Genomic DNA, 56665 nt, shown 5'->3' on the forward strand with positions numbered 1-56665 from the left:
GCTTGTACTGCTTGTAGTCGTCCAGCGGCGCGTGTACTTCAATGAACTCGCCGTGCGGCAAGCGCACGATGCGACCCGTTTCACGTCCATGCAGGGCGATCTCACGGTCTTTTCGCTGAAGCGCAAGGGCCACGCGTTTCGTCACCATGAAGGCAATGATCGGGCCAATGAAGAACAGCGTGCGCAGCCAGTAAGTGACGTCGTTCAGCGCAACATGGAAGTGCGTTGCAATGAGGTCCGAACCTGCAGCAGCCCACATGACGCAGTACCAGGTAAAGCCTGCGACACCAATGGCGGTGCGGGTGGGGGCATTGCGCGGACGGTCCAAGACATGGTGCTCACGATTGTCCTTGGTAATCCAGCGTTCGATCCACGGGTACGTGAACAGCACAGTGAAAATGATGCCTGCTGGAACCAGGGCCGGTAGCAGGACATTCAGCGACAGCACATGGCCGAAGATGATGTATTCGAAGTGGAAATCATTAACAACGCCAGGCATGAGTCGCAGGGCGCCGTCGACAAAACCGATGTACCAGTCAGGCTGGGTACCGGCCGACACGGGGGAGGGGTCGTACGGTCCGTAGTTCCAAATCGGGTTGATGGTGAACATCGCAGCCATCAGCGCGACAACACCGAACACGATGAAGAAGAAGCCGCCGGCCTTGGCAGCGTAAACCGGTCCCAATGGGTAACCGACGACGTTGCCGTCGTTGCGGCCCGGGCCAGGATACTGCGTGTGCTTATGGACAACCACCATGAAGAGGTGGATGACGATCATCAGCAGGATCAACGCAGGTACCAGCAGAATGTGCAAGACGTACAGGCGGCCGATAATGGCCGTACCTGGGAACTCACCGCCAAAGAGGAAGAACGAGATATACGTTCCGATCACGGGGATTGACTTGATGACCCCGTCGATGATTCGCAGGCCGTTGCCGGACAGCAAGTCATCGGGGAGCGAGTAACCGGTGAAGCCGGCGGCCATCGCCAAGATCAGCAGGACACCACCTACAACCCAGTTCATCTCGCGCGGCTTGCGGAAAGCGCCCGTGAAGAACACCCGCAGCATGTGTACACCAAGCGAAGCAACGAACAGCAACGCTGCCCAGTGGTGTACCTGACGGAAGAAAAGACCACCGCGGATATCGAAGGAAATGTTCAGCGACGAGTTGTACGCCACGGACATTTCGACGTTGTACAACGGCGTGTAGGAGCCCTGGTAGTGGGTCTCCGCCATGGACGGGTCGAAGAAGAACGTCAGGAACGTACCAGACAACAGAAGAATGACGAAGGAATACAGCGCCACCTCGCCGAACATGAACGACCAGTGGTCGGGGAAGACCTTCCGGCCGAATTCACGCAGGATGCCGGATCCACCGACTCGTTCGTCGACAAAGTTGGTGATGCGGCCAACCTTGGTTGTGGGTACAAAGGGGACTTCAGCTGTTGATGAGGCGCTCATGCTCGTCACGCTCCCAGTAACTCGGTCCTACAGGTTCTTTGAAGTCGCTCGTGGCTACCAGGTAGCCATCAGCGTCGACCGCGATGGGAAGCTGGGGGAGCGGACGGCTGGCGGGGCCGAAGATAACCTTGCATTCCTTGGTGAGGTCGAAGGTTGACTGGTGGCACGGGCACAGCAGGTGGTGCGTTTGCTGCTCATAGAGAGCAACAGGGCAACCGACGTGGGTGCAGATCTTGGAGTAGGCAACGATTCCGTTGTAGCTCCAGGTTTCACGGCCTTTGGAAATCGTCAAATCGTCCGGGTTGAGGCGCATGAGCAAAACGACGGCCTTTGCCTTCGCGTTGAGCTTGCCCTCCTGGAGTTCGTTGAGGCCTTCCGGGATCACGTGGAATGCAGACCCGATGGTCACATCCGATGCCTTGATCGGGGTTCCGTCGGGATCGCGGGTGAGGCGCTTGAGCTTGCCGTCCTGGGGTGCCCACATGGTGTGCGCGAGCGTGTTGTCCGGGCGGGGGCCAAGGTCACCAAAAACGGCCAGGGCCGGGAGGGGGGCCAGCGCCACAGCACCGAGGAGGGTGTTACGGATTAGCGGGCGACGCTTGATGCCGGTTTCCTCGACGATGTCCTCGACGATTCGCACTGCCGCTTGCCGGTCTTCCTCAGTACGGATGGCATGGCGCTCTTCCGACACTTCGTGGTCCGGCATAAGGGCCTTGGCCCAGTGCACGATACCGGTACCGATACCCAGCATCGCGAACGCGGTACCAAGGCCGAGCAACAGGTTTTGCGTGCGGATCGTTGCGATAGTGGAGTCTTGCCCAAGGTCGATGGCAAAGTACGACACCAGGAAGATCACCGTACCGACGATCGAGATGCCAAACAGAATGGCCACCTGACGTTCGGCTCGCTTAGCGGCTCTCGGGTCCGTGTCAGCCAGGCGCAAACGGTGCGGAGGAAGTCCAGGATCCTGGAACTTCTCCACAACATTCTGACCAGCCGTAGCTACGGTGCCCGAGTGGTTCGGACTGCCGTCACTATGGTTGCCCATAATTCGCCTCATCCTTCTCTCGTTGTCCCGGCCGGAACCGGGTTGATGTTCAATTCAAAACTGCTGCGGGGACAGCAGAAGTATTTGGTGCGTCTGGCTACGACGAGCGCGACGTGAGCCAGATGGTGAAGGCAATGATGACGCCGAGGCCTGCAACCCAGACGAAGAGGCCTTCGGAAACCGGCCCCAGTGATCCGAGGTCGGCGCCACCCGGTGAACCGTTGGCTTCGATCGTCTTCAGGAAGGTGATGATGTCGCGCTTGCCCTCAGGAGAGATGTTGGCGTCATTGAAGACAGGCATATTCTGCGGACCAGTGGCCATGGCCTCATAGATGTGCTGGCCCGAAACACCAGCCAGTGCCGGAGCGAACTTTCCACGGGTCAAGGCACCGCCGGCCGCAGCAGCGTTGTGGCACATCGCGCAGTTCGTACGGAAGAGCTCGCCGCCCTTGGCGGCATCTCCCTTTGCGTCAAGCAGCGAGGCATCGGGAATTGCCGGACCAGCACCGAGGGAAGCGACGTAAGCAGCAAGCTGCTGGGTTTGCTGATCGTTGAACTGCCTCGGCTTTGCCTGGGCCTGGGGTCCGTTCATCTGCATGGGCATACGGCCGGTGCCAACCTGGAAGTCAACCGCAGCAGCACCCACGCCGACCAGCGAGGGGCCGTCCTTGGATCCGCTCGCACCCATGCCATGGCAGGTAGCGCAGTTGGCGGCGAAGAGCTTGCCGCCCTCCTGGGCGTCGCTTGCGCTAAAGGTGGTGGTATCTGCCTTCGCCTGGTTGACCGTTGTAGCAACGGCGTAAAGCCCACCGGTGACGAGGAGTCCCATCAGCAGCAGCGCAATGGCTGCCAGTGGATGACGTCGCTTCTGCGAGAGTGCCTTCACGTGGTGGTTCCTTTTTTCGATCCTGCGTCGGCTCCGAGAGCCGCTTCTTGAAAATTAATTCTCTTGGAGCCAAGAGTCAGTGTTGGGCTACTTCAGGACGTAGATGACCAAGAAGAGGCCGATCCACACAACATCCACAAAGTGCCAGTAGTACGAGGTAACGATTGCCGAAGTGGCTTCAAAATGTCCGAACTTCTTGGCGGCGTATGCACGTCCGATAATGAACAGGAAGGCAATGAGCCCGCCTATGACGTGGAGGCCGTGGAAGCCTGTGGTCATGTAGAACGCGGAACCGTATGCATTGGCCGAGAGCGTAACGTGCTCTGACACGAGCATGGCGTACTCAGTGGTCTGGCCGGCAACGAAGAACGAGCCCATGATGAAGGTCAGGATGAACCACTCGGTCATGCCCCAGCGGGTGAACTGCAGCAGGCCACCTCGACGGCGCGGCTCAAGTCGCTCAGCAGCGAAGACGCCCATCTGGCAAGTGAAGGAACTTGACACAAGAACGATGGTGTTTACAAGCGCAAAGGGGAAGTTGAGCTTGCCGGTTTCTTCCGCCCACAACGCGCCTGAGGTGGAGCGCAGCGTGAAGTACATGGCGAAGAGACCGGCGAAGAACATCAACTCGCTCGAAAGCCACACAACGGTTCCAACGGAAACCAGGTTGGGGCGATTCAGCGTCGGGTGCGCCGGGGTACTGGGGGCATGGGTCGCAGATGTCACAAGGACATTATGTCTGTAAAAGTCCGGACTTCCCAATGCGAACCGCCATTTAGGGAGACTTTTTCTACAAACACGCGAATTCGCGCGGAAAAGTTCCCAACGGCGTAAGCATTGGTCATGAAGCCGGGTGGATCGCTAGCATCAAGTGGTGACTTCTCAGGGATCTGCACAGCAGGCAAGCAACTCGTGGCCCGGACTCATCTCGGCTTTGATCAAGGGGCACGACCTCTCGGTCGAGAACACGTCATGGGCCATGAATACGATCATGTCCGGAGAAGCGGCTCCCTCCCAGATCGCTGGCTTCCTGGTTGCGTTACGCGCCAAGGGAGAGACGGTGGATGAAGTCACTGGACTGGTCGAAGCAATGCTCTCCAACGCAAACCCTGTGAGCATCCCGGGCGAAAAGCTCGACATCGTAGGCACCGGTGGCGATCAGCTTAATACCGTCAACATTTCCACCATGGCTGCCCTCGTATCGGCGGGCGCCGGCGCGCGCGTCGTTAAACACGGCAACCGGGCGGCATCGTCGTCGTCGGGCTCCGCGGACGTCCTGGAAGCGCTCGGGGTGCGGCTTGACCTGCCGATTGCGCGCGTAGCCCGCAACGCCGAAGAAGCAGGAATTACCTTTTGCTTCGCTCAGGTGTTCCATCCATCTTTCCGGCACACGGGTGCCGTGCGGGCGGAACTCGGCATTCCTACGGCATTCAACTTCCTCGGGCCGATGACCAACCCCGCCCATGTGCAAGCCTCCGCCGTGGGTGTGGCCAACGCCACCATGGCCCCGTTGATCGCTGGGGTACTCGCGCGCCGGGGGAGTCGCGGGCTCGTCTTCCGCGGGGAAGACGGCCTCGATGAATTGACCACCACAGGACCGTCGACAGTGTGGGAAATCAGGGACGGGAACGTCACCGAGCAGCGGTTCTCACCGGCCGATCTTGGGATCGCTGCTGCGACCGTGGCTGATCTTCGGGGCGGCAACGCCGAGGCGAACGCCGCCGTCGTGCGCGAAGTACTTGCGGGGAAGCCGGGACCGGTTCGCGACGCCGTCTTGCTCAACGCGGCCGCCGGCCTGGTGGCCTTCGAAACGTCTGCGGAGGGACAGTTCCTGGACCGCATGACGTCGGCGTGGCTGAAAGCCGTGGAATCCATCGACTCCGGTGCAGCCGCCCGAGTGTTGGACACCTGGGTCGGACTCACTCAAAACTGAAGGTGCTGCGCGGTCGTATGGAAGCACAGTGACGTTTACTACTGCTCGAAGCCCAGCGAAAATGCCGCATCCAGGTCGTGCTGCGAATAGGCGCGGAAGGCAATGTGCGTGGTGGTGTGCACTACTGCGGGAACCTTTGACAGCTTGTCCGCGATGACGTCCGCCAGTTCCTCGTGCTTGGCGACGCGTGCCACGGCAATCAGGTCCCATTCGCCTGTGACGGAGTAGACCTCGCTGATTCCCTGGATGGCAGAAATCTGTTCAGCCGTCTCCGGGATGCGTGAAGCGTCGGTCTTGATCAGGACAAAAGCGGTGATCACTGGGGGCAGCCTTTCCTAAGTGCGGCAGTGGACGTTGCAAGCCTAGTGCATCGGCCCGAGGCACGCGCTGAAGGCTCAGCGTAGACGGCTTCCTCCACGAACTCGGGACACAAGGGCGATCACGGCGCGGTACCCGAGCAGGAAGACGGCGAGGCTGATCAAGGCAACGATGATGAACGGCAGCACCACAGTCTGCCCCGTCACCGCACGCAAGAGCATTCCGCCGGCCACGGTTCCAATCCAGACAGCGACGCCGGCCGGCCAGATCCGGAAAGGCGCGCGCCAAACCCTTGCGGCGAGCCACCCTATCGCGGCGCCGGCGAGGAATGGCCAGGCCGTGGCGAAAACTCCGGTCAGAACATCGGCGCGCTGGTGTGCGTCCCGACCGATGGCGGCAAAAACCAGGATGAAAACGGCATCGGCGAGTCCGGCGACAAGGGCAGTGCGCGCGAGGGCGGGTTTTACAGCAGGCATGGAAACGACACTATCCCGCGCAGAAGCCGATCTCGAACCGGGCGCAAATGCAACTGTGGATGGTCGCGGCAAGCGCTGTTAGCATGACGACAAGGTAGCTGATCGGGCTGCCACAAACCCTGAGGAGCCATGACATGACCACAAACCTCAACCCCTACATCAGCTTTCGGGACAATGCCAAGGAAGCCATGGCGTTCTATAAGTCGGTCTTCGGCGGCGAACTGACCCAAAGCACATTCGCCGAATTCCACGCCAGCGACGACCCCGCTGAAGGCGACAAAATCATGCACTCGGCACTCAAGACCGACAAGGGAATGCTGCTAATGGCCGCGGACACCCCCAACAGCATGGATTACAACCCCGGCAACAATATTTCGGTGTCGCTGAGTGGGGACAACGAAGCAGAGCTGCGCGGCTACTGGGACGGACTCGCCGACGGCGGCTCGGTCACCGTGCCGATGGAGAAGGCGCCCTGGGGCGACATCTTCGGAATGCTGACGGATAAGTTCGGCATCGCCTGGCTGGTCAACGTTTCCGGGGAGCAACCGCAGTAACACGGACTGCGGGCCGCCGCTAAGATTCCGTCAAGATCGCCACGGTTTGGGACCTCCCGCGGACGCCCAGTGCTAGCGTCTGCCTTAATCGGGCAGCGCGTCGTCGCATTTGGCGAAAGGGCACACATGACCACCATGAGCAGGCCGCCGGCGGATCCGTCCACGCCTCCGCCGGGAACCAAGGAAGCCTTGAGGAAGTGGCTGCTGCTCGGCTTGCAGGATTCCAAGGGTTCTCATCAGGGTCCTGGCGGTGTCTTGGCCTCCAAGGAGAAGCCGCACTCCTGGTGGCGCGTCATGTGCCTGACAGGCGTCGACTATTTCTCCACCCTGGGCTACCAACCCGCCATTGCGGCTCTTGCAGCTGGAGTGATTTCGCCTTTGGCTACCCTGGTTCTGGTCGCAGTCACCCTATTGGGCGCTCTTCCGGTCTACCGCCGTGTGGCAGAAGAAAGCCATCGGGGCGAAGGTTCCATCGCCATGCTTGAACGTTTGCTTCCCCGATGGGGAGGGAAGCTCTTCGTACTGGTTCTCTTAGGCTTCGCGGCGACGGATTTCCTGATCACGATGACGCTCTCCGCAGCGGATGCCACCGCCCACCTCGTTCAGAATCCGTTCGTCCCGGGGTGGATGCAGGGTCAGAACCTCATCATTACTCTCGTACTTCTGGGGCTTCTGGCAGCCGTGTTCCTCCGGGGATTCAAGGAGGCGATCGGAGTTGCCGTAGCGCTGGTGGCTATCTATTTGGGGCTGAATGTCATCGTAGTTGCCTCGAGCATTTTTGAGGTTCTCGCTCGACCCGCGGCCATTGGTGACTGGTGGACAGCCCTCTCAACCTCCCACGGCAACCCGCTCATGGCAGTCGGCATCGCATTGATCGTCTTCCCGAAGCTCGCGCTGGGCTTATCAGGCTTCGAAACCGGTGTGGCCGTCATGCCTCAAATCCGGGGTTACGGATCCGACACCGAAGAACACCCCACCGGACGGATCCAGGGGGCCCGCAGGCTGTTGACGACGGCAGCCGTGATCATGAGCTGCTTCCTTATCACCACCAGTTTCACGACGGTGGTACTCATCCCGGAGCAGGAATTCCAAGCTGGCGGGCAAGCCAACGGCCGCGCCCTCGCTTTCCTGGCCCACGAGTATCTCGGGTCCGGGTTCGGCACCGTGTACGACATCAGCACCATCGCCATCCTCTGGTTCGCGGGCGCTTCAGCCATGGCCGGGCTGTTGAACCTTGTCCCGCGCTACCTGCCGCGATACGGTATGGCCCCGGAATGGGCCAGAGCAGTACGCCCCCTGGTGCTGGTCTTCACCCTCATCGGGTTCCTTGTCACCTACCTCTTCAACGCCGACGTCGACGCCCAAGGCGGCGCGTATGCAACAGGCGTCCTCGTGTTGATGACTTCGGCAGCGATCGCGGTAACGTTGTCGGCCCGCCGCCACCAACAACACAAGCGGACCTTGGGATTCGGGATCATCGCGGTGGTTTTCATCTACACCACGGTTGCCAATATCTTCGAACGGCCTGAGGGAATCAGGATCGCCACGTTCTTCATTGCCGGCATTGTCCTGATCTCCTTGCTCTCACGGATCTTGCGTTCGTTTGAACTCCACGCAACCCATGTCAGACTCGACGCGAAGGCACTCGAATTCATTACGGCCAACGACACGGGGCCGATCGGGATCATCGCACACGAGCCCCTCCGGATGTCCGCGGCCGACTACCGGGAAAAACTGGACTCTGCCATGGCGGTCAGCCATCTTCCCGAAGACTACCCGGCCATCTTCCTTGAGGTCACGGTGGATGATTCCTCCGACTTTGAAACGGCATTGGAAGTCCGTGGCCACTACCGGCACGGCTATTCGGTGTTGGAAGTCCACGGCCCGGTTGTCCCGAACACCATTGCCTCGGTGCTGTTGCACATCCGCGACGTCACCGGATTGATGCCGCATATCTACTTCCGCTGGACGGAGGGAAACCCCGTCATCAATCTCCTCAAGTTCCTCTTTTTGGGAGAAGGCGAGATAGCGCCGGTGACGCGGGAAGTCCTGCGCCAGGCCGAGCCGGAAGTCACCCGTCGTCCATGGGTCCACGTCGGTTAGCCGGGTCTTAAGTCAGCGCTGGAAACCAGCAAAGCGCCCTCCGCCGCGAAAAGCAAGGCGGAGGGCGCTCGGGTTTTCAGCTATCCGGCCGGGTTGGTTGTCTGGCAGGTCTGGTCTTGTGCGGTCTGGGAAACCACGTCATTCGGCTTAGGAGCCGGAAGTGTCGGTTTGTTCCCTGTGGCAAAGTCCTGCCCGGCGTAGAGCTGGACTCCTTGCACGCTCGCAACTTGCTGGATACTTGTCGCTGGCAAACCAAACATCGCGGCAACGTCCGCTGCGACGTCGGCAAACCCGGCACCGTAGTACACCATGGTTTCGGGCCTGGCGTCGGCCTGAATCCGGGCTAGCTTCGTGAAACCGCCTGAGGAGAGGAGCGTCGCGATCTCCTGGCTCCTGCCGGTCACGCCTGTTCCGTTGGCGACGGTGATCGGTTGGAGCGCCTTGTCGTAAACGGCTTTCGGAGCCTCTGTAGAGGGGGCAGCCGACGGTGCGGCGCCAGCTGCAGGCTGGCTTAGATCAGCGCTCTGTTTCAGCGCCGCGAAGAAGGTGCTGGCAGCTGGTTGGTCGAGATCGAGCCTGTTCGGATCTGATGCGGCCGGGACATTCGGCACCGTGATGAAATTAACCTTGGCCGGATCGATGTTCTTGAGCCTGCCCGCGATGGTCAGGAGGGCCGGAACCGAGGCGAGCCCGTCATCAACGGTAAGGTTCTTTGTCACCGTATCGGCGATGCCGAGCATCTTCTGGGGATTTCCGAGCGTACCGTCAGCCTTGAGCTTCCGCACGAGGGAACCGAGGAATGATTGCTGTGCCTTGATCCGTCCGAGGTCCCCGCCGTCCGAGAATGCATGGCGGGTACGTAGGAAGGCCAGCGCTTGATCGCCTTCCACCTGCGAGGTTCCTTTGGGCAAGTGCAGTCCGGAGTCAGGATCGTTGACTGCCGAGCTCACGCAGACATCGACGCCGCCGACGGCCTTGGACAATTCGGTCACGGCGTTAAAGTCGGCCATCATGAAGTGGTCAACTTCCAAACCTGTGAGCTTGTTGACAGTGTCAACAGCACAGCCGATGCCCGCCTCGGCCATTGCACTATTGATCATGGCGCCGGGCCGTGCGGCATAGTGCTGGCCGGTTTTGTTGTCGGTGCAAGCCGGGATGTCGACCAGCAAGTCGCGGGGGAGACTGATGACGTTGACGTGGTTATTGTCCGCCGAAATGTCCAACAGCATCATGACGTCCGATTGTCCGTAGCCGGATGACTGGTCGGTTGTGCCGAATTGCCCATTCTTCCCGCTCCGGGTGTCAGTACCCAGTACGAGAATTTGGAGCCGGTCCTTGCTGTCGTCGACCGGGCCTTCTGTTCTAAGGCCTCCGGCCCCGAGTGCCGACGATGAAATATTGGACTGAAGGCGCCATACCCAATAGCCTCCAAACGCGATGACTGCGATCAGTAATACCGTCACTACGGCGCTGGTGATCTTGAACCAGCGAGGCGCACGGCGAAAACTGAACCTTCGGCTACGAACAGCCAGTTTTCCTTGGCCCGGGTAGGCGGCAGGCGGCGAGTTGCCCGGCTCGGGGCTGGGTGCATCGTGGCGAGTGACCAAAAGGGAACTACCTCTCCAGGGAAAATACGGACGGCCCTATTGTAGCCGGGGCCTCTGTGAAGGTTCCGTGAGGCCCGCGGAACCGAGGCAGAATTGACCCAAACGGGGACAACTCGCGGCGCTCCTATGACGCGATAGGACTACTGAAGGCGAGCAGCAGGACAGCTTCCGGCCACCGCCGCTACACCGCCGTCGGGCTCAATGCTCCGTACCGACCGCCGGCACGCTGCGGTCCACCACGGTCAGCGCCACCATCATGGCCCCGATCGCAAGCTGAATCCACGCCAGGGTGTGGAAACCCGCGTCAGTGGCCGTCGCCCCGAAGGCGATCGCGATGAGGCTGGAGGACCCGATGGCACCAAGATACATGGAGGTCCGCAGCAGCCCCGAGGCCACGGCAATGCCCGCGACTGACGTTTGCAGGTACAACTCTGCTTGATTGGCGAAACTACTGAAGCCGTTGGTCAGGCCCAGCAACAAGGTCATTCCAATCAGCAGCACCACGCCGGAGCCCTGGTTGGCCAGCAGCATCACCGTCGCGGGCAGCGTCAGCGCCAGGCCTGCAAGAATCAGCGGCCAGCGGATCTAGCCCCGGCCGGAGACAAGCCTCGCAACCACAATGCTCGTCAGGCTCAGCGGGATCAGGATCAGCCCTACCGTTGCGGCGTTGAGCCCCACACTTTGTTCCATCCACTGGCTGGACCCGTACATCGCGGTGTATGTAGCCAGTGCAGCCAAGATCGAGCGAAGGTATGTCCGTTGCAGTGGTCGGTTCCTTCCGAGCATCCGGACGTCGATCAGCGGACTGCGCGCGCGGCGCTCTCGCCACATCAGCAGCCCGGCGAGCACCAGGGCTAGCACGGCAAGCCACCAGTCCGGCGTCGTAAGCGAGGAAAGGAACACCAGCAACGAGGTGACCGCCCCGGTGAAAAGAGCGATTCCCGACAGGTCAAGCATTGCGAGCAGGGCGCCGAGGCCCCGACTTTGCAAGGGCGCGTCTTTGGCCACGCCGAGCAGCGTGAAAGTGAACGCCAGCACCGCCAACGGTATATTTACCGCGAAGAGGGCCCGCCAACCCAAGTAGCCCGCCAGCACGCCACCCAAGGGCAGGCCGACGACGGCGGTCACTTGCGCTGCGATCGAAAAATTGCCTAAGACCCGGCCCGGTACGCCTATGCCGGCCTCGTCCGCACGCCTGCGCACCAATGCCATCGCCGTCGGGTAGCACGCGGAAGTCCCGATGCCGATCAGCGCCCGCGAAACGAGCAACACTTCCAGGCTGGGCGCCAGCACTCCGACCACTCCAGCCAACAGGAGGATAGCTACCCCGGAGAGGAAAACACGTCTGGGGCCGAAGATGACAGAGAGTTTTCCCATGGTCGGCTGGGCCACTGCGCTGCAGACAAACAGGACGGAAATGAGGCTGGCAGTGGCCTCCGGACCAGACTTGAAGTCAATCCCGATACCCACCAGTGCGGTAGCGATCATCGAGCTGTTGATCGGATTCAGCGTGGAACCGAGCAGCAGCGGTGCCGTGAACCTCCAGCCCAGTGGGCTGGGGGATCCTACCGAACGCGGGGCGCCGATCGAGTTCGGTGCGGGACTGTGCAGCAGCTTGCCAGCGTCAGCTGATGGGTTCGCTGGCCGGGCAGCGTCCCGAGCGGTCACGATCGGGTGGCGTTGAGCATGTCCAGGATTTCCTGCGTCGTTCCGGTCTCGCCCAGTCGCGGGAAGATCGTCGTCACGGAGTTTTCATGGGCATTCATGTTCAAATCGGTCATGGCGTCGAGGGCGAGGGTGACGTTGAGTCCGGCTTCGTGAGCGCTCCGGGCCGTAGATTCCACGCCGATGCTCGTGGCGACGCCGGTCAGCACAACCTGGGTCACACCCAAGTCTTCCAACAGGACGCCCAATCCAGTGCCAGTGAAGGCGCCCCAAGTCTTCTTCGTCACGAGGTGGTCGCCTGGCTGCTGGTTCAGTTCGGGTAGGAGCTCGGCAAAGTCGGCGGGAAACGACCTGGCCGCGTTACTGCTTTGATCTGTCCGGCCAGGTGCGCCGCCCGTGACGTTGACCAGGACCACAGGCAGTCCGTGGCTACGGAAAGCGTTCGCCAGCATCGCGGAATTCTTAATGATCGGTTCAAGCGGATGAGCCTTCGGGGATGCAACTATTCCCCGCTGGAGGTCAACAATGATCAGGGCGGTCTGCGGATCCAGCGTGGTGATAGTCATGTGTCACGGCTCCAAAAGGCGTTTGAGTAGGTGGATGGCACCGGGCAGTCGTTCCTGCTCGTCCGGCGTGAGTTTCGACTGGATAGTGCGGTAAAGCCAATCGGCCTTGGCCGCCCGGCCGGCGCTGATGCTCTTTCTGGCTTCAGCGGTGAGGGAAAGGATCCTGCGGCGGCCATCGGCCGGGTCCGGACCGCCCTCGACTAATCCCGCCCCGGCAAGGGCTGAAATGATGGGACCCATGGATTGCGGTCGCATGCCCTCGACGCGGGCCAGGGCGGACATGGTGGCACTGCCGTCGCGTTCCAAATGGATCAGCACAGCCTTTTGCGCATTGCTCAGGTTGTCCACCTGCGAATGTTCGCGCAGGCGCCGGGTGAACTGGCCAATGAGCACACGAAGTTCAGCGGCGACTTCGAACGACCGTGCCGCGTCCGGTCCGGGGCCAGAGATCATAGTTCTGACGCTATCAAATAGTAAGGAAAACTGAAAAGATTACCTTACTATCTTTGCTATGTAGACCCCTCGTTGAACATCCAATAAACCCATGAAAAACAGGAGGTCCCCGTCCAATAATGGACGGAGACCTCCCGGAGCTACAAGCGGCCTAGCCTAGGCTAGGCACGCGGCGTGCGACAGCTAGCAGCTGGCGCCGTAATTGGCCAAGCCCAGGATGCTGTACTTGCCATTGGACGTCCCGGCCGGATTCGTGTGGAAGAACCACGGAACAAAGACCTCGTCTTCAACCGTCCATGTCTTGGCGGAAGCATCTGTCAACGTGAAGTTCTGGTTGTTCACGGGATCGCCGACTTCGAGGATCTTCTGGCAGCCGTAGCCTGCCGTCGACAGGTTCCCTGCTGTCGCGTTGTTCACCGTCGGGTCGAACGCCCATTCGGAAAGTTCATGGGAGAGCGCTTGCAGGTTATTGTTCGAGGCGCCTTGGATGTTGGAGAAGCCAAGTGCCTTGGTGCCGTCGTAGTCATGGTAGCCACCGAAGCCTCTGCCGGTTCCGTCGTCACCAAAGACCCCTGGCGTGACGTACATGACAATGCCGTCCGAGGGGTAGGCAGCGGACTGCGATACTTGGTCGGAAATCAAGGTGTCTTGAACACCAATGATGCTGCCGTAGTCCCAGTACTGGTCTGCCCCAACGTTCAAGGTCACGGCGGGCTTGACCACAGGGTTCAGCTTGACGTGGTATCCAGCTGGCTGGTTGAAGTTGGCGCGCATGTATGCATCTATGTATTGCGTGTTTTCGCCGCTGGGCTTTTGGGCCATATTTGCGAAGATGGGACTTTTCGCCGCGTCATTGACGGCCGTGGTGGCGTTGATGCTGGTTGTGGTGCCGTCGCCATTGTCCAGATCCATGTTCAACGGAACCAAATAGACATTAATGGTGCTTGTGGTGCCAAGCGCCGGATCGGCGCCAATGTAGGTGGAAGCGTACTTGGTGCCTGTCGTGGAATCCGTATTCGTAGTGGTCCACCGCTGCAGGCCCGCGGCACTGAAGGCCCTGGAACTGGCTTGCGTCTGCGGCGCAGAAGATGCACCGTGTCCCGCCTGGTGCTGAGCCTTGATTTGGGCCGTTCCATCATGGATGTTCGGCACCTTGTGCGAAACGGGATGATGGGATCCGTGCAACGGCGCCGCATTGGCCGAGGCTCCCATTCCCGCGAGCAGTAAACATGCGGCCCCCACCGCGGAAAGGTTAGTTAGTAGTTTCAACACTAGTCTCCTTTAGAAAAAGCACCGATGCCTTTTTGGGGCGGCGACGCCTGTGGGTAAAAGGTTGGTGTGACGACCAGACCAAATCACTTGACCTTGGGTGTCACACGCGTAAATAGTCGCGAAACTGCTTACTGTGACGAAGATTACAAAAAAGTATTTCGGGCGAGATTTCGTAGCGTCGCGTCCACCAGGCCGGCTTGGAGCGACTGCCGTGGCCGTCTACGTTGCTTGACAAAGATCAAGGTGGCCCCGAACAGAGCGCAGGCCGTGGAAGGATGCCGCGGTGGAACAACCGTCAACTGCAATGGCTCCCGGTCAGGTGACTGTAATGTCTCTAACCGGTTTGAGATCCGGCCGGCTCTGAGACCGGGCTGCGTTGCGGCCTGCCAGCCGTCCGGATACCATCGCCCAGCCGATGTGCAGTCCGTGGTTAAGTAGCTGCAGGCCTCCCTGGCCCGTTGATCCTGCGGCCCACAGTCCGGGGATCGCCTCGCCGTCGGCTGTTGTCACGCGCAGCTGGGTGTCGACGGCCAGACCGCCATCGGCCAAAGTGACATAGGCGTTCATCGGGCCCAACGCGTAGAACGGTCCCTCACTGACTCCGCCCCCGAGATGCTGCCGGTCGAACCGGGAGTCCTTTCCGGCGGCGACGTCTGCGTTCCACTCCTCGACGGTGGACTGCAGGACGGAGGGTTCCACACCGATACTCAGGGCCAGCTCATCGATGGTGTTAGCCCGGTGGTAAACGTCGGGGCGGTACCTCTTGTAGTCGTCAACATAGGCGTAAGCCACACCCGGAAAGGTTGAGACAGGGTTAGGCCAGGCAGAGAACTTCCTGGCGACCCCGCCGTCGAAGATCATGAAGGCGGTGTTCTTCTCATCCGCGGCCGCGGCGCGTGCCATCAACTTGTCGGAGTCCTCGTTGGCTATCCGTTTCCCGGAATGCCCCACGAGCAAGGCTCCTGCCTGGTACATCGTGTTGTTCGGGCCTACCCAGCTCGTCAGGGCACCCCGGATGACGTATGCGAGCAGGTTCTTTGGGAGTCGCTCGACAACGAGGCGCATGGCTTTGGACAGCAAGGGGTGCGAGGGCAGGATCTTAATCGGGTCCGGCCGCTTTGAGGGCGCGAACCGCAGCCCCTCGTAAAGTCGGTCCATCTGCAGCATGATTCCGCCCACTCCGGTTCCCAGTTTGAATCCGTCCCCGGTGCTGTTGGGGTTGACCGGCGGTATTTTGGAGGCGGCTTCCCCGACGAACTCGGCTTTCATCTCGGTGGACGCGGAGTAGTCTCCGGTTGCCAGGATGACGCCGCGCCTACCGAAGAAGTCAGTGCCATCTGCCCGGGCCCCGATGATATCCCCCGCGGCGTTGCACAGGAGTTTGTCCACGCGCATGGACGTGCGCACCTCGACGCCGCGCTTCCGGCATTCACGCAGCAGCGCCGATGCATACGCGGAGGAATTAGGGAGGACATTGTGCATGCGCGGCTTCTCGTACGGCGGCTCGGGGGTGGGGCCGAGGAACTGCACGCCGATGCTGGAGAGCCACTCCACGGTCGCTCCCGCGTTCTCGGCCAGAACGCGGCGCAGCTCCTTGTTCTCCCTTTCCTCGAATTCGCCGTTGGCCACTTTCATGTCGTCGATGAACAGCTCGATGCTGTCGTTGACTCCGGCCCGGTACTGGTAGGAGGTGTTGGCCGCGGTGAACGACCCGACAGACATCGCGGTGCTGCCGCCCACCTTGGCAGCTTTTTCGAGCACAATCGTGCTGGCTCCGCTGGTCGCCGCGGAGATGGCAGCGCTCATTCCGGAGCCGCCGCCTCCGATAACAAGGACGTCTGCGGTAGTCATGCTCATGAAGTCTCCGTGCCTGTCGTCAATTGGTCTGCGTTTACCAGTACCCGGGTGTTGTCGCGGACAACCGTACGGGCCGCAATGGCGCGTTCCGTAGCGGAGCGGCCTGCCCAGCGTCCGGTGATGTATGCCGGCGCCAGACCTCCGGCGTAGCCGTAGTTGGACAGTCCGCCAATGTCTGCACCGGCGGCGTAGAGGCCGGGGATGGGCCGGCCGTCATGGTCCAGTACCTCGCCGTGGCAGTTGGTGCGCACACCGCCGAACGTGAAGGTGATGGAGGGCTGGACCATGAGGGCATAGAAGGGACCCGTGCCCGGGGCCCGGGCGCCCGCGGAGACCGGGACCCCCCGGGCCGCGCCACCGCCTTGGGCGGCCGCAAGTGCGTACTGCTCGAGCGTTGCGTTGAGGTTTTCCCTGTCGACGCCCCACGCCGAGATCTTTTCGACGAGCCCGGCCAAGGTCTGCGCCTCCGCATGGGTACCGCCGGCGTCGATGGCGGCGGCGAAGCGGTCGATGGAGCCGAGCCCAGGGAACGGCTCTTCGATGACCTCGGTGGTGCGGACGTGCTCGTCGAAGATCAGGATGCCGCGGGCTTCGGGCTGGAAGGCCACGTCCTGGTTGAGCAGTTCGTCGCCCTTGGTCTCGTCGGCGAACCGTTCGCCGCGCAGGTTCACCATCACGGTCGAACCGGAGTAGTACTGGGAGTAGGGCAGGTAGTCCTCTGTTTCGAAGCGGCGGACCGGGTAGGGCAACAGATGGCCGTAGAACGTGCTCATGGCGGTGGTCCCGCCGGTGCCGGCGGCGCGGGCGAGCCGCAGTCCGTCCCCGACGCTGCCGGGGTTCGAGCGCAGCAGCAGCCGGTCCGCATTCGGGCCGATGTGGCGGGTGAGTTCGTCGCGGGCGCCTTGGAATCCGCCGGTGGTCAGGACGACGGCGGGTGCGTCGTAGCGGATGAGGCGGCCATCGGCGTCGCGCGCCACCGCCCCGGTGACGGAGCGGCCGTCGCGCAGCAGTTCGATGACGGCAAGCCCGACGTGCGTTTCACCGCCTGCGGCGAGGATTTCCTTCCGACACCAGGACAGAATGGCGTGAATGTCGGTGGAGTACCCGATGCCGAACGTCATGATGTCCCGCTTGGGCTTGGCAGCTACTCTGGCTCCCGACGCCCGCAATTCCGCCAGCGCTTCCTCATAGTCACCCACCAGGCGAGCACCCAGCTCAAGATTACCCAGGGGGATCCGTGCGCGGTATGCGTCAATCGTCGGCGCGGTCCAGAACATGCCGGCTGAGAGGGCGGCCGAACCGCCAAAGGTCTGTTGCTTCTCCAACAACGCGACCTTGGCACCTTGCCTGGCAGCAGTCATGGCAGCGGCCGAGCCGCTGATGCCGGAGCCGACGACGAGAACGTCCACCTGACGGGTCTGGTCAACGCTTCCTGAATAAGACATTGCAGTGCTCCTCTGAGCTAGTGGGGCGTTCAGGCCCGGACGAGTGGCAGGGTGGTTGCGGCGTGCCGGGCGACGATGCGGCCGAAGACCGCGCCCTTTCCCAGCGAGGTTCCCGTCATGTAGGCCGCCCCGTGGAACCCGCCGGTAACCTCACCTATGGCATAGAGGCCGTCAATGACATCCCCGTCGATGTCTACTACCTGGCCGTCGGTGTTGATAGTGACCCCGCAGTACGTCGTGGTCATCAGCGCCTTGGCCGGGTAGGCGTAAAACGGGGCCTGGTCCAGGGGCAGCAGCTCCCCGACGCCGTTGCACAGGTTGGTGCGGCCGGCGTCGTCAGCCTGTCCGGAGGCGATGGAAGAGTTGTACCGGGCCACCGTTTCCATCAGTGCGGATGGGTCGATGCCCGCCATCACGGCGAGTTCTTCCAGGGTGTCCGCCTTGTGTACATGTCCGATGCTCTCGAGCATGTCGATGTCGTTGAGCGGGATCCCGGGGTGTGATTTCGCCCGGATCTTCGCGTCGAAGATCTGGAAACCAAGACCGTCGGCTTCTTTGAGCACTTCCCGGCCGAGGACCTTGTAGGACTGGGATTCGTCCATGAAACGTTTGCCGGCTGTGTTCACGACGATCGCGCCCATGTAGTAAGCCGTGAGCAGCTCATGGAACTCCTCACCGGTGTCAGGATGCGAACCGTAAGTGGCGGTGACATAGGCCATGTCAGCCATGCCGGCTCCAAGCTTCCACGCCATTTTCAGGCCGTCACCGGTGTTGCCCTTTCCTCCGTACGGGATAGCTGCAAGGGCTTCCGGCGCGAAGGTACGCAGTAGGTCCGTGCCCCGGCTGAACCCGCCGGTCGCCAACACAACGCCACCGCGGGACCGGAAGACGGCCTCGCCGTCTGGGGATTGGACGACGACTCCAGTCACCTTCCCCGAGTCCTCGCGGATCAGCCGGTTGGCGCGGTGGTTCAGTCGGGTTTCCCCGCCGTGGGAGGTGAAGTTCCGGTGGAGGATGGCCAAGACGTCGGTTATGGACGAATTGTGGCTGCGCGGTGCGGACTGTCCGGAGCTGATCTCCAAGGCCCGAAATTCCACCCCTTGGTGCTTGAGCCAGTTGTAGGTCTCGCTCTGGTGCGCCAGGTAGGTCACGAGCAGAGCCGGGTCGCTGGCACCGCCTCCCGACTCCTGCATGTCCTTCAAGAACAGTTCGGCTGAGTCGTCGACATTCGCTGCTGCTTGCTCATCGGTCCCGGAGAAAGCGAAGAAGCCTCCGCTCATCGCCGTCGAACCGCCGAGGTTCCCGGTCTTTTCCAAAAGGGCGACGCTGAGGCCGGCCTCCGCTGCGGAGGCTGCGGCGGTTTGTCCGGCGATGCCGGAGCCGATGACGACCAGGTCATAGGTGTATTCGGGCATGGAAATCAGGTACTCGCTTTCAAGGTTTTGCAGGAGTCGAACTCTGTGGGACAGTGTCCCGGTATTTCCGCAGGGCACACGGCCCCGAGTCAGCAGGTGAGCCAGCCGCCGTTGACGTCGAGGCTGATGCCGGTGATGTAGCTCGCCCGGCTGCTGATGAGGAAGGCGACGGCGTCGGCGATTTCTTCCGGCTGCGCGGGGCGCTTCATCGGCACCTGGTCCAGGAGTTTCTCCTCCAGAGATACGCCGGCCATCATCGGAGTCTGGACGAAGCCCGGGGCTACACCGTTGACACGGATCCGCTGGCCGGCCAGCTCTTGGGAGAGGCTTGCGGTGAGATTTTGCAGGGCTGCCTTCGAGGCCCCGTACGCTACGGAGCTGGGCAGGAACGGTCCGAAGTCTGCTTCGGGCGGACCGCCCGTACCCAGCTTGGACGTAATGGAGAGCAGGTTCACGATGCTCGCGCTGCCGTCCGTAGGCATGTGCCGGTACGCCTCGCGGACGAGGAAGAACGGGGCACTGACGTTGACCGCCATCACCTGGTTCCAGTCTTCGTCGCTCAGTTCGAAGAACTGAATCTTCCGGCCGTTCCGTTTCGGCGAGATGCCGACAGCGTTGACCAGGACGCCGATGGGTGCGATCCCGGCGGCGAAGGCCGCCAGTTCGCGATTCGCTTTGCTGCTGGTCAGATCCCCGGCGAAGCCCCGGTGATCCGCTCCGTCAATTCGGGGCAGGCCCGCCGCAGTGAGGTCCGCCGCGGCCTGGTCAATATCGGCGACGACGACGGCGTAGCCTTCGCTAGCCAGGCGGTGGCTGATCGCTTGGCCGATCCCGCCGGCCCCTCCCGTGACGATCGCCGTCTGGGTAAGGGGCGGCCGTGTCGAGCCTGTTTGGCGGGGAGACTCGGTATCGATGATTCCCATGGTCAGCCTCTCGGTTGTCCGGCGAACGCCGTGTGGGTGTCTGTGCTGGAAACGGGCAGCGAGCGGATCGGCGAAAAGGAGGTGGGATACATGATCTTGTTTTCCATCGTCATGATCATGGGACGGATGATGGCCAGGCATTCCTGCCACTGCTCATTCCCGGCTAGCTCGGCCCGACGCGCCCGGCGGTCCTCAAGGTCCGTGTAGGCCCAGAGGTGGGTCAGCTCATTCTGGCGGCCGAACTCGGTAACGAAGTAGCCGAGGAAGCCCCCGAGGATCGGCTTTTGTGCCGGCAGCCCTATCTGTTCATATGCCGACAGGTAGTCTGCGAGGCTGGCTCCGGTATGCAGGACATACGTGCGTTGTTCTACGATCACGGGTCATCTCACAGCCGGGTCAACCGCGGTCGCGGTCCCGGGATCGGCGGCTGTCCGCAGGGCCGGTGCGTAGCGTCCGAACTGCTGCGTCTGACCCTCGAGGGTCCTGCCATCGCCCATGAGCAGCATGTTGACCAGGGCTGCGGCGATGATCACAACCCACGTAACCGTGATTGAAAGGGTGCTACCGCCGCTGATGCTCATCAACCACGAGGCTAGGAAGGGCGCCGGGGCTGCAAAGACCAGGTTCGAACCCGTGAGCGCCAACGCCGATCCTGTGTAGCGCATGTGGGTGGGGAAGGCCTCGGCGAAGAGCGCGCCCTGTCCAGCGTTGCCGAATTGGGCTGAGACCAGCGCGAACGCGACGACACCAAGCGTCAGCGGGAAGCTATGCAGGTCCACCACCTGGAAGAAGACGACGGCGGCGATAAGGGTGAAGAACGAGCCGATCATGAGAATTTTGCGGCGCCCGTAGACGTCGGAGAGGCGGCCGCCCCACCAGATGGCGATCACGGACAGGAAGTTGGAGATCATGATGATGGTGAAGGTCTGGCTTTGGGTGTATCCGTGAGTGGTGAGGTAGCTAATGCCGAAGACACTGACAATGTAGAAGGTGACGACGATCGGGGCGTAGGCCAGCATCAGCCGGAGGATGGTCACACCGTGAGTCCTGATCACGATCGCGGGGTTTGTCGACTCCGCGCCTAGTTCCTGCATCCCCTGCTTGAACACCGGGGTCTCTTCGACTTTGAGGCGGATGTAGATGCCCACAGCGACCAGCACGATGCTCAGCAGGAACGGCAGGCGCCAGCCCCAGGCGAGGAAATCGTTCTTGCTCAGCACGCCGGAGAGCACCGCGAGCAGCAAGTTGGCCATGACCTGGCTGATGGGGGAGCCCATGGCCATGAGGGCCCCGTAGAACGATCGCCGGTCTGCCGGGGCGTGTTCCATGGTCATGAGCTGGGCGCCGGTGGCCTCGCCACCCAGGGCGATTCCCTGAATGAATCGCATGAGGACCAACGCCAGCGGTGCGATGAACCCGATTGTGGAGTAGGCCGGCAGCAGCCCGATGATCATCGAGGCCAAGCCCATCATGACGAACGTTGTCAGCAGGATCTTGCGCCGGCCGAACCGGTCTCCCAGATGGCCGAAGAGGATCCCTCCCAGTGGCCGGGCGAAGAAGCCCACACCAAACGTGGCGAATGAGGCCAACAGGCCGATGGCTGGGGTGAGCTCATTGAAGAACACGACGGGGAAGACGGTCGCTGCCATCGCCCCGTAAACGGCGAAGTCGAACCATTCCAGTGCGGAGCCGAAAGTTCCGCTGAGGACGGCGCGTCTGGCTTCGGGCGGGGCGGGCGTGGACGGCCTCAGCGGGCGTTTGACGGGTTGAATCGAGGGGGACTGACTCATCGGGACTCCTTTGTCGGATGCAGTGGGTCGGACGGTGTGGTGGGGAAGGGCTGGAGAGCGCGGCGATTGCCCGAAGCGAAAGCGCGCCCATCCCTCAGGGGCTTTCCAGCAAGCAGTGAAGTGATCTTAGGCACGGTCTTGTGTAATCCGCAATAAGCGATAGAGTTATTGCGTGATACGCAATAACAATGGTTCACGGGTCGAGTCCGTCCACCGCGCGCTGTTCCTTTTGAAAGTAATGGCGCAGGAGGGTTCGCTCAGCGTGACAGAGGCGGCCAAGGCGCTCGACGTCGACCCCTCGACTGCCCAGCGGCTGCTGGCTACCCTGGCCGGCGACGGCTTCGCTGAGCAGGGGGAGCATCGCCGATACGGACCCGGTCCGGAACTTCTGCGCCCCGGCATGATGCGAGCTGTTCCACCGCTACGGGTTCGCGCCCGGCCCCATCTGGAGCGCCTTTTCGAGCGGGTTGGGGAAACCGTTCACCTCGCGACGCTCGTCGGTACCAAAGTCCACCACGTCGACGGTATCGAAGCCACGACACATGCCCTGCGGTTTGGATTGCGCGTCGGTGTGATACTGCCAGCCCACGTGACCTCGTCCGGCAAGGCGATGCTGGCCGACTTGCCTCTGCACGAAGTGGACGCCCGCTACCGGATAGCTTTGTCCGGGGCCAGCGGACCTGCTGCGGAGATAGACTTCGAAAAGCTCTACCGGGACCTGGATGAGACCCGTCGGCACGGGGTCGGCATGAACTTCCAGGAGAGTGAGGATGGAGTGGCGGCCTTCGCCGTCTCTCTCGGCGTGATCGACGGCGAACATGCTGCTTTCAGTATCGCCATGCCGATAGCCCGGTTCGGTTCCGGAGACGCCAAACGCATTTCGGACCACCTCATCCGGACGGCGGCCGAACTCAAGGAGAGCCAACTCTAGGCCGAGGTCCGGCAGGGTGGGCGGCTCGCTGGCTTCCCATTCGCTCTCGGCCGTGCCGGTGTCACTGTGGGAAAAGCTCACCATGAGGTGTCGCCTTTCAGGGTCAGGGCGCCCAGTTGGGCGTCGTCCCGCATGGCGTGGTGCTGGCGGATATAGAGCGACAGGTCCGCCATCCGCTTTCCGTACGTTTCGTTGAAAGCCAGCGGCCCCGGCCCCAAGTTCTGGACCACCATCGCCTGAATGCGTTCGACGCCGGCGGCAACGGCGCCGCGCACGCGCAGCGCCTCGCTCCTTGCCTCGGGCCCCGACAGGTCCCCGGCGTCGATCCGGGCAGCTGCCCGGGCGAGACAGCCGATCAGGGACATGATGGTCCGGTCCGTTTCGCCCAGATGGGCAAGGGCAATCTGATCCGGTTCGCTACCACCCTTTGCAGCTGTCGCCAGTGCGGAGCGGAAATCGCGTGCCACGGCAATAGTCCCACCCAGCCAGCATGCGGCCACGCCCATGCCGCCCCAGGCGAAGCCCGGCCGTTCGAAGTACCAGCCCGGTCCTCCCACCGGCACCGCGCAAACCCCCTCAAAGCGCACGGTTCCGCTAGGTATTTCCCGCAGGCTGCGGCTAGACCACTGAGGCGTCTCGCAGAAAACCCCCGGGTCATGCAGCCGCACGGCGAAAGCCGCCCGGGCGCCTCCTCCGGGGTCCCCGGAGGAGGCTCCCCCCGCTAAATAGGCAGTCACGACGGCCCGGTCCAGTTGACCAGCAAGCGAACACCAAGGCTTGGATCCGTTCAGGACATAGCCTCCTGCTCCGCCCGGCGCGGCCTCGAGCCGCAGACCGGATGCTTCAGCGGCGAACACGCCCCACGTTTGGTCCTCCGTGTCGCGGGCTTGCTCAAGAGCATCGGGCCCAGCGCCGGTTCCCGCGTTGAATTCGGCCTGCGTGAGGATGGAAATCGCGTCAAGGTGCGGTTCGAGCACCCGTCCGGCAGCCACGTCTACGGCCGTAACGCACGCCAACGGTTCCCATAAGTGCGCGGTATCGCCTTCACCTGTGCGCGGAGCCGTCCGTCCAATCTTCAGGGCCAGCGCCAAAATCGCCGGAACGTCCCCGACGGCGTCACGCAGTGATTCGAGCAGCGGGACAGTTGCTTCGAGCCGTCCGGGCGGAGAGCTGATCCGCACTGGTCGCGGTCCGGCGTTCACCATCGGGGGATCGCTGGCAACGGCGTTCAATACTTCCTCCAGTACGGACGGGCAGATCAAATCCTACTGTAAGCATACTTAGCATAGTGGCGTGACCTGCGTCCACGGGCTGCCGTCTGGCGTCAGCGCACCGCGAAGTCGCCTAAAGCAACTGCACAGATGCAGGTGGCCCGGGGAGCACTGGTGTCCCGGTTGGCTGCGCGCGTGAGCGAGGACTGTCCGCCGTCGACGACCTCAGCTATGTGCGCGAGGCCGAGCACACCACACGTTCGTTGCGGCGCACGGCTGCCGCGACGGTTCTGTAGACGGCGGCGGGGGAGAGGGGCGCATCATGGGGCAGCCTCCGGTGGCCGCGGCATCCCTGCGCACAAAGCCCGGGATGATCCTGATCCCGGTGCTGCTGAAGGTTTCGGCGAACGTCTGAACATCTCGGACCGCTGCGGCATGGAGGTCGATCTTGTCGGCACGCCGAAGGAACGAAGCCACGCCCTCATTCAGGAGGTCCGAGACCGCGGACGGCAGGCGCGGCAACCCGCGATCACCGCAGAGTACCGGTCCGGCGCACAGCCAGCCCAAGGTCGAACAGCACCTGCGTATTCGAAACCTCCGAATACCGCCGCTTCAAGAGCACGACGTTGCCTCCGCGGACGCGCGTCGCCGCTGGGCCGGTGGTTTGCTGGTTGTGAGTGGTTATGAATGAAGTGCTGCGCGGGCGAAGGCTTGCCCGGGCGCCTGGACGGAGTTGGCTTTGAGTCCGAAGCGGTCGCCGAAGATGCCGAGGTTCAGCAGGACTTCTTGGGCGTCGACGAACAGCGCTTGGACGGTGCTCGGTTCCAGTTCAGCTCCGGTGCGGGTGCTCCAACCGAGCGCCCTGAGACCGAAGGAGACGGCTTCAAGGTAGTCAGCCCAGCTGGTTCTTTTTCCTGCGGCGACTTCGAGCAGGAGTAACAGCGTCGCGTCGCGCTCGGAGTCATGACGGTGCCGGTGAGCAATGGCTCGTGCCAGGAAAAGCCAAAGGCGTGCGGGATCATCGAGCAGCAGCTTGGCGGCGGATGTGAGGACAAGCCGGCCTTTGATTTTGCGGATCAGGCCGAGTCGTTGAGCGCTTTCGCGCAGCTGAAGGACGGGGAGGGTCTGGTCTTCGCGGTTGGCTTTGCCGATCCAGTCCTTGGTCCAGCCGAGCTTTGTCATTGCCTCGCGGACCACGGCCGGCGGCAGCCAGCCGGCAGCAGTGAGGGACAGGCCGTCAATCCCGACGCGGCGGGTGAGCCAGAGATAGGGGGCGGTCATCGCCTCGGCGCCGTCTGCTTCGACCGTTGCGGGGCCGTCGAGGCTGGCGGCGTGCAGGTATGAACGGAATTCAGGTCGTAGCACGGGAGGCATCCGGTTCGTGAGTTCCTGGGTCAGTGACTCGATTCCAGGGCCGTGCTCGTTGGCAGAGGGAGCAGGGAACAGCAGGGCGAGCTCGTTGTTCACGGCATTGATATCCAGCTGTTCCGGGTCGAATTCCTGCCATGGCCCGGCTGTCCAGGCGACCCATTCCTTCAGGTATTTGTGGTCTTCGTGGCCAGGGTCGGCGAGGGCGTCGAGTAGGTGGTGGTAGCCGCCGACGCCGCCGGAGTCTTCCAGCGGCGCCCGCCGTGCGCCGTCCAGGAGCCGCGCCCTGAGGGCGTTGGCCGGCGTGGGGAGGCTTCCGGTGAGTTCGAGGCGGTGGATCCAGCAGTCTCCGAAGTCATATTCGTAAAAGAGGGGACCGGATTCAACGGTGAGGATCTGGCCCAAGGTCCAGTCCGTCTCCGGGAGGGCATCGTCACTGTCCTCCAGCGGGTCCGGGGAAACCCACCGCCGAGGTTCCGGCACCTTCCCGTTGACGGGCCGCAGCAGCTTGTAAGGGTCGGTGTCGGTGAAGGAGTGCAGATGCGAATCCCGCCAGCCAATGGCCGTTTGAAGGACCTCGTGCACCCTATCCAGTGTCAGAGAAGGGTCGACCTCGAGAAGCCGCCAGATGGCCGGTTCGCTGCCTTCGATCGAGACTTTCACCCGCAGCAACATCGACCCTAGACCTCCATCTGCAGCACGTATCGTCACAACATTATCCTGCCAGTCCAGTGTTCGGGGAGGCCACTGTCCGGGCTCGCGGTGTCCACTATTTGGGCTGGACACGCGCAAACTTAAGTACTTCCTCGCCGTCGTCGATCAATACGGTTTCGGCGCAGTGTCGGCGATGTAGCTCTTGTGTTTCTGCGTAGCGCGAGGACCCTAGCCAAGGGAAGTGCCCCGCACGATGTGCGAGGCACTTCCTGACTATTGGTTAATGCGCGCCGCCGCTGCGAACACCGTCGCGGTGAACTGCAGATGTCTGAGTGGCCCGAGGACAGCGAGCATCGGGAAAACCACTCCCAGCACGGCCTGGCGTAAGAGCAGGCGGTAGCGCCTCCGTGGTCCCGGACTTTTCCGTGTCTACAGGGATGCCAGCACTGTCAGCGTTGAGGAGAGCGCGTCAGCCAACTCCCGCCCCTTGGTCACGAAGTGTCGGGAGAACTGGTTGCGGTGTTCTTCGTGTCCGTGAAAGTGGTGAGGAGTGAGGACACCGGAAAACACGGGTACGTCCGTATCCATCTGCACTCGCATCAGCGCATCTACAACGCTTCCCGCGACGAACTCGTGGCGGTAAATACCGCCATCGACGACGAGGGCGGACGTGGCGATACCGGCGTAGCGCCCGGAAGTCGCTAGCCGTCGGGCGAGTAGCGGAATTTCGAAGGCACCGGGAACGCGGAATACGTCAACCTCGGTAATGCCACGTTCTTTCAGTCGAACAAGGAAGCTTTCAACAGCTCGATCGACGATATCAGCGTGCCATTGGGCGCTCACAATGGCTACTCGGGTGGGGGCAGCGGGTTTGAGTGACAAGGATGGTGCCTTTCCTGGGGGACGTCGTCCAAGGAGTGGACGGAATCAATGACAAGACCTAGCCGCGGAGACCGATGTTCAAATGAACATGAACGGGCATTCCCTGTCCGGTAGTTAATAGCCCGGTGCGGTCAAGTAATGACGGCCTGCAGGGGCGACCGCCCGTTGTGTCTTGGAAACGTATAGATTCCTGACATCGGCGGGGACTGGCTCGCGACGTTCACGAGGCCCGGAATTGTGAATCGCAGCGATTTGTGGCGGACTTTTCGCAGCGCTAGTCCGAAAATGAGGTGACCTGACTGCGGCCGGTGCGCACTTGGTGCAGCCGGTCGTGGTCCGGCGGGCATAGGTGGCGGTATGAAGACGGGTGGGTGTCAGGGTGACGGTATAGCCGAGGGCATCGAGCTGGCGGATGTGGCCGTGTTTTTTGGTGGCCGGGTCCGCACAAGCCTGGCCCCGCTGGGTGCCTGTGGGGTGAATCGTCCGGCTGGAGCGAAGTGACCGGCGCCTGCCCGGCCCACACCGATGACTTGATCAGAAGACTGCCCAGCCCCTTGGGGGCTGTGGCCCATCACAGGAATGCTTCGGAGTGACCTTCACCCGGGCCGACGCCGGCCGCGCCGCGGCCAGAAAGCATCTGCCGTTCGTGAGGAAGGTACCTCGGCCACAATGACCACTGTCGCACACTCATCCCGTTCGTCATCGGCGTGGACACCCACGCCCGCACACACACCTACGCCGTGCTCGCCGCCAACGGCGAGCACCTGGGAACCGAAGCGTCCCGAACACCCACGCGGGCAGGGCCCGCGCAATCGCCTGGTCCGCCCGGCGCACCGGTGGGGACCTTGGAGCCCTCTGGATCATTGAAGGAACCGGCAGCTACAGGGCCCTGCTCGCCGGCACCGTCTCGCGGGCTGACTTCCGCGTCGCCGAAGCACCCAGGGTCAGGGCCTACGCACCCGCGCGTCGCGGGACCGGGAAGTCCGATCCGCTGGACGCTGCCGCGATCGCCGCAGCGGCTCTGCCGCTCGAGGAGGCCCAGCTGCGCGTTCCCCGCCAGGACGAGGGCGTCCGGGCCGCACTGCGCGTCCTGGTCGCCGCGAGGGAGCAGATGACGATCGAGCGCACCGCTAAGTTCAATGCCCTCACCGCCCTCCTGCGCAGCGTCGACCTCGCCATCGACGCACGCAAGCCCCTCACCGATCCCCAGATCACCGAGATCTCCCACTGGCGTACCCGCGACGAGGCCCTCGCCGCCGCCACCGCCCGGGCAGAGGCGATCCGACTCGCCAAGCGCATCACCATCCTCGATACCGAGCTCCTCGAGGCCAGCCCTGCCGCTGCACTGCTAGACGAAAAAGGGATTGGGCCTGTGATCGCCGCCGTGGTCTACACGGCATGGTCGCACTTGGGCCGGGTACGCTCCGAGGCCGCCTTCGCCGCCCTCGCCGGCGTGGCGCATGTCTACGCGTCTCGTCGTCTACTTTCCTCAGATGCGCGGAACGACGGCCCACCCCGTATCGGCTGGAACGGCACTGGCCCGAGGCAGGTTTCAGGCGTACTTCGATCCCACCCGCAGAACGCACCCCACACCGCCGACGACACCATCCCGACCACGGTTTTACAGATATAGAAGATTCGCCCCAGGATACGAGAGTGTGGCGGCCAGATCGCGTTGAGGGAACAAGTGCGTCGAGGTGGACGTTCCAGTGTGGTCAGAGTGAATAACATCAACAACCGTATGAAAAGAGAATCACCCAAGTGGCAACCGACTATGACGAGGTCCGTTCCGACGTCAAGGAATCCCAAGACCGTTCCCTGCAGGCTTTTCAGTCTGCCAACGCCCCGGATGCCCGAAGCGTCGTCAGTGAGCTCGACGAAGCTGATGCCCTGGATGAGGGCCTTACGCCAGGTGGGGAAATTGTCACAGAAGAGCTGATCGTCCAAGTAATTCCTCAAGCGAAGGACGAGTTCACCTGCTATTCCTGTTTCCTGGTGCGGCACCGGTCCCAACTGGCACGCGAAAGCGACGGACACTCTTACTGCATCGACTGCGAAGGCTAAGTCAATTCATCACAGCCTACGCATGGCTGCGATGGGACACTCAGCTTCCCAGCGAACCTCAAGGTGCCTCAAATCTTCTGATGCACCTTGGATGCACTCGTAATGCGACCATGGCCTCGATGCTGCGGACGTTCTAGGAGATCTCGTCGAGACTTCAGTTTGCAGGTCACCGAAACCGGGGAGTGCGTATCAGCGGGGTCCTAATCTGCAGATTCTGCAATTGGATCACTTCTACTGGCATCCCTGCGGATTGAATGGGGGCGTATTCGTCTGTCGAATACGGATCATGCTGGAGAATTGCCCGTGTGGAAAGAACGAATCTAGTCGAGTCGGCATTCGCGGGAGCTTTCAAGTCACGTGGGTTCCGTAAGCGAGGTCGGAACTGGTTCCGAACGACATCGGCCGATGAGTATCAGGTGGTGAATCTTCAGAAGTCTCCATGGGGAAGCGGAGACTACTACCTCAATCTGGCGTGGGATCCAGTGGTCGCCAGTGGGGAGTTTCGGTCAGAAAACTTCTGTCTTCTGAGTCTTCGAGCCGAGCAGACGGATGTGATCCCGCCGATTGATTTTGTGAGGCCTGATGGCCTGGTTGCGCGCGATCTTCCGGGAACCATCCTGCTCGACGCCGAAATGGGCGGCCGGATCCCTGGAGATGCCTTCGTCGAGCAACTGACTGAAGTTGTTATTACCCCGGTCGCGGACTTCATGGATAGGACGCCTTCTTTGGTCGATCTGGTTCCTCTGCTTTCCGCCAAGCCGCAGTTCGCCTTCGTTCGGGTGCGAGAAGAGCTTAGCCGTCGAGGATATGAACTGCCCGAGCGATGATGGCGTCAGCATGTGAGTGCTCGTCATGGTTTGGTGCGTAGGTTAACGTAGCGTGACCAGGCGTCCCCGGCATTGTCGGCGTGGAGGAACGCAACCTGGTGGCAGTAGCCGAGTGCGTCCGCGGACCAGGGGTGGCGGGGAAAGCGTCAGGTGTTCGTCGAGGGCGGTGTTTCGTGCGCCGCGCAGGTCGATGCCGAGGCCGCGGAGCCTGTCCATGATGGTGTCTGGGTGAAGTGGCTGTCCGGCTCGGGTTCCGGGGAAGAGCCAGGGGCTTCGGGTGTCTGATCCGGTTCTGAGGTTCGGCCGGTTTCGCAGGTGTTCTTGAAGTAGTTCCGCGAAGGGTTGGGGCACGGGGACCGGATGCGTGCCGAAGGCGATCTTCATGTTCGCGCTGCCTTCGTTGGCCTCGACGGCCTCGACGCGGAGTTTGGCTACCCGCACGAGCGGTTGGGCGTAGAGAAGCAGCAGGATCCCGGCGACTCTGTAGGGCAGGGATTCGCTGGTGCCGGTGAGCAGTTCCCGCAGCCAGGCCAGGCGTTGGTCCTGGGTGATTGCCGGGCGGTTTTTGGCGGTGTAATGGCCCATTTCTACGCGGGTGTTTGTTCCGGTGTTGTTGATGAAGACGATGAAGGTGCGGATGGCCTTCCTCGTCGTGGGTCCGGTGGCGAGCCAGGTTTCGATGTCTTGCTGGGTGCAGGTGGCTGCGGTTCTTTGGTGGGTTTGCCAGAGCCAGTCCAGGAATTTGACGGTTTCGGTGATCTCTTGTTTGGCCGAGTGCACCGGGCCGCGGGCGCTTGTTTCCGGTGTTGTCGTGGACCGGATGCGCCGTAGGTGGTGCCATGTGGCAAAGTGCTCGACAGGTCTTGCGACCTGTTCGGGCAAGGGGCGGAGCTTGTCTTCGATCCAGGACTCGAACCGGGCAAGGTGCGGGTCTTTGTAGGGGAGGAGTCCGTGGTGGACGAACAGTGCCCGCAGGTGGTTGGTTTCTCGTTCTGCTGACTTGGCTTGGGCGTTGAGTCCTTCGTGGGTCAAAGGTGTTGTCCCGTTTGAGAGTGAGGACAGGAGGGCTTGGACTTTAGGGGAGCGCTTCCAGGTGATGATGCTCTCGGGCCGGTCTGCCTTGCAGAGGACCTCGACGATTCTGCCCGCCATTCCTGAATCGGCAGGGTCTGTGAGCAGTAGGTCGTTGAGGTCGTCCCGGAGAGCGCAGCGGGCGCAGATACCCAGTCGGTAGAACTCGCCCTCAACACCGCAGCGGCCGCAGTGGAAGTCGTGGGGGATGCCTGCGCAGGGTGCGCATCGCGGCCCACCGATGGTCTCGGGCGGGCCCGGGAGCAGCCGGTGCTGGCCGCAGTCAGGGCAGGTCCCGTGGGTGCGGGTGGCGGTGGTGAAGCAAGGTCCGCAGATTTTGCCTTCGGGCCAGGTGGCGCGTGTTCGGCCGGCGGTTCTGCCGCAGCGGACGCAAGTGGCGCTCCCTGTGGTGCGCGGCCGGCCGCGGCTGGTGTTGCGGGGAGTCAGCCCCTCTGGAGCCTCAGTGCCCATCGTCGATGATGCGGGCCCGCCGAGGGCGGACGGTGCGGTTCAGGTCAACGACATTGGGAGCGCTGGTGCCGGTCTTGCGGGTGCGGGCATCGGCGGCTGTCACCGTGATGAGGTCTTCGGGGCCGCAGGAGAAGATGTCACAGATCGCGGCGATGAGTTGCAGCGCGACGCGTTCGGGCTTCTGGTTGACGAGCCGGTAGACCTGCGGCCGGGACAAGGAGATGCCGCGCTCGGCCAGCAGGGGGATGAGGTCGGTCGTGTTGTGTAGTCCCCGTGCTGCCATGAGCTCGGAAAGCCGCCATTTGTATTCGACTTCGCGTCTCACCATTGGCCCCTCATCTGCACGCCCAGAACTTCGTCCATGGTGCGGTCCAGGGCCGCCCGGAGGGTGGAGTTGCGGAAGTCATCGCTGACGAATTGATAGATCCCGGTGGTGGAGGCGTGTTCGTGGCCCATTTGATATTGCATTATCTTTAGCCCGTCAGGTAGATGTGCCTCTGGCCTGCGGTTTTGTGTTGGTGGGTGTGTCCGGGACGTGCATGACGATGGCATTCGGTGTCCTTTCATTCTCGGGGAACTGTTATTGATTCGGGATGCTTCCGGCGGGTTGGGACTACCGATTCACGGCGGCGTTGTCCGAGGGCGTGTGCGAGTTGCTGCCGCAGGCGTTGATTCTCGTCGTTGAGTCGTCTGATTCTGTCGTTGGCGGCTTCGAGTCGTTGCCGTAGAGAAGCCTCGCTTGCCCGCTGTGACCGGGATTCCGGTGTGGGCTCCGCCGCGGCTTGTATTTGACGGAGGTGTTCGATTTCGGCTCGGAGGTCGGGCTGGGTGTAAAGCCAGGACCGGGAGACTCGGGCGTATTTGGCGACGGCATCGAAGGTGACCGGACGGCCGTCCGCGTGCAGGGTTCGGAGCGCTTGGACAGCTTTGGACCGGGTGAGGGCGGCGCGCTGCTGTGCAGCTTTGATCAGGTGCCGGCTGTTGTCGGGGCGGTTCATCCGGCCGCTCCGGCTGATGCGGTGTCACCGAGGGAGCCGATGATGCGGTCCAGGTTGTGCAGTACTGCTTGGTTTATCTCGATGAGCCGGGTCTGTCCGCGGGCTTCGGCGGCGGAGAGGAGCTGGACGGTCTGGCGGTGCTGCTCGCGGTGCTGGGGGAGGAACTCGGCGGTGGTGACGAACATGGGACACGTCAGGCAGGCATTGGCGTGCGGGCAGGATTTCTGGACCGGGAGCCCGCAGAATCCGTTCGGCAGGCTCTGTGTTGCGCGGCCGAGTCGTTGTTTGGCCCAGCTGGCTTCGGCGAGTGGTCCTTGCGGGTCAATAGTGATGGTGTCGCCGTTGATGTTGACCTTGCGGGCTTTCTCCCAGTGGCGGCGCACGGTTGTGTCGTGCAGCCGGGCGTAGTGGGCGGTCATTTCGGCTGAAGTGTGGTCGAGGAGGACCCGGACTACTTCCTGTGGGACGTCGCGGTTGATCAGTGTTGTCCCGAAGGTATGGCGCCACTGATGTGGGGTCAGGCGCGCCTCTTGCCCGTGTTCGTCCTGGATGTCGCAGCGTTCCAGCCAGTCTTCAAGCTGTCCGCGGTAGGAGTGTGTGGTCAGCGGTTTTGCTCCGTCAGGGTTCATCTTCGGGGCCGGGAACAGCCAGTTGCTGCCGTCGGGGAACCGTTCACGGACGCGTTGTTGCTGGTCGAGGATGGCGGCGAGGACTTCCTCGTCGAGAGGAACGAGGGCTTCGCGTTTCATCTTTCGGTTCATATACCGCAGATAGGGGGCGCCGTCACCGTCACGGACCACGCAGTCGGTAGCGAGGTTGCAGGCGTCCCCGACGCGCAGTCCGCAGCGCATCAGGATCAGGGTGAGTAGCCGGCTGTCGGGGCTGGTCCATTTGCCGAGGTTTTCGGCTTGATCCAGTTGCGCCATGATGTGATCGGCCAGGGCCCTGGGCAGTCGTTTGGCCGGTCGTGGGAAGTCTTCAGGGTAGAAGTTCGCCGACGTTGGCAGGTCCTCGGTCCAGCCGTGGCGGCGGACCGCGGCGAAGAAGGCGTTCAGGGAGCTGACGTCGCGGCCCCGGGAAGTCACTGCCCGTTTGTCCCGGGCCAGCTCGGCGAGGAAGCGTTCCAGGATGCCGCGGTCGATGCAGTCCGGGCCGTCGGAGTCTGGGATAGTGTGTGCCAGGAACGCGGCGAATCGGTTCAGGGCGAGGATGTCGACGCGGGCCTGGATGATTTCCCGGCCGCTGGTCAGCCGCCATCGGATGAAGCGTTTTGCCAAGGCACGTAGCCACGGTTGCGGGATCTTGTCGAAGCGGAGCGTGCCGCGGGTGTCGGTGTGGCCGAGCCGGTGCATGGCCCAGGCATCGCGGTAAAACTCGGACTCCCAGCCGGTGCCGGCAGCGAGGTCTTCGAGCCGGGTGTAGGCAAAGCGCAGGAACGCGAGTTGCCCGTTGTGGCGGTGGCTGCGGCCTGCGCGGCCGGCGCCGTAGAACGTTGCCCACCGGTCAAGATCCCAGTCCAGTAGCGAGGTGACGCCGCTGTCGGTGACGAGCCGGATCACGGGCGTCACGGCGGACGAATGGGTACTGGCCCGGCGTTCGTCATGGCGGCATTGCAGGGCGTGCTGGAGCTCCAGCCGTAGCTGGGGCCGATCGTCCAGGCATCGGAAATCGAAGCGGTCCAGGCCGACGCTTTCGCACCGGGTGACGAACTCGCCGATGTCCGGTGCGCCGATGGCGTGCCAGCGGGATTTGTGGTTCAGACACAACGGCGAGTTGCCCTGTGCCCAGAGGTCACAGAACGCGAGCCTGCATTCGGGCCGTTCGGTGGCCGGCTCAGGGGAGAGGGTAGTGAGCCATCTGGACATGTCGGTCTCGCCGGAGCGTGCGAAGAACCCGTGATGGCGGACGCAGAGTCCGCGTCTGGCCGAACCGAAGCGGCACCAGGTGACGGTGCACGCCGCCAAGGGGCCAGCGCCTGAGGGCAACGGGCCGGGGCTGGCCAGGAATGACTCTGTTTCCGGGCGTCCTTGGTCGAGCCAGCGCTTGTAGTGGCCCTTGCAGAACCCCTTCACCGTGCGTTGTCTTTCACACCCGTCGATCCGGCAGGGCTCGGTGTTGAAGACGAGGGAGCCCGGGGCCGGGATCACGATTCTCGGTCTGAACTCGGGCCGGACCGTTGCCATCAGCTTGGCAAGCAGTCCAAGACCGGCGTGTTGGTTGTTCAGTGCGGGGGAGCTCACCAGCTAACCTCTTTTCCGGTCAGCAGCCCTGCCTTCTCAAGGGCCCGGCGGGCGTCCTCGACACTGAGGTGGCCGTAGACGTCGATGGTGGTCGCTACCGATGCGTGGCCAAGCAGGCTGCTGATCACCTCGATGGGCGTTCCGGCCCGTAGCAATCGGGTGGCATAGGTGTGGCGGAACCAGTGCGGGTCAAAATCCACCCCCGTATTTCGCCGCAAGCGTTGCACCAGGTCATAGACTCCCGCGTAGCTCATCGGCCGTCCGCGGGCGCCCGCCCACAGATTCACGAACACATAGTCGCTGTCGAGATCGCCGTATTCCTCATGGAGGTAATCGCCGTAGAGCCGCACAACATCCGCGCCAATCGGTATCGTGCGCGGCGAAATGGACTTCGCCCGTGCCCGGTTGGCGTTCACCCGTCGGCGGATCGTCAGCTCGCCCTCGGCGACTGCAATGTCCTCGTGCCGCAGCCCGAGCGCTTCGCCAATGCGGATTCCCGACTCCCACAGCAGGACGAACAGGAACCGGTCCCGCAGCCGCGTGCACGCATCCAGCACTGCCTGGGCCTTCGCCGCAGGCAGTACCGTGGGCAACCTCTTGGGCTCACGCAGTTTCACGATCCGGCGCCGCTGCGGCCTGTCCCCGGCAAGGTGGGCAAGGAACGGTCTCCACCCCGTTCTTCGATGCCGGACAGTTTCGAACTCGGTGACAAGGTCGCCCAGCGGGACCCCATGACGGGAGTGGAACACGTAGAGGCCGCTGACCGCCGCGAGCTTGCGGTTCACCGTGCCCGGCCCACAATAATGGGAAGCCGACGGCAATAACGTCACGTCAGCGGCGCGCCCGGCAGGCGGAAGCCGCAGCCAGGCCACGAACTCGCCCACGTTCTCCAGCCTCACCTGACGCCAATCAAGATCGCGGTACCTGAGAAAGACGAACCAGTCCTTGAGATCATGCGCATACGCCTTGAGCGTGTTCGGTGACCGCTCGACGTCGGTCAGGTAAGCCAGGAACCGCTCCACCGGCTCGATGACACCATGATCATCAAGCACAGTCCACGACTCAAGCGGCGAACCGGACACCATAACTCGTTGAACCTGCATTAACCCTCCCGCGATCCCGTGTGATGGACAGCTTCAGATAAGCACCTCCATCACGCGGAATTGCACGGTTACCGGCCTCGTGCTGCACGTCAAGGACACCACGTTTCCGGCCCCAGATAAATTGCACGAATCTAGGATCCCATCCGCCCTCCAGAAGGTGCGTTGCGTAGGAGCGTCGCAGTGAGTGCAGATCCAGGCCATCCAGCGGCAGTCCCAGCTCGTCCAGGTAACGCCGGAGCCGGCGCAGCAGGGTGGATTCGCAGATCAGACCGCCGCGTTCGCTGGGGAACAGGTCCAGCGTTTCAAGCGTTCCCCGCCCGTTGGCGAGCCAGTCCTCGATGACCCCGGCCGTCCAGTCGAAGACCGTCAGGACGCTGCGGGGTTTGTGCGGGGAGCCCTTGCGTGACTTGCCGAAGCGGACCTTGCAGAGGCCTGTTTTTCCGAACCTTCGCGCTTGCGGGTTGGTCGCGAAATCGATGGTCTGCAGGTGCCGGAGTTCGTTGAACCTGAGCCCGTACGAGTAGGTGATTTTCAGCATGACCGCGTCGCGGTAGGCTGCTTTCCAGCCCTTCTTGCCTGAGGCCGCTTTGAGTTCGACCTGGTCATCCGCGTGGTCGAACAGCATCTGCAGTTCAGCCTTGGTGAACGGCCGCTTCGAAGGACGCCCTTCGTACTCTTGAGTGTGCGCAGCGGTGTTCCAGTCAAAGAAGACCTGGGACGGGTGCGTGCCAAAACGCTCCTCACAGACCTGGTCCCAGCCATAGTCGGGGTTGGATACGTAGGACGTGAACCGGCGGAGGGCGGACTGGTAACCGCGGATCGTGGAGTGCTTCAGTTGATGGATCGAGCGCAGGTCACCGAAATACTCCTCGACATGGGCCGGTGACCAGTTCCACGGGAACTCGTTCACATGGTTCACGAACCTTCGGACACATCCGATGCCCTTATCAATCGTGTCGAACTGAAGGTTCCTGGAGAGCTGCTGGTTGCGCCAGCCCGTAAGCATGTCCTCGAGCGTCTGTTCCTCGGGATGCAGCAGCCGAACAGCACTCAGTTGCAGCACGCGCCCGGACCCATCGACCGCCATTTTCGCCTCCAAATCACGCCAGAATCATGTTCATAATTTGAATCAATGATTCATCAAACGCATCATCACGACAAAACCGCAGGTCAGAGGCGCGTCTCACGCCGTCACAGACAACCACACGCGGCCTTCTGGATCGTCCGGGAAGCTGCCCGTCAGGGTTGCGGGGGTGCAAGAATCCGCGAAATCCCGGGGTGAGTGAGCCCGTCCCGGCTGTCCTGTCTCATCCAACGTGATGCACGGAGCGTCCAGATTACGCGGGTGCGTCAACTGTAGTGAGACAGATTCTCCCGATTTGTCTCACTACAGTTGACGCAGATTGGAGAATCTCAATGCGTACCAGGGTTCAAGTTCAGTGCCTTGGCGGAGCATTCTTCAGCTTCGGTCGACGTGCCTAAGGGGAACTGGAACCTTGATGGGCTTTTATGATCGATTCCGTCTACTCTTGCGGCATGCAAAGTTCACATCCTGCACGCGGCCTCGGCGCTGAGAACCTAGGTCGCGTTCCACCCGTCCGGGATCTCATCTGCTCCGGCGGGCGCGATGAGTGATCTTGCGGCGGTCCTTGGTCGTATCGAGCTTGGCTTGAACGCTCTGGGGAGACAGGCAGTGTTAGAGAAATTGCTTCCGGGTAAAACTGGGTCCCGGGTCAGGGACTGCATCAATTCAGTTGCCCTGCCTTCCAATGCCCAGGTCGAGTCGCTGTTCGGGTGGCGCAACGGAACGAACACACAATCCGTGACGTCGCTTGATGACATTCATGTCTTCCCTGGCTTCTACTTCCTTTCGATTGAAGATGCGACAGCCAACTACCGAGCTTTCCGCAATGATGATCGTTGGAGTCATGGATGGCTGCCCCTGTTTGCAAACGGAGGGGGCGACTTTTACGTGGTTGACCTCGCAAGTGATTGCCCAGGATCCGTTCGGCATTTCCGGATTGACGAGGACGAACATCCTCTCGAGTTCGAATCGATCGCGGCAATGGCAACCACAATGGCTGCAGCCTTTGAAAGAGGCACCTTCTTCGTCGACTCTGACGGCTACCTCGAAATGGACGACATCGCTTTTGCCGCGTTGGCCGCGGAACTAAACCCGCTTGTTCCTTGGTGGAACGAGACCATTCAAGGCTAGGTAACGATCAAGTACGGTGTGACGGTCTCCGGGCCCAAGGTCCATCATGGCTTGGGCGGGCTGATGGTGTCGGGTCCGCGGAATCCGGGTAGCCAGTCTGTGTCCATCCAGTGCCGTAGGGGGTCTGAGGCTCCGCGGGGGTGCCAGCCGTCAGTGAGTTCAATGCTGATGCGGTCCAGGAATTGGTCGGGGTGGCGCGAGTGGGCTATTTCGTCCCAGTGTGGTGAGCTGATCGCGGCGGTGAGGGTGACGATGGCGGGGTAAAGCGAGGCGGCTACGATGGCGTGGCTGTTGGCGTGCCGGGGCTGATCGGCTGCCAGTTCGTCGTAAATTCCGGTAGTGGCAGGGAAGTGATGTAACTGGTCGTACCAGGTCCAGTTGATGACGCGGGCGACGTGGAAGGCTTTGCGGACTGTGGAGCGCCCGTGGCTGGTGATGAGGTTTTTGTGGTGGTGCCAGGCGGCGGTGATCTCCGGGGCCGCACGGATGGAGAACTGGTCCGTGAAACCGGCGACGCCCTCGCCGGTCCAGAGTCCATGACGCGGGCAGATGACCATTTCGTGGGTGGTGTAGATCTGCACGTACCGGCCGGCGCCGTGGGCAAGTGCGCAGCGGTGGCAAGCGGCAGTGTGGGTTGTGCGGATGGGGCGTCCGGCCAGTTTCTGCCGCAGTGACGGGGCGGGGTCGTGCTGGCCAAGCTGCGGCATAGCGAGGACCAGAACGGCGGGGTCGTTGTTCGCCAAGACGGCAAGAGTTTCGAGCCATGGCCGGCGGCTGCTCTTCAGGAGCGTTCTGAGCTGTCGGGGCTGGAGGGAGTTGGCAGTTCCGAGCCGCCGGATAATGGAGGGAGTGGTCTCGTCTTTGTAGACGCGGACCGGGCGTGGCAGCGGCCGCGAAGGGATCCGCACTGCGGCGGTTGTCATCGTGGGGCTGCAGTGGTCGTGGCCGGTCGTGGTGCGAGGGATTCGGCTGCGTGGTCGATGCTGGTCTCGTTCAGCAGTTCGCGGTCGATTTTCTCGGTGCCGGTGAGGATGGCCATGATGGCGGCTTGGCGGATCAGGTGGGAGAGGCTACTGATGCTGCCGCCGGTGCGGTAGTGCAGATGCTGGGCCTGGGCGGTGAGGGTGCCGGGTTCGTGGTGGTGCAGGCGCAGGCCGTTTTCGAGGGTGGCGACCAGGGCTTCCCATTCTTCGGTGAACGGGAACGGGCCGGTGGTTTTGAGAACGGAGCGGGCGGAGATCTGCCGTCCGCGGAGCCCGGTGAACAGGCCGGAGTTTTCGACGTTGATGCCGGCGTAGACGAAGGTGGCTGGCATGTGTTCGGTGAAGTATTTGAGGTGGTCTGACATGTCTTCGCCGGCGCTGGTGGCCAGGTTGAGGTTGTGGATCTCGTCGATTTTACCGACCGCAGGAGCTCGTGAAGCGGCTCTGAACTGCGACGATACATAGACTACATGTCCGCGACGGCGAGTTGGGGCCATTGCTGCAGCGTGTCGGGGTGGTCTCGGTGTTGGCAATGTGGTGCCGGCCCGGTGACCAGGGATTTCCTGGGCGCCGGGCCGGACGGAGCGGGACGGTCTGGATTTTCAGCTGCCCGCGATCTGGGCTTCGAGATCGGCGACGCGCCGGTCCTGGAAGCGCAGGTTCGAGCGGGCGGCCTTGAGCCGCTCGTCGAGAGCGCGGTTCTCGGCGGTCAACTGGCGGACGCGCTGTTTGAGGGTGGTGTTCTCGGTGGTGATCCGCTGGACGGCTTCCTCGGTCCATTCGGCCTGCAGGTCACGGATCTGGCCGAGGAGTTCACCGATGCGGGTGCGCTGGGTGAGGATCTCGGCCTGGGCGGCTTTGAGACCGTCTTCGGCGTTCAGGGCGCGTTCGCGCCAGGTCAGCTCGCGTTCGCTGTCCTGGTCGGCGAGCATCCGGGGCCGGTGTTCACCGGCCTCGGCCATCGCCGTTGCGATAGCGGTTCTGGCCTCGAAGTTGTCGTAGAGGAAGGTGCGCGAGACATCCGCCCGGCGGGCGACGGCGGCAACGCTGACCCGGGCCTTTTCGCGCCGGAGCCGGGCGATGGCCTGATGGACCCGCTCAAGGGCGGTTTCGGTCTTGCGGCGGCGGGCGGCCTGGGCCGCCGCCGTGCGGGGCTCAGGGACGGCAGCGGTGTTCATGCGACGTCCTCTTCGGGGCTGATGTCCTCGATGGTGGACGTATCGCTGTATCCGCTGTACTCGCTCTCCTCGTCGTTGCCCGCGTCGGCGAGGTCGGTGGCGCGGAAGGCGGTGGACCACACGCGGTGAAAGTAGTCCTGGGGTTTGCGCAGGTCCAGGGCCAGGGCGTCCTCGAGGAGACCGAGGCCGGCCAGGGCCTTCTCCAGGCCATCGATGGCACGGGCGGTGGGCTCGAAGTGCCGGTGGAGATAGTCGGCGGTGGCGTCGTCCGGGGCGCCTTCGGCCAGCAGCCGCCACTGCTCGCGCTTGCGGCGCCAATAGAGGAGGTCGGCGCCTGAGAGGACGAACTTGTCGCAGTTATGGCAGTCCAGGTTCCAGGGGCAGGCGCCGCCGGAGACGACGGGCTGGAAGGTGCAGAACCCGCCCTCGGCCGGAGTGCTGCGGCGCGACAGGTCGATCGCCAGGGCCTGGGCCTGCTGGCGGGTGAGCGGGGCTGCGTCCCCGGCCAGGAGCTCGCCGGGTTGGGCCGTGCCGGGGCCGGCGACCCAGACGTGCTGAAGCACGTTCTCCAGGTCGGAGCTGGTCAGGTGGACGTAGTGCTCCGCCATCCGGTCACTGACCTGTCCGAGGTATCGGCGGATGTGGGTCAGGGTCGCGCCGTGGCGCAGCAGGTTGGTGGCCAGGGTATGGCGCGCCTGGTGGGGGACGTAGTGGCCGAGGTCCATGGCGTCCACCCAGGGACGGAACCGGCTGTAGAACCACTGGTGGGTCAGCGAAGCCGTCCCGTCGTGGCTGCGGTAGGTCGTGGGAAACAGGGCCAGTCCGGCCCGTTGGGCTCCGGTCGGCCGGTGGCCGTAGCGGGCGGTGAAGCGGTCCAGGGTCTTGCGCTGGCGTTCGGCAAGGATCCCGTAGAGGCGTTCGGGTATGCGGATCGCGACATCGTAGTTGCCGACCTTGGTCTGGTCATGCCAGAACATCGCCAGGCCGCCGTAGCGGCCGATGCAGTCCCACCGCACCTTGATTACCTCCCCGATGCGGCGGCCGGTGATGACGGTGGTCTCCCAGATGTCGCGGGCGCCGTTGTCGCTGGCGTCGTGGGTTGCGGCCAGTTCGGCAAGATTCGCCTCGTCTGCCAGGGCCCGGGCGACCTCGTCGGGGAAGGGCCGACGCGCGGTCCGGCCGGTGGCGGCGCCGGCACTCGGAAACGCGATGATGAACTCCCGGTCCAGGCCCAGCCGTTCGACGGCGCCGCTGTCCAGGGCCCCGCGCATCAGTTTGCGGACGGCGTTGAACACCACCGACCGGGTGACGGTGGTGACGATGCTCGCGGTCCCGTCCATCCGTTTGACGGCCAGCGAGGGGAGCCCATCGCGTTCGCGGTGGCGTTGGTCGGCGACGAACCTTTGGGCGTGCTCTTCCCGCAGGGCCGCCGGGTCGTGGCCACCGCCAGGGGCGTCGACTTCCAGGAAGGTTCCCAGCTCGACGGCTGCCCGGCGCAGGTTGTCGACCGGGCCGGCCGAGCGCGGGCAGCGCGGGGACCGGAGCAGGTCCGCCAGGTGGTCCCACGTCAGATCCCGCAGCCAGCGCTGCGGGATGCCGGTCAGGTCGAGGTGGCTCAACCGGTGCGGGAACAGCACCCCGAAGTGCTCGGTCTCCAGGAACCCGGCGTCCCTGGCCTGCTCAGGGGTGAAGTAGACCAGGCGCAGCTCGTGCAGGATCTCCTTGGCGATCGCGGCGGAACCGCTGTCCACGCGCTCGAAGTCGAAGTCGACCAGCGAGTCCACCTCGAGTCTGCGGCAGGTGGTCACCAGCGACCGGATCCGGACCAGGTCCCAGCGGCTGGGCCGGGTCCGGCGGGTGTGGACGGACAGCCCCCACTGGATCTCGGCGCGCACCAGGGGCCGCAGCCCGCGAAGATTGATCTGCCCCGGCCACGGCTGGGCGATAACGGCAGCGCACCAGTCTTGGAACGCGGCCTGGTCGCCGTACCCGATCGGCACCGTCTTTCCGAACCTCTCGTATTGCTGCCACCAGTTGTGCGGCATCGCGGCGTCCCCGGGCCGGCCGTCACGGCGGTAGCGGCTGCCGTGCCACGCGCACAGCCCCAGCGGGGAGTCTGCCAGATTCGGGCAGACGACCGCACCGCAGCGCCCGTAGCCGGGGCACGCCGGTTCGCCGCTGACCCAGGCAGCGAAGGAGCCGCTGTCCTCTCCCTCGCCCTTGCGTGCGGCCCAGCGGCTCACATGGCGCTGGCACAGCCCCAGGTCATTGCCGGCTGCAGGGCGCTCAGGGCAGATCCGGCAGATGGCCTCTTCCGCTCCGGCGCGCCGGTCCAGGCCCTGGGCGGCGGACACGAAGGCGGCCCTGCCCACGCCGTGCCCGCTGTCACGGGTCCACTGACGCTGATGCTCCGAGCACAGGTCCGACCCGCCCGTGCGGGTGCGTTCGCATCCCTGGACCACGCACTCCCACCGGTAGATCGCGTGGCCACGCGGGATCGCGATGACCTCCGGGCGGAAGATCGGGTCGAACGACGGCCCGCTGATCAGCGCGGTCAGGATCTCCAGCCGGTCCCGGCCGACCCGGTCCGGACGCCCGGCGAACAACGGCCGAAGGTACTCCTGCCGCCGCATCACGCCTCACCCCAGACCGCGCGCAGTGCGGCGTCGAACGCCGGGTCGTGGACGTCGACGTGCCCGTAGACCTCATCGACCATCGCCGCCGACGCCCAACCGCCCGCGTCACGGGCGATCAGCAGGTTGCCGTCCGCGGCGTCAAGAACCGCTGAAGCAAACGTGTGCCGGAAGGCATGAGGTTTCACGAGCCCCAGACCGGCGCGTTTCCCGGCCCGGCCGAGCATCCGCCGGGCCCCGACCGGGGACCACGGCTGACCGGTATCGGTGCCATGCAGCTGGACCAGGAGCATGCCGTGGCCGGCGCCGGCCGGGTACTCGGTGATGACGTACTCGAAGTAGGCGTGCACCATCGCCGGACTGACCCGCTTGATCAGCCCGCCGGTCACAATGCCGTGCTCGACCCGCCAGGGATGCTTGGTCTTCGCCTCGGCCCGGTTCGGGTTTCCCGGACGGTGGCAGACGTGCAGGTGCGGGGCGCGACACTCGCCGCACCCCGCGTTCTCCCGCAGGTGCAGGTCGACCATGTGCAGCCCGCACAATTCACCGATCCGCAGGCCACCGTCCGCGAGCCAGGTCACCACCAGCCGGTCCCGGGCCGCATTCACGGCGGCCAGCAGCTTCCCTCTTGCGCCGTCCGGGAGCATCTTCGGATGCCGGCGGTGCGGCCCCGAGGGCGCGAGCTGGTTGGCCGGCAGCGTGGACTTCACGTGCCCGAGGAAGGACCGGCGCCGGTCCGCCCGCGACGGCAGCCGGGACGTGTCGAGCTTCCTGCCGAGCTCCCCGTTGATGCCGAGGGAGGACTGGTGCAGGTAGAAGCCCTTCAGACAGGCCGCCGCAGTAGACAGGGCCGAGCGTCCGTAGGGGCGCTTGCCGACCCTCCACGGTTCGCCGAGCGGCATGCGGACCTCGGCGCCGACGATGCCCATGTAGCGCTCAAGGTCCCGCAGCCGGACCTTGTCCAAGGCCAGGCATTCGCGCTCCAGCCACCGCAGGTGGTCCACCAGGTAGTACGCGTACGTCTTCTGCGTCCCCGAACCGTCATGCCGCCGCAGGAACCGGTCCGCCTCCTCATGGACTGTCCCCTCGGGCCACACGATCGTCCACGACCGCTGCCCGTCCTTCCGATTGATCTGCTGGACCCTCAGGTCCCCGACCACCACACGCTGTACCACTTCGTCCTCCAAACCGACACCAGAACATGACGAACGTCCCGGTCCCGGTCGGTAAACGGGCCCGTGACGATCGGATCACAGGCTCGAACGGACATCACGAACAACACAAATCACGGTCGGTAAAGTCCACGATGACGAGGTCTGTCTTTGCGTCTGTGAGGACCTGGCAGACGGCGTCGGCGATGTCGGTGACGTTCTGGCGGGGGCGTTGGGGCAGTCCGAGGAAGTTGGCGAATTCGCTGGCCAGTTTCCGGGGCGAGCCTTTGGGTGGCGTGGTGATGTAGACGACGGGGATGCGGTCCTGTCTGGGGTACTTCCGCTTGATCAATAGCTCATGCGTTTTGCCGAGGAGTTTGATGGCGGTGGTTTTGCCGGAGGCCCAGGGGCCGGAGACTACCAGTCCGCGCCGGGCGCTGATCTCACGCTGGTTGAGCATCATCAACAGCCGGCCCTGGTTCGTGATGGAGCGCACGGTTGAGGTTTCCACGATGACCAGTTCGGAGTGGTAGCTGATACGTTGCTCGTCGTAGCGTTCACGCTCGATGGCACTCATAGCCGCCAGTACCGCCGGGTCGGGCGGATCCATCTCGGGCGCGACTGAACTGACGAAGCTCCGCCAGCCCTGCAAAGTCGTGGTTGGCGCGCGGCTGGCGCTGGGAAGTTCTGCTGTTTCTACCACCATTCGTCGGCCTTTTCCTGGGGGTTGTATATCTTCAGCGGAATGACCTTCGCCAGCTGCGGGGTATCCGCTTCTCGTTCCGTGGCTGGTCCGGTCACTGGGTCCGGCGTCGGGGGCTTTTCCAGAGCAGGCTGAACGGTGTGTGGCCGCGGACGTTGGGCCACCACGGCAGCAGTATTGCGGGCGGCGGCCCGCTGGTCTTTCCTGTTCCTCGCCCGCGGTTTGGCCGGGGGTGAGGCTTTGTCGAGGATGCTGTCCACCGCAGCCTTGATGGTTTCCTCTGAGGGGTTCGTGATGCCGCGTTGCCCGACGATCTGGCGTCCGTAGTCCCAGATGTCGTCCCCGAAGGGTTGGGGAGAGGCGGACAGGTGTCGCCAGTAAGCGGTGATCCAGCCGCCGTCGTGGTGGTTGCGGATCCAGACACAACCGGCGTCATAGGGGTCGTATCTGACCTCCCATAGGTCCTTGAGCGCTTTCATCCCGGATTTCTGGCCGCGGTAAGGATTCAAATCGGCGGTGTCGTAGACCCGGTGGCGGATTTTGACACCATAGCTGTTGATCACCCGTGTTTCGGCGGGCAGGAGTTCCAGATAGTCCTCGGCGCCGAGCGGTACCGGGATATAGCCGCTGACCGCAAGAAGGGCCGCGTATTTCTCGTTCGGCGTCAGTACCCGGGAGGGTGTGAAGGGGTCCCGGAGCCCGTCGTGGGGGCGGTTTTGCCAGCCGGTGACGATCCATTCATCGAGAAGGTCCTGGATCTCCAGCAAGGAGAACACGGCCTGGTGCTCGGCGTTCTTGCCGCGTCGTTCGACGGAGGAACCCAGGTAGCCGGTGACGTATTGGGCGAAGAGTGTGCCGATGGACTGCAGGGTGCGTTCAATGACTGGCTTGTCGGTGGGCGTGTCGGGGTGTGCTGGCTGCAGGCTGATGCCCTGGCTGCGGCACGCGCTCTTGAAGGTGTTGGAGAGGTAGGCCTTGCCGTGGTCACAGACAATGGTTTCCGGAACGATAATCGGTTTCGCGGCGGCGTACTCGAGTCGTTCGTCGATGGATTTCATCGACCGGTAGGGCAGGGCGGAAGCGGCCATGGATGCCGCTTGGGCCCAACCAGGCCGCATCAGCTCGGGGGTCAGGCACCGCGCGAGCAGCAGGGCCGCGTCAACAGCCTTCGTTGCCGGGCGCACGACCGCTGCCGGGATGCTGCGAGTTGCGATGTCGACCATTGCGGTCAGTTCGACGCGGCCGATGACGCCGTCGTCGAGTTCGACGGCGATGTCCAGGGGAGTGGAGTCAATCTGCATCAATTCCCCGGGCCTGACCGGGTAGACGGCGCCGAAAGGTCCTTCCGGTTGCTGGGCAAGTGTGCGCCGGGTCCGGGCTGACCCGGTTGCGTGGCGCCCCTCGGCAAGCCTGCCGATGAGGCGGTGGAATGTGGCCCTCGACGGCAGAGGGACAACGTCCGGCCCGTGATCGGCTTCGAGTTGCTTGCGTACTTGGCGCATCAAACGGTCCGTGGTTCCTGATGACTGATGGGTGTTGCCTTCCAGCACTGAGAGGATGGCATCGACCACCCGCTGGTCCGTCCGGCCTGCCAGGGGCGTTTGGCGGATGAGCCGCCGGTCAACGAGCCCGAGGATGCCCCTTTTCTCGTAGGCATGGCGCAACCGCTGCAGCGAGCCGATGCTCATGGTTTCGCCCAATTCGTGAAGCTCCGCCAATTTGGCCTGTTCGCGTTGCCGCAAGGATGTGAGTTCGACGTCGAAGGTCCTTCTGGCGGTCTGGCCCGGATCGGCATTGCAGGGGATGCCCTCCAGGACTTCGGTCATGTGGCTTTCCATCCACCGCGCTCTTGCCTGCACGTCGGAAGGGAGCGATTCGAACAGCGGTGACGGGCCTGCGATCCGCCGCCGCGTTGGCTGAGTTCCCACGATCCTGAAGGTCTTGTCTGCCAGGAGTGATCCGACTTTGATCGCGACAGGTGCCTCGCCGGCAACGGCAAGCATGGCGACCTCACCGTCAAGAGCAGTTAGCCGGTAGATGACCCCTCGGAGCTCAACGTCATCACCGAGGGTCAATACGGCCCGCCCGCCCATCACGGTGCTTCGCCGTTCAGCCAGACCATCGTGCCCTGATGGAGGACCCGGGCGCAGATGTCAGTGCCGATGCGATGGGTCCAGAGAAGGTGGAACAACGGTGCAAGGATCGTGACAGGGTCACCGGTTGCAGCAGCCAGGCTACGTATTGACATCGGGCCGTCGGCGGCGAGCCTGTCCAGGAGCTTGGCTGCTGTCGACGGCCGAACACACCTCGGGTGCCGGTATCCGGACAGCCACCGCAGATTTGCCAGAAGAACAGCCGGCAACCCTCCGAGGCGCCTGTACGCCCAGCCGACCGTCGCGCACAAGTCCTCCGTCGCATGAAAAATGTCCTGATCCGCCGGAGTCACCCTGTTGTCAGGCCGGACATCGATCACGGCGGCCGAGCCATCCGCCAGCCGGACGAAGTAGTCCGGCACGTGTGAACCCTGGGGGAGGGAGGAAGGCAGGGTCATGCGGAAGGGTTGGGATGAGAAGCCGGCGACATCAGGGTCGAAGTCCAGAAGCATCAGATTGTCACGTTCGCACCAGGATTCGAAGCCGACGTGCCGCTGGTTCGTGGCGCACCACCAGAGACCGGCGAAGTTACGCTGTCCCTTGAATGCTGTCAGACGCCGAATCGGCAATGAGTTCTCAAACGGGATCATCCAGCAATCAGCGAGATAACCAGTCCTGGACGCAGAGGAAAATTGCTCCCTGTAGGTCAGGGCGCCTGGAGCAAGATCGCGTCCGGCACAAGCTTCGGACGCCGCCGCAGCGTGTCCCATGCCACAACTGTAATGAGACAAAACCGGCCAATGCCTTAAGTGAGGTGAGACACGCCGCACCAATGCCTTAACTGCAGTGAGACAAAAAAGGCAATGCCTCATCTGTAGTGAGATTGCCTCACCTTAGGTGAGACAGGACACGGCGGATCCCGGGGATCCGGGCGAATTGATTCATCTAATGAGATACGCAGACTATAACTTTACATAATGTAGATTATCGGCGCTCAAAGCACGGAAGTAGAAGTAGCTGCAAGAGCTCCCGTTCCTTGACTAAATCGGCGTTTTCGCGGGCCCTTGCGGCGACGACTGCATTCGGATTCCGGAACAGGAATTCTCCCCTGGATCGCTTGCCGATGCAGGTTTCCTGCATCTAATGCATGTCTCCATGGTTTAGAGCTTGCAGTGAGCGGTCCGACGAAAGATTCCAGGAATTCACGCGTGAGTTTCCCGGCAATGGCATCCGATGGATATGGCTGATTTCCTGGCTCGGCCTCAAACCGGATCATGAGCCACCCATGACGACGCGCCATTTCTGAGAATTCGTTCAGGAGTGCGGTCTTGCCCACTCCTCTCAGCCCTTTCAGGAAGATGCCTGTGTTCCCCACCGAGTGACTCTCTGGCCTTTTGATAACGGTTCTCAAGAATTCGCCCATGCTGACGGTCGTGAAGTCAAAGGGTAACGTCCGCTTAGCGCTCACGATCGGTGAACCCGCGCAGCTGACCAGGAACCATAGTGCTCGGCCAGCCGTGCCAGTCCCTCATCAAGGGAGACCGCGGGTGTCCAGTCGAGGAGTTTTCGGGTCTCGCGCTGGTCGAACCAATGGGCGGTGGAGAGCTGCTCGGCGAGGAATCTGGTCATCGGCGGCTCCTCTTTCCGCCCTGCCCAGGTCCAGAGCTTTTCCACCACCGCTCCCCCCGCCCGCGCCACCCCACCAGGCAAACTCCACGACGGCACGGGGACGCTCGCTGCAGCGCATATGCCCGCCAGCAGGTCACCGACCGGGCGGGGCTCGCCGTTGGTCACGACCAGGGCCCTGCCATGGACGTGTTCCATGCGGTACAGCGCAGCGACAATGGCCGAGGCGGCGTTGTCCACATAGGTGGTGTCGATGAGTGCCGCACCCGCGTCGAGCAGCGGCAGGCGACCGCGGCTGGCCCGGGCCAGGACCCGTTCCACGAGTTGGGTGTCGCCGGGACCCCAGACGATATGGGGGCGCACCGCCGCGACCCGGAATTCCGGAGTGTCCGCTGCCAGCGCCAGCAACTCCGCCTCGGCCTTGGTCCGGGAGTAATTGCCGTGCGCATGCTGCGGGTCAGCCGGCTCCGCGCCCAGCCCGACGATGGCGGTGCCGGAGTTTGCCACGGACGGGGAGGAGACGAACACCATGTCCCGTACCCCCGCCGCACGGGCGGAACGGAGCAGACGGCGGGTTCCTTCAACATTCACCTCATCGAACTCCACGGCACGGCCAGTAAAAGAAACCTTCGCGGCCAGATGGATGATTCCCTCTGACCCCTCGACTGCTCCCCGGAGCGCTGCCTCGTCCGTTACGGAACCGCCTAAGTCTGCCGCGCCGTCGACTCCTGAGGGACGGCGCTGGAACGTGGCCACGGCATGGCCCTGGCGGACCAGCAGACGGGCCACTTCCCGTCCGAGCAGCCCGCTTGCGCCGGTGACGAGGACTCTCATGGCTCCCCCGGACGGCCGCCGGCGAGCACTCGTGAAGCCCAGCGGGACAGGCGGGTCCTGTCGATCTTGGCGTTGTGTCGGATGTCGGTGGGCTGCGCGGGGACTGCGAGCACAGCGGAGACATTGACGCCAGCGTCAAGGGCCGCCCTGCGGACGCGCCCGGCGAGCTGCGGCGCAGCAAGGCCGGCTTTGCGGGAGGGAGGAACGGTCTCGACGACGGCGACGACGGCCTGCGTCCCTGCCGGCCCGACCCCGGTGATAGCGGCCAGCCGGACGCAGTCCAGGCGTTCGATGGCCTGTTCGGCGCCCACGGGTGTCACGACAGCCCCGGGCGCCGTCACGACGTGGGTAAGACGTCCCTCCACCCAGAGCCGGCCGTCGGCGTCGAAATGCCCCACGTCGCCGGTGCGGTGCCATCCGGGCACGCTGATGCTTTCCCGCTGGGTCAGCCAGAGCCTGTCATAGGATTCCTTGACGTGTGCGGCCCTCACCAGAATCTCGCCGGTCACGCCAGCCTCCGTCACCACGTGGGCCCCTGGTGCGGTGCCATCCGCAGCCAGCGGGACGACGGCCACGCGCGCGCCATGCACGGGCTTCCCCACGCACACGCCATTGCCTGCTCCCGCAACGGTGCCGGCAGCAGAATCGGCATCAGCTGCCTGGATTTGTTCGAGGCTGATGTCGGTGACCGGCAGCGCCTCGGTCATCCCGTATGGGGTATGTAATGAGGCGTTGGGCAGCAACCGTTGCACCTGCGCCAGGAGCGGTTCCGGGACGGGCGCGCCGGCAGACAGAAGCAACTCGATCCCTTCCAAGGCTTTTTGACCGGCCCTGCTCACCGCATCCTGGGTGGCAAGGACGTTGCGCAACGCCGCCGGGGAGGCGAAGACCACGGTAGCGTCTATGGCCATGGCGGCGTCCGCCAGCGCGCGGGCCGTCAAAGTGCGGGGCGCGGTAACGTCCATGGCCGGCGTCACCGAGACCGCTCCGAGCGCCGGCCCCAGCAAGGCGAACGGGGCGAAACCCGCCACGAGCCGGGCACCGGAACGGATCCCGAATGTTTCGGCCAGGGTATCCCGCATCGCGGCCAGCTGCCGGTGCGTGTAGAGCACGCCTTTGGCTGGACCGGTGGAGCCGGATGTGAAGAGCACGGCGGCCAGCGCAGCCGGGTCCACAGTGTGCGCGGGCCGCTCTGAAGGGCGTCCGGCGCCGCGTCCGGCCAGGGCGGCAAGGGAAGTTTCGACGCCTAGGATTCGGCGGCGGGCAGCCGGGAGGTCCCGCACGCTGATCCGCCGTCCCGGCCAGCCCAGCACGGAGGCCGCCGCCAGCGCCTTGTCGATTCCTATGAGGAAATCGGGGGTGGCGCCCTTCAGTGCGCGGCTCAGGCCCCTGGTTCCCAACCCGGCGTCGGCGACGACCACCACCGCGCCCAGCCGCAGGCAGGCGTAGAGGGCTACGGTCAGGTCCACTCCGGGCGGAACCATCAGGCTCACCCGGCTGCCGCTCCCCACTCCGGCCTCCCACAGCCCCGCGGTAAGGTCAAGGATGTTCCGGTCCAGCTGCTGCCAGCTGAGCGAGCGGCTGACTGTGCCATCCGGCGCCATTTCCGCAACGGCTATATCTCCCTTTACCGGCCCTGCCGCCAGCTCGCCGAGCAAATCCCAAAGGGGCCGGAATCCCGCCGGCGGCGGCTCGGCCGCATCGTTCAGCCCCTGGCCACCGCTCGCTGCCGCCCCGGCTGTCGGAGACGCGCTTCCGCTCACACCCCCGTGCCCGGCGAGCCACTGGAATACGGGTGTGGCAATGTCTCGGTCTTCCGCTACGAGATGTCCGGCGCCTTCGAAGCGATGCACGTCCGCGTGCGGAAGCCGGCTGATCAGGTCCTTGAGGTATCGATCGGAAAAGATGGGATCCCGGGGACCCCAGAGCATCAGGGCCGGGACCTTCAGCCCGCGCAACCCTTCCGCTACCCGGTTAAGCGTCGGGAAGCTGGGATGGGAAGCGTCTGCGGGAATATCCGCCACAAAGTTTCCCACCCCGTCCCGGCGGCGGGCACCGCGATACGGGGCCATGTAGGCCTTTCGAATGTCGGCGGACAGCGGCGGGTTCGGCAGCGAGTGTGTCACTCGCAGAAAGGCGTCCGACGTCGTCGTGCCCCACCGGTGCACGACGGGGTGCAAGGCAAGCCGGAGGGCTGGCGGGACTGCCGAATCGGAGGGCTGGTGCACGGCTGTGTTAGTCAGCACCACCCCGGTGACGTGCCGTGGGTGCGCCAAGGCCCAGCCTAGGCTGATAACTCCCCCCCAGTCGTGACCCACCGTAACGACCGGCCCCTCCAGGCCCAGTGCGTCGGTAAGGTCGCCCAGGTCGTTGATTCGGTCCGCCAAGCGGCGGAACCTGCCGCCGCGTTCCGAGTAGCCCATGTCAAGTTGGTCCACCGCCACGACGCGCCACGGATGTGCCGCGTCGGATCCGGCGGCCAGCAGCGTCCGCCACAGATATGACCAAGTGGGGTTGCCGTGCACGCACAGCAGGGTACCGACGGGAGCCACGCCACGGCGGGAGAGCTGGGAGCCGTTGTCCAACAGGTGCCAGCGGCGCACTGTGCTTGGCGCCTCGACGGCCGATGTGGACGTTACGTCGATCATCCGGGACCATTCCGGGTCGACCCCGGGCCAGTTGGTGACTACCAAACGATTTCCACCATCCCCGCGTTCAGCCCGGAACCGACACCCATGCACAGGACACGGTCCCCGGAAGTCAGTGACTGGGCCTCGGCTGCGAGTGTCATAGGGAGCGAGGCAGGACCCACGTTGCCCCAGTGAGGGAACGTGATCGGAACCTTGTCCGGGTCCAGGTCAATGGCATTAATGATCGCCTGAGTATAGGCATTGCTGACTTGATGCGTGACATAGCGGTCCATGGCAGCCCAGTCCCACTCTGGCTGGGCTTCCTGCCAAGCATCGACGACGAGCTGAAGGCCGCCGTCGAGCAGCCCTTTCGTGTCGGTGGTCATCCCGTCAATGCCTCCCACGCACAATTCGTGGTGTTCTGTGCCGGCACGCATCACGCCGCCGATAAGCCGATGCGCCCAGGGGTACTCGTCTGCGGGTCCCAAGACGGCTGCGGCGGCCCCGGATCCAAGTGTGAGGGTGGCGAACTCCCTGCTGAAGTCTTCTCGCGTGGTCTCAGGCCGCTGCAGTCGTGCCAGTGTGGCTTCCTGGGTAACCTGGGCGTCCTCGCCGTTGACGATTACCGCGTACCTGATCTGGCCGGAGTCGATCATGTTGGCCGCCAGGATCAAGCCGTTCACGAATCCAAGGCAGGCGTTGGCCAGATCGAAGTTCATGGCCGACGACGGTAGGCCGAGTTCGTGGTGGATCTTCACCGCCACGGACGGTTCGAGGTTACGCCTCGTGACCGAGGTATTGATCAGCAGACCGATTTCGGACGCCTCGACGCCGGCCTCGGCCAGGGCCTTGGCGCCCGCTTCGACCGCAGCATCATCGAACGATGTGCCTGCGGCCCACCAGCGGCGGTGTGTGACGCCGGCTACGCGTTCAAGTAGCCGCGGGGGAAACTTCAGCCGCCGCAGGGTCGAAGCCAAGCTACGGTCGAAATCCGTGGAACTCACGATCCTCGGAGCCTCGATACAGCTCACCGAGAGCAGTGCGGTGTTGCTGTGCCGGAAGGTTGCATTCCCTGCCAAGTCAAGCCCCTGTTCGTTTCCATGCTGCTTTCATGCGGTGACTTTACCCATATGTGCAAGCCCAAGAACTTAACTATGCCGGTGCAACCCCGGATCCTACGTATTTTGCGTGGAATCACGCGGCTTCTTGTGGAGGGTCTCTCATCGAGACCCAAAAAATTGATGGAGGAGCACTTGCGCAAACTCACAGAATAGGCTAGGAGCATATCACTATTGCGATTCAACTATCGGTTGGCGTGCAACCTTCAAGCCAACAGCAGCTTTCCGCGAAAAATCCACCGTTTCCGCGGTCTCTTGTCGGAAAGTTCAAGAAACCACATTGTGTGTCGCTGACCACTCACTTACGCTGGTCGGGTCAAGCTCACGGTTGGTACGGCGACACGGCCAGGCACCGAGGCCGACGCCCTGAGAGAAGGAAGAACCATGCAAGACGAGCAGGTTGACCGCAATCTCAAAGGAATGGACGATTTGGACTTTGACGGGTGGAATAAGGCCGACTGGAACGGAATTTTCGCCCATCACCATACAGACGATGTCCTCGTCGATTGGAAGGGCCAGGAACCCACCCGCGGCGTCACCGAACACATTGACGCAATGAAAGCCTTCGTCGATTCCGCTGGGGGCACGCCGCCGCAGATCACCTCGCACCCGATCGCGTTCGGATCCGGCGAGTGGACTTGCGTCATTGGCGAGTTCGCGGATGGGAGCCGCATGGTGACGGTAGCAAAATGGAGCGACGGAGCGATCGCCGAAGAGTACATCTGGGCGTAGCTCCTCCCCTGATACGAAGCCCAATCCGCGGGGCTGCCGCCCCGAGTTCCGATCCGATGAATAGCGGTGATGTTCGTGTCTTGGAGACAGGTAACAGATGTGGCGCAGTTGAGTGAGGCGCTGGCGGAGGGGGCCACGGAAATCGAGGTTTCCGGAACATTGAAGGGGATGCCCTCGCTGACGCTACCTCCCGGGGTGGCGTTGCGCGGGGGCGAGCTCGTCTTCGGAGCCAAGGGCCTGCGGCTGACGAGGGATAACTCGATCGAAAACATCACCGTGCGCACCTCGGCGCATGAGCTCGCCATCTACAACGACGCCACGGTGGAGGACCTGGGCACCCTTCGTCTGAAGAACGTCACGAGTTACGGGCAGGTCTACCTCGCCGCTGAGGGCAGTATTCGGGCCGGCCGTATCGAGGCCGACGGCGTGCACGTTGCGGAGGCGGACATGCGCGGCCGGGCGGAACGGCCCACCGGGTTCGGGGTCGAGGCGATGCAGGGGGCGTTCACCCTGTGGAACAGGCAGCCCGATGCGGACGTGGTCCTCACCGCACGGCTGGAAAACATCTCGGCGGGCAGCGCGGGAACCCCAGTGCGCGGCGGAGGTGTGTTCGTCGGCGGGCACGGCGACAAGGCGGGCATGGCCGACGGCGGGACCGTCGCCGTCGAGATGCTCTCCACTGGGGACGTCTTTTCCGACGGCGGCATCGCCGCGGGTACACCCGACCTGATCAGCGGCGGTGTCTTCATCATCAGCGGCGCGAATGCCGCCAACGTGATGAACCTGGGCACCACAACCACGTTCGGCCAGAACGACATGGTGCTGGACAACTGGGGCGCCGTGGAGAACTGGACCGCCAAGGCCAAAGTCACCTCGCACGGTCCCAGCGGAATCGGTTTCGTCAACTTCGGCGACATCGGCGTGCTCACCGTGGAGGCGCCCATTGAGACCACGGGGCTGGGTGCCCGCGGATTCAACGTCTACGACGGCTCTCTGCGCGAGGCCGTGTTCGACTCGATCACCACGCATGGAGACGGTTCCGTGGGCGTACAGGTCAGCCGCGAGCTGCCAAAACTGACCATCAAGGGCAGTCTGACCACCTCCGGAGGCGCCGGCGAAAGCCTGGTCAAAGGCGTCCTGATGCCGTTGGCGGCCATCGCACTCAGTGTCAAAGCTACCGGGCACATCGGCGTCGTGGACGTCGGGGCGGACATCTCCACCGACGGCGACGGGCTGGCCACCGTGGACCTGGAGGGACCAGTCGGAACGTTGACGGTCGGTGGGAAGATCATCGCCAATGGCGCCGGCGCATGGGCTGTGCGGATTGCCGGGGTGGAGGGTCCCAGTCTGGACGGCCTGACTCTCGAAGCGCCCAACGGCCAAGCCCTGGCCACCCAGTAAAGTCCGGAGCTATGCCTCGGCCCTATTTTCAGTCCGGCCGTCTGTTGGCCGGCGGGATTCCAGTTGTTACTCCCCCGGTTCGCTTCAGGGGGCTATGCTGGCTTTGCCAGTTGCGCCCGCTCGCCCAGGCGTCCCGGACTGCACCAGAGAGAGGTACCCATGAACGATCATGAAACAATCCTGGCGGGCCTTGACGCCGAGCTCGACTGGATTCGGGATACCTACTTGGATCTCCATCGGCACCCGGAGCTCAGCCTAGAGGAGCACCGAACCTCGAAACTCGTCGAGGAAAAACTCGGCGCGTTCGGCTATGCCGTGACCCGGGTCGGAGGCACCGGCGTCGTAGGCGTCCTCGAGAACGGTGACGGCCCGGCAGTCCTTGCCCGTGCGGACATGGACGCCCTACCCGTCAAAGAGTCCACCGGCCTGCCGTACTCCTCCGAGGTGGACGGCGTGATGCATGCCTGCGGGCACGACGTCCACGTCGCCGCGCTGCTCGGTGCCGCCAAGCTCATGGCCGACGGGCGCGGAGCCTGGTCCGGGACGTACATCGCTCTGTTCCAGCCCGCCGAGGAGGTGGGTGCCGGTTCCAAGGCAATGCTCGACGACGGGCTCATGACCCGCGTGCCGCGGCCCGACGTGGCGTTCGCCCAACATGTTATGCCGATCCCGGCGGGGACGGTCGCCACCACGGCCGGCCCGGTTCTCTCGGCCGGAGACTCGCTCAAGATCACGGTGCACGGGAAGGGCGCACACGGCTCGATGCCGCACATGTCCGTGGACCCTGTGGTGCTGGCGGCCTCAATCGTGCTCAGGCTGCAGACCGTGGTGTCGCGCGAAACCAAGCCCGGCAACTTCGCAGTCGTCACGGTAGGAGCGATCAACGCCGGCGCCACGTCGAACATCATCCCGGACCGCGCCACCCTCCTGCTGAACATCCGCACGTATGACACCCAGATCCGGGCCAACGTCCTGGCTGCCATCGAGCGGATCGTGAAGGGCGAGTGCGTCACTGCCGGATCACCCCGGGAGCCGGAATTCGAGTATTACGACCAGTTCCCGCTGACCAGCAACGACGCCGCCGTCACGGAGAAAGTCACTGCCGCCTTCACATCCCGCTTCGGGGCGGACGCCGTGCTCCACGCCTCACCGCAAACAGCGTCCGAGGACTTCAGTCGCATCCCAGACGCCTTCGACGTCCCCTACACGTTCTGGCTCCTGGGCGGCGTGGACCCGGAAACGTACCGGGCCGCCGTCGAACGCGGGACCGTTGCCCAGGACATCCCCGCCAACCACTCCCCGCTCTTCGCCCCCGTGATCGATCCGACCCTGGGTCTGGGTGTCCAAGCCCATGTCACCGCGGCACTTTCATACCTCTCCGAGGACGCGTCAGGCTAGGCGGGCGCGTACATCACCAAGTGCAGTTCGGGCGCGTCCGAGGGAACGAGCCGGTGCTGCTCAAAGACCAGCCTCCCGGCCACTGGATGCAGGAACACCCGTTGCCGGGAGGCGAAGCGCTCCACGCCGTGGTCTGCCCAGAGCTGGGCGAACTCCGGGCTGGCCTGCGCCAGTCTTGAGATGAGCGCCGTGTGGGCCGCCGAACCGAGCCGCGCCCCTGCTTCGGCCCTGAATTCAGCCACGAAATGGCTTGAGGTCTCTTCCCAGTCCGGGAGCATCTCGCGCAGGTGGGGGTCGGTGAAGATGAGCCAAAGGAGGTTCCTGTCGGCCGCGTCAACAGCCGCGATACGTGAGTACAGCTCGGCGTAAGCGCTGTT

Annotated in this window: 54 protein-coding genes and 3 pseudogenes (2 of these 57 running past the window's edge); 13 read left to right on the top strand and 44 right to left on the bottom strand. The window is 63.5% G+C overall.

Annotated elements, in window-relative coordinates; all coding sequences use genetic code 11:
- From qcrB to ctaE, 4 genes are all read right to left on the bottom strand, one after another.
- On the bottom strand, positions 1–1462 hold the 5' portion of the coding sequence (gene qcrB, locus ABD884_RS12175; RefSeq protein ID WP_345046027.1) for a cytochrome bc1 complex cytochrome b subunit. The gene continues 212 nt to the left of window position 1, outside the view; the window shows 1462 of its 1674 coding nt (coding positions 1–1462); it begins with the start codon at positions 1460–1462; its stop codon lies beyond the left edge, outside the window.
- Positions 1440–2510, bottom strand: coding sequence for a cytochrome bc1 complex Rieske iron-sulfur subunit (gene qcrA, locus ABD884_RS12180; protein ID WP_028267079.1), 1071 nt, complete (start codon positions 2508–2510; stop codon positions 1440–1442). The genes qcrB and qcrA overlap by 23 nt, the downstream gene beginning before the upstream one ends.
- 97 nt (positions 2511–2607) lie before the next feature.
- Positions 2608–3396, bottom strand: a complete 789-nt coding sequence (gene qcrC / locus ABD884_RS12185) for a cytochrome bc1 complex diheme cytochrome c subunit (RefSeq protein ID WP_028267078.1) — start codon at positions 3394–3396, stop codon at positions 2608–2610.
- An 87-nt stretch (positions 3397–3483) separates the two neighbouring features.
- Positions 3484–4122, bottom strand: coding sequence for an aa3-type cytochrome oxidase subunit III (gene ctaE / locus ABD884_RS12190; RefSeq protein WP_081736831.1), 639 nt, complete (start codon positions 4120–4122; stop codon positions 3484–3486).
- A gap of 148 nt (positions 4123–4270) precedes the next feature.
- Here ctaE and trpD point away from each other — a divergent pair, with 148 nt between their 5' ends.
- Complete coding sequence (trpD, locus tag ABD884_RS12195; protein WP_345046028.1) at positions 4271–5329, top strand: anthranilate phosphoribosyltransferase; 1059 nt, start codon at positions 4271–4273, stop codon at positions 5327–5329.
- Positions 5330–5367: 38 nt separating this feature from the next.
- Here trpD and ABD884_RS12200 read toward each other — a convergent pair whose 3' ends face one another.
- From ABD884_RS12200 to ABD884_RS12210, 3 genes are all read right to left on the bottom strand, one after another.
- Positions 5368–5649: an Lrp/AsnC family transcriptional regulator gene (locus tag ABD884_RS12200; RefSeq protein ID WP_028267075.1), complete on the bottom strand. Its 282-nt coding sequence runs from the start codon at positions 5647–5649 to the stop codon at positions 5368–5370.
- A gap of 75 nt (positions 5650–5724) precedes the next feature.
- Positions 5725–6123 carry a DUF3054 domain-containing protein gene (locus ABD884_RS12205; RefSeq protein WP_345046029.1) on the bottom strand — a complete coding sequence of 133 codons (399 nt, stop codon included), beginning with the start codon at positions 6121–6123 and terminating at the stop codon, positions 5725–5727.
- Between the two features lie 10 nt (positions 6124–6133).
- A complete protein-coding gene (locus tag ABD884_RS12210; protein ID WP_345046030.1) occupies positions 6134–6259 on the bottom strand; it encodes a hypothetical protein in 126 nt (41 codons plus the stop codon).
- Here ABD884_RS12210 and ABD884_RS12215 point away from each other — a divergent pair.
- Both ABD884_RS12215 and ABD884_RS12220 read left to right on the top strand, forming a co-directional pair.
- Positions 6258–6677, top strand: coding sequence for a VOC family protein (locus ABD884_RS12215; protein ID WP_345046031.1), 420 nt, complete (start codon positions 6258–6260; stop codon positions 6675–6677). The two genes, ABD884_RS12210 and ABD884_RS12215, sit on opposite strands and share 2 nt — an antisense overlap.
- 126 nt (positions 6678–6803) lie before the next feature.
- Positions 6804–8780 (top strand): APC family permease, encoded by a 1977-nt coding sequence (locus tag ABD884_RS12220; RefSeq protein ID WP_345046032.1) that lies wholly within the window; start codon positions 6804–6806, stop codon positions 8778–8780.
- Positions 8781–8860: 80 nt separating this feature from the next.
- On the opposite strand, the gene ABD884_RS12225 is transcribed toward ABD884_RS12220, so the two are convergent.
- From ABD884_RS12225 to ABD884_RS12280, 12 genes are all read right to left on the bottom strand, one after another.
- Complete coding sequence (locus ABD884_RS12225) at positions 8861–10387, bottom strand: LCP family protein (protein WP_345046033.1); 1527 nt, start codon at positions 10385–10387, stop codon at positions 8861–8863.
- A 198-nt stretch (positions 10388–10585) separates the two neighbouring features.
- The gene (locus ABD884_RS12230) at positions 10586–10918 is read right to left on the bottom strand and encodes a hypothetical protein (protein WP_345046034.1); all 333 of its coding nucleotides are present in this window, start codon (positions 10916–10918) and stop codon (positions 10586–10588) included.
- Positions 10919–10972: 54 nt separating this feature from the next.
- Positions 10973–12055 (bottom strand): MFS transporter, encoded by a 1083-nt coding sequence (locus ABD884_RS12235; RefSeq protein ID WP_345046035.1) that lies wholly within the window; start codon positions 12053–12055, stop codon positions 10973–10975.
- Positions 12052–12618, bottom strand: coding sequence for a cysteine hydrolase family protein (locus tag ABD884_RS12240; protein ID WP_345046036.1), 567 nt, complete (start codon positions 12616–12618; stop codon positions 12052–12054). Before ABD884_RS12240 ends, ABD884_RS12235 begins: the two co-directional genes overlap by 4 nt.
- 3 nt (positions 12619–12621) lie before the next feature.
- Entirely contained in the window at positions 12622–13071 is a 450-nt protein-coding gene (locus ABD884_RS12245; protein WP_345046037.1) for a MarR family winged helix-turn-helix transcriptional regulator, read from the bottom strand.
- 183 nt (positions 13072–13254) lie between these two features.
- Positions 13255–14340, bottom strand: coding sequence for a hypothetical protein (locus ABD884_RS12250; RefSeq protein ID WP_345046038.1), 1086 nt, complete (start codon positions 14338–14340; stop codon positions 13255–13257).
- 318 nt (positions 14341–14658) lie between these two features.
- A complete protein-coding gene (locus tag ABD884_RS12255; protein ID WP_345046039.1) occupies positions 14659–16200 on the bottom strand; it encodes an FAD-dependent oxidoreductase in 1542 nt (513 codons plus the stop codon).
- Positions 16197–17645, bottom strand: a complete 1449-nt coding sequence (locus ABD884_RS12260) for an FAD-dependent oxidoreductase (protein ID WP_345046040.1) — start codon at positions 17643–17645, stop codon at positions 16197–16199. The genes ABD884_RS12255 and ABD884_RS12260 overlap by 4 nt, the downstream gene beginning before the upstream one ends.
- A 29-nt stretch (positions 17646–17674) precedes the next feature.
- A complete protein-coding gene (locus ABD884_RS12265) occupies positions 17675–19060 on the bottom strand; it encodes an FAD-dependent oxidoreductase (RefSeq protein WP_345046041.1) in 1386 nt (461 codons plus the stop codon).
- A gap of 89 nt (positions 19061–19149) precedes the next feature.
- Positions 19150–19983, bottom strand: a complete 834-nt coding sequence (locus ABD884_RS12270; RefSeq protein ID WP_345046042.1) for an SDR family NAD(P)-dependent oxidoreductase — start codon at positions 19981–19983, stop codon at positions 19150–19152.
- Positions 19984–19985: 2 nt separating this feature from the next.
- Complete coding sequence (locus ABD884_RS12275) at positions 19986–20360, bottom strand: NIPSNAP family protein (RefSeq protein ID WP_345046043.1); 375 nt, start codon at positions 20358–20360, stop codon at positions 19986–19988.
- Positions 20361–20363: 3 nt separating this feature from the next.
- A complete protein-coding gene (locus ABD884_RS12280; RefSeq protein ID WP_345046044.1) occupies positions 20364–21773 on the bottom strand; it encodes an MFS transporter in 1410 nt (469 codons plus the stop codon).
- Between the two features lie 172 nt (positions 21774–21945).
- Between ABD884_RS12280 and ABD884_RS12285 the strand changes: the two genes are divergently transcribed.
- Positions 21946–22704 carry an IclR family transcriptional regulator gene (locus ABD884_RS12285; RefSeq protein ID WP_345046045.1) on the top strand — a complete coding sequence of 253 codons (759 nt, stop codon included), beginning with the start codon at positions 21946–21948 and terminating at the stop codon, positions 22702–22704.
- Between the two features lie 77 nt (positions 22705–22781).
- Here the strand turns inward: ABD884_RS12285 and ABD884_RS12290 are convergent, their stop codons facing one another.
- Positions 22782–23909, bottom strand: a complete 1128-nt coding sequence (locus tag ABD884_RS12290) for a hypothetical protein (protein ID WP_345054776.1) — start codon at positions 23907–23909, stop codon at positions 22782–22784.
- A 454-nt stretch (positions 23910–24363) separates the two neighbouring features.
- Here ABD884_RS12290 and ABD884_RS12295 point away from each other — a divergent pair, with 454 nt between their 5' ends.
- On the top strand, positions 24364–24606 hold the full coding sequence (locus tag ABD884_RS12295) for a hypothetical protein (protein ID WP_345046046.1): 243 nt from the start codon (positions 24364–24366) through the stop codon (positions 24604–24606).
- On the opposite strand, the gene ABD884_RS12300 is transcribed toward ABD884_RS12295, so the two are convergent.
- Together ABD884_RS12300 and ABD884_RS12305 are read right to left on the bottom strand one after the other, a co-directional pair.
- The gene (locus ABD884_RS12300) at positions 24597–25994 is read right to left on the bottom strand and encodes a plasmid pRiA4b ORF-3 family protein (protein WP_345046047.1); all 1398 of its coding nucleotides are present in this window, start codon (positions 25992–25994) and stop codon (positions 24597–24599) included. The genes ABD884_RS12295 and ABD884_RS12300 overlap by 10 nt on opposite strands.
- A 372-nt stretch (positions 25995–26366) precedes the next feature.
- On the bottom strand, positions 26367–26819 hold the full coding sequence (locus ABD884_RS12305) for a 6,7-dimethyl-8-ribityllumazine synthase (RefSeq protein WP_345046048.1): 453 nt from the start codon (positions 26817–26819) through the stop codon (positions 26367–26369).
- 669 nt (positions 26820–27488) lie between these two features.
- On the opposite strand from ABD884_RS12305, the pseudogene ABD884_RS12310 reads away from it, so the two are divergent.
- From ABD884_RS12310 to ABD884_RS26195, 3 genes and pseudogenes are all read left to right on the top strand, one after another.
- Positions 27489–28338, top strand: a pseudogene (locus ABD884_RS12310) (IS110 family transposase); the annotation flags it as partial.
- 242 nt (positions 28339–28580) lie between these two features.
- Positions 28581–28883, top strand: a complete 303-nt coding sequence (locus ABD884_RS12315; protein WP_345046049.1) for a DUF4193 domain-containing protein — start codon at positions 28581–28583, stop codon at positions 28881–28883.
- 254 nt (positions 28884–29137) lie between these two features.
- Positions 29138–29344: pseudogene (locus ABD884_RS26195) on the top strand (DUF4304 domain-containing protein); the annotation flags it as partial.
- Positions 29345–29389: 45 nt separating this feature from the next.
- Here ABD884_RS26195 and ABD884_RS12320 read toward each other — a convergent pair.
- From ABD884_RS12320 to ABD884_RS12355, 8 genes are all read right to left on the bottom strand, one after another.
- On the bottom strand, positions 29390–29737 hold the full coding sequence (locus tag ABD884_RS12320; RefSeq protein WP_345046050.1) for a hypothetical protein: 348 nt from the start codon (positions 29735–29737) through the stop codon (positions 29390–29392).
- 15 nt (positions 29738–29752) lie between these two features.
- Positions 29753–31252, bottom strand: a complete 1500-nt coding sequence (locus ABD884_RS12325) for a recombinase XerD (RefSeq protein ID WP_345046051.1) — start codon at positions 31250–31252, stop codon at positions 29753–29755.
- On the bottom strand, positions 31242–31580 hold the full coding sequence (locus tag ABD884_RS12330) for a helix-turn-helix domain-containing protein (protein WP_231497281.1): 339 nt from the start codon (positions 31578–31580) through the stop codon (positions 31242–31244). Before ABD884_RS12330 ends, ABD884_RS12325 begins: the two co-directional genes overlap by 11 nt.
- Complete coding sequence (locus tag ABD884_RS12335) at positions 31574–31708, bottom strand: hypothetical protein (RefSeq protein WP_345046052.1); 135 nt, start codon at positions 31706–31708, stop codon at positions 31574–31576. Before ABD884_RS12335 ends, ABD884_RS12330 begins: the two co-directional genes overlap by 7 nt.
- A 107-nt stretch (positions 31709–31815) precedes the next feature.
- On the bottom strand, positions 31816–32250 hold the full coding sequence (locus tag ABD884_RS12340; RefSeq protein WP_345046053.1) for a DUF6262 family protein: 435 nt from the start codon (positions 32248–32250) through the stop codon (positions 31816–31818).
- Positions 32247–34490 carry a tyrosine-type recombinase/integrase gene (locus tag ABD884_RS12345; protein WP_345046054.1) on the bottom strand — a complete coding sequence of 748 codons (2244 nt, stop codon included), beginning with the start codon at positions 34488–34490 and terminating at the stop codon, positions 32247–32249. The genes ABD884_RS12340 and ABD884_RS12345 overlap by 4 nt, the downstream gene beginning before the upstream one ends.
- Complete coding sequence (locus ABD884_RS12350; RefSeq protein ID WP_345046055.1) at positions 34487–35593, bottom strand: tyrosine-type recombinase/integrase; 1107 nt, start codon at positions 35591–35593, stop codon at positions 34487–34489. The genes ABD884_RS12345 and ABD884_RS12350 overlap by 4 nt, the downstream gene beginning before the upstream one ends.
- The gene (locus tag ABD884_RS12355) at positions 35553–36680 is read right to left on the bottom strand and encodes a tyrosine-type recombinase/integrase (protein WP_345046056.1); all 1128 of its coding nucleotides are present in this window, start codon (positions 36678–36680) and stop codon (positions 35553–35555) included. The genes ABD884_RS12350 and ABD884_RS12355 overlap by 41 nt, the downstream gene beginning before the upstream one ends.
- Positions 36681–37286: 606 nt before the next feature.
- On the opposite strand from ABD884_RS12355, the gene ABD884_RS12360 reads away from it, so the two are divergent.
- Positions 37287–37808 carry an SMI1/KNR4 family protein gene (locus ABD884_RS12360; RefSeq protein ID WP_345046057.1) on the top strand — a complete coding sequence of 174 codons (522 nt, stop codon included), beginning with the start codon at positions 37287–37289 and terminating at the stop codon, positions 37806–37808.
- Positions 37809–37852: 44 nt separating this feature from the next.
- On the opposite strand, the gene ABD884_RS12365 is transcribed toward ABD884_RS12360, so the two are convergent.
- The 4 genes from ABD884_RS12365 to ABD884_RS12380 form a co-directional block, all read right to left on the bottom strand.
- On the bottom strand, positions 37853–38731 hold the full coding sequence (locus ABD884_RS12365) for a TniQ family protein (RefSeq protein ID WP_345046058.1): 879 nt from the start codon (positions 38729–38731) through the stop codon (positions 37853–37855).
- Complete coding sequence (locus tag ABD884_RS12370) at positions 38728–39288, bottom strand: hypothetical protein (RefSeq protein WP_345046059.1); 561 nt, start codon at positions 39286–39288, stop codon at positions 38728–38730. Before ABD884_RS12370 ends, ABD884_RS12365 begins: the two co-directional genes overlap by 4 nt.
- 105 nt (positions 39289–39393) lie before the next feature.
- Positions 39394–39969, bottom strand: coding sequence for a DUF6262 family protein (locus ABD884_RS12375; RefSeq protein WP_345046060.1), 576 nt, complete (start codon positions 39967–39969; stop codon positions 39394–39396).
- The gene (locus ABD884_RS12380) at positions 39966–41777 is read right to left on the bottom strand and encodes a tyrosine-type recombinase/integrase (protein WP_345046061.1); all 1812 of its coding nucleotides are present in this window, start codon (positions 41775–41777) and stop codon (positions 39966–39968) included. The genes ABD884_RS12375 and ABD884_RS12380 overlap by 4 nt, the downstream gene beginning before the upstream one ends.
- A 51-nt stretch (positions 41778–41828) precedes the next feature.
- Between ABD884_RS12380 and ABD884_RS12385 the strand changes: the two genes are divergently transcribed.
- Complete coding sequence (locus ABD884_RS12385) at positions 41829–42671, top strand: hypothetical protein (protein WP_345046062.1); 843 nt, start codon at positions 41829–41831, stop codon at positions 42669–42671.
- Here ABD884_RS12385 and ABD884_RS12390 read toward each other — a convergent pair.
- From ABD884_RS12390 to ABD884_RS12425, 9 genes and pseudogenes are all read right to left on the bottom strand, one after another.
- On the bottom strand, positions 42602–43777 hold the full coding sequence (locus ABD884_RS12390) for a tyrosine-type recombinase/integrase (RefSeq protein ID WP_345046063.1): 1176 nt from the start codon (positions 43775–43777) through the stop codon (positions 42602–42604). The two genes, ABD884_RS12385 and ABD884_RS12390, sit on opposite strands and share 70 nt — an antisense overlap.
- 94 nt (positions 43778–43871) lie before the next feature.
- A complete protein-coding gene (locus ABD884_RS12395; protein WP_345046064.1) occupies positions 43872–44459 on the bottom strand; it encodes a TniB family NTP-binding protein in 588 nt (195 codons plus the stop codon).
- Positions 44450–46531 (bottom strand): Mu transposase C-terminal domain-containing protein, encoded by a 2082-nt coding sequence (locus tag ABD884_RS12400; protein ID WP_345046065.1) that lies wholly within the window; start codon positions 46529–46531, stop codon positions 44450–44452. The genes ABD884_RS12395 and ABD884_RS12400 overlap by 10 nt, the downstream gene beginning before the upstream one ends.
- Before the next feature lie 17 nt (positions 46532–46548).
- Positions 46549–47319 carry a TnsA-like heteromeric transposase endonuclease subunit gene (locus tag ABD884_RS12405; protein WP_345046066.1) on the bottom strand — a complete coding sequence of 257 codons (771 nt, stop codon included), beginning with the start codon at positions 47317–47319 and terminating at the stop codon, positions 46549–46551.
- Positions 47320–47533: 214 nt separating this feature from the next.
- Positions 47534–47689: a hypothetical protein gene (locus tag ABD884_RS12410; protein ID WP_345046067.1), complete on the bottom strand. Its 156-nt coding sequence runs from the start codon at positions 47687–47689 to the stop codon at positions 47534–47536.
- Between the two features lie 16 nt (positions 47690–47705).
- Positions 47706–47972 (bottom strand): annotated as a pseudogene (locus ABD884_RS26200) (ATP-binding protein); the annotation flags it as partial.
- Positions 47973–48013: 41 nt separating this feature from the next.
- Positions 48014–49009 carry an NAD-dependent epimerase/dehydratase family protein gene (locus tag ABD884_RS12415; RefSeq protein ID WP_345046068.1) on the bottom strand — a complete coding sequence of 332 codons (996 nt, stop codon included), beginning with the start codon at positions 49007–49009 and terminating at the stop codon, positions 48014–48016.
- Complete coding sequence (locus ABD884_RS12420) at positions 49006–51702, bottom strand: alpha/beta fold hydrolase (protein ID WP_345046069.1); 2697 nt, start codon at positions 51700–51702, stop codon at positions 49006–49008. Before ABD884_RS12420 ends, ABD884_RS12415 begins: the two co-directional genes overlap by 4 nt.
- Complete coding sequence (locus ABD884_RS12425) at positions 51696–52718, bottom strand: 3-oxoacyl-ACP synthase III (RefSeq protein ID WP_345046070.1); 1023 nt, start codon at positions 52716–52718, stop codon at positions 51696–51698. The genes ABD884_RS12420 and ABD884_RS12425 overlap by 7 nt, the downstream gene beginning before the upstream one ends.
- 423 nt (positions 52719–53141) lie before the next feature.
- On the opposite strand from ABD884_RS12425, the gene ABD884_RS12430 reads away from it, so the two are divergent.
- The 3 genes from ABD884_RS12430 (at position 53142) to ABD884_RS12440 (ending at position 56288) form a co-directional block, all read left to right on the top strand.
- On the top strand, positions 53142–53489 hold the full coding sequence (locus ABD884_RS12430; RefSeq protein ID WP_345046071.1) for a hypothetical protein: 348 nt from the start codon (positions 53142–53144) through the stop codon (positions 53487–53489).
- Positions 53490–53588: 99 nt separating this feature from the next.
- Positions 53589–54890 carry a hypothetical protein gene (locus tag ABD884_RS12435; protein WP_345046072.1) on the top strand — a complete coding sequence of 434 codons (1302 nt, stop codon included), beginning with the start codon at positions 53589–53591 and terminating at the stop codon, positions 54888–54890.
- A 159-nt stretch (positions 54891–55049) separates the two neighbouring features.
- Positions 55050–56288, top strand: coding sequence for an amidohydrolase (locus ABD884_RS12440; RefSeq protein WP_345046073.1), 1239 nt, complete (start codon positions 55050–55052; stop codon positions 56286–56288).
- On the opposite strand, the gene ABD884_RS12445 is transcribed toward ABD884_RS12440, so the two are convergent.
- Positions 56285–56665, bottom strand: the 3' end of a protein-coding gene (locus tag ABD884_RS12445; protein ID WP_345046074.1) for a helix-turn-helix transcriptional regulator. It continues 402 nt past the right edge of the window; only the last 381 of its 783 coding nucleotides appear in the window; its start codon lies off the right edge, out of view; the stop codon is at positions 56285–56287. The two genes, ABD884_RS12440 and ABD884_RS12445, sit on opposite strands and share 4 nt — an antisense overlap.

This window comes from Arthrobacter methylotrophus (assembly GCF_039539965.1).
Lineage (GTDB): Bacteria > Actinomycetota > Actinomycetes > Actinomycetales > Micrococcaceae > Arthrobacter > Arthrobacter methylotrophus.

Bases quoted from the DNA above. Each gene is read 5' to 3' on its own strand.
- qcrA (WP_028267079.1), bottom strand. From the start codon at position 2,510: ATGGGCAACCATAGTGACGGCAGTCCGAACCACTCGGGCACCGTAGCT.
- ABD884_RS12205 (WP_345046029.1), bottom strand. From the start codon at position 6,123: ATGCCTGCTGTAAAACCCGCCCTCGCGCGCACTGCCCTTGTCGCCGGA.
- ABD884_RS12215 (WP_345046031.1), top strand. From the start codon at position 6,258: ATGACCACAAACCTCAACCCCTACATCAGCTTTCGGGACAATGCCAAG.
- ABD884_RS12210 (WP_345046030.1), bottom strand. From the start codon at position 6,259: ATGTCATGGCTCCTCAGGGTTTGTGGCAGCCCGATCAGCTACCTTGTC.
- ABD884_RS12220 (WP_345046032.1), top strand. From the start codon at position 6,804: ATGACCACCATGAGCAGGCCGCCGGCGGATCCGTCCACGCCTCCGCCG.
- ABD884_RS12230 (WP_345046034.1), bottom strand. From the start codon at position 10,918: ATGCTGCTGGCCAACCAGGGCTCCGGCGTGGTGCTGCTGATTGGAATG.
- ABD884_RS12240 (WP_345046036.1), bottom strand. From the start codon at position 12,618: ATGACTATCACCACGCTGGATCCGCAGACCGCCCTGATCATTGTTGAC.
- ABD884_RS12245 (WP_345046037.1), bottom strand. From the start codon at position 13,071: ATGATCTCTGGCCCCGGACCGGACGCGGCACGGTCGTTCGAAGTCGCC.
- ABD884_RS12255 (WP_345046039.1), bottom strand. From the start codon at position 16,200: ATGAGCATGACTACCGCAGACGTCCTTGTTATCGGAGGCGGCGGCTCC.
- ABD884_RS12260 (WP_345046040.1), bottom strand. From the start codon at position 17,645: ATGTCTTATTCAGGAAGCGTTGACCAGACCCGTCAGGTGGACGTTCTC.
- ABD884_RS12265 (WP_345046041.1), bottom strand. From the start codon at position 19,060: ATGCCCGAATACACCTATGACCTGGTCGTCATCGGCTCCGGCATCGCC.
- ABD884_RS12270 (WP_345046042.1), bottom strand. From the start codon at position 19,983: ATGGGAATCATCGATACCGAGTCTCCCCGCCAAACAGGCTCGACACGG.
- ABD884_RS12280 (WP_345046044.1), bottom strand. From the start codon at position 21,773: ATGAGTCAGTCCCCCTCGATTCAACCCGTCAAACGCCCGCTGAGGCCG.
- ABD884_RS12290 (WP_345054776.1), bottom strand. From the start codon at position 23,909: ATGGTGAACGCCGGACCGCGACCAGTGCGGATCAGCTCTCCGCCCGGA.
- ABD884_RS12320 (WP_345046050.1), bottom strand. From the start codon at position 29,737: ATGACGAGCACTCACATGCTGACGCCATCATCGCTCGGGCAGTTCATA.
- ABD884_RS12325 (WP_345046051.1), bottom strand. From the start codon at position 31,252: ATGGGCACTGAGGCTCCAGAGGGGCTGACTCCCCGCAACACCAGCCGC.
- ABD884_RS12330 (WP_231497281.1), bottom strand. From the start codon at position 31,580: ATGGTGAGACGCGAAGTCGAATACAAATGGCGGCTTTCCGAGCTCATG.
- ABD884_RS12335 (WP_345046052.1), bottom strand. From the start codon at position 31,708: ATGGGCCACGAACACGCCTCCACCACCGGGATCTATCAATTCGTCAGC.
- ABD884_RS12340 (WP_345046053.1), bottom strand. From the start codon at position 32,250: ATGAACCGCCCCGACAACAGCCGGCACCTGATCAAAGCTGCACAGCAG.
- ABD884_RS12350 (WP_345046055.1), bottom strand. From the start codon at position 35,593: ATGCAGGTTCAACGAGTTATGGTGTCCGGTTCGCCGCTTGAGTCGTGG.
- ABD884_RS12355 (WP_345046056.1), bottom strand. From the start codon at position 36,680: ATGGCGGTCGATGGGTCCGGGCGCGTGCTGCAACTGAGTGCTGTTCGG.
- ABD884_RS12365 (WP_345046058.1), bottom strand. From the start codon at position 38,731: ATGACAACCGCCGCAGTGCGGATCCCTTCGCGGCCGCTGCCACGCCCG.
- ABD884_RS12370 (WP_345046059.1), bottom strand. From the start codon at position 39,288: ATGGCCCCAACTCGCCGTCGCGGACATGTAGTCTATGTATCGTCGCAG.
- ABD884_RS12375 (WP_345046060.1), bottom strand. From the start codon at position 39,969: ATGAACACCGCTGCCGTCCCTGAGCCCCGCACGGCGGCGGCCCAGGCC.
- ABD884_RS12395 (WP_345046064.1), bottom strand. From the start codon at position 44,459: ATGGTGGTAGAAACAGCAGAACTTCCCAGCGCCAGCCGCGCGCCAACC.
- ABD884_RS12405 (WP_345046066.1), bottom strand. From the start codon at position 47,319: ATGGGACACGCTGCGGCGGCGTCCGAAGCTTGTGCCGGACGCGATCTT.
- ABD884_RS12410 (WP_345046067.1), bottom strand. From the start codon at position 47,689: ATGCAGGAAACCTGCATCGGCAAGCGATCCAGGGGAGAATTCCTGTTC.
- ABD884_RS12415 (WP_345046068.1), bottom strand. From the start codon at position 49,009: ATGAGAGTCCTCGTCACCGGCGCAAGCGGGCTGCTCGGACGGGAAGTG.
- ABD884_RS12430 (WP_345046071.1), top strand. From the start codon at position 53,142: ATGCAAGACGAGCAGGTTGACCGCAATCTCAAAGGAATGGACGATTTG.
- ABD884_RS12440 (WP_345046073.1), top strand. From the start codon at position 55,050: ATGAACGATCATGAAACAATCCTGGCGGGCCTTGACGCCGAGCTCGAC.